At 48.1% G+C, this 57284-nt stretch carries 57 protein-coding genes and 1 pseudogene (2 of these 58 cut by a window edge); 42 read left to right on the forward strand and 16 right to left on the reverse strand.

Translation table 11 applies throughout. The features are described from left to right. The 8 genes and pseudogenes from HMPREF9145_RS04020 to HMPREF9145_RS04055 form a co-directional block, all read left to right on the forward strand. Positions 1-3776: pseudogene (locus HMPREF9145_RS04020) on the forward strand (helicase-related protein) (its annotated part extends 190 nt beyond the left edge of the window); the annotation flags it as partial. Positions 3777-4433: 657 nt separating this feature from the next. Then, positions 4434-6359 carry a tetracycline resistance ribosomal protection protein Tet(Q) gene (tet(Q), locus tag HMPREF9145_RS04025; protein WP_004291466.1) on the forward strand — a complete coding sequence of 642 codons (1926 nt, stop codon included), beginning with the start codon at positions 4434-4436 and terminating at the stop codon, positions 6357-6359. Then, positions 6359-8677, forward strand: coding sequence for a hybrid sensor histidine kinase/response regulator (locus HMPREF9145_RS04030; RefSeq protein ID WP_036906427.1), 2319 nt, complete (start codon positions 6359-6361; stop codon positions 8675-8677). The genes tet(Q) and HMPREF9145_RS04030 overlap by 1 nt, the downstream gene beginning before the upstream one ends. Next, complete coding sequence (locus HMPREF9145_RS04035; protein ID WP_021825065.1) at positions 8670-9992, forward strand: sigma-54-dependent transcriptional regulator; 1323 nt, start codon at positions 8670-8672, stop codon at positions 9990-9992. The genes HMPREF9145_RS04030 and HMPREF9145_RS04035 overlap by 8 nt, the downstream gene beginning before the upstream one ends. Before the next feature lie 281 nt (positions 9993-10273). Continuing rightward, the gene (locus HMPREF9145_RS04040; RefSeq protein WP_008653350.1) at positions 10274-10696 is read left to right on the forward strand and encodes a dihydrofolate reductase family protein; all 423 of its coding nucleotides are present in this window, start codon (positions 10274-10276) and stop codon (positions 10694-10696) included. A gap of 239 nt (positions 10697-10935) precedes the next feature. Next, complete coding sequence (locus tag HMPREF9145_RS04045) at positions 10936-11556, forward strand: RteC domain-containing protein (RefSeq protein ID WP_021825069.1); 621 nt, start codon at positions 10936-10938, stop codon at positions 11554-11556. A 69-nt stretch (positions 11557-11625) separates the two neighbouring features. After that, positions 11626-12294, forward strand: a complete 669-nt coding sequence (locus tag HMPREF9145_RS04050) for a DUF6088 family protein (protein ID WP_021825025.1) — start codon at positions 11626-11628, stop codon at positions 12292-12294. A gap of 2 nt (positions 12295-12296) precedes the next feature. Further along, on the forward strand, positions 12297-13298 hold the full coding sequence (locus HMPREF9145_RS04055) for a nucleotidyl transferase AbiEii/AbiGii toxin family protein (protein WP_021825012.1): 1002 nt from the start codon (positions 12297-12299) through the stop codon (positions 13296-13298). A gap of 65 nt (positions 13299-13363) precedes the next feature. Here the strand turns inward: HMPREF9145_RS04055 and mobC are convergent, their stop codons facing one another. The 3 genes from mobC to mobA are packed head-to-tail and all read right to left on the reverse strand — an operon-like array spanning position 13364 to position 17082. Continuing rightward, positions 13364-15370: a conjugal transfer protein MobC gene (mobC, locus tag HMPREF9145_RS04060; RefSeq protein WP_021824815.1), complete on the reverse strand. Its 2007-nt coding sequence runs from the start codon at positions 15368-15370 to the stop codon at positions 13364-13366. Positions 15371-15403: 33 nt separating this feature from the next. After that, a complete protein-coding gene (gene mobB, locus HMPREF9145_RS04065; RefSeq protein WP_036906430.1) occupies positions 15404-16678 on the reverse strand; it encodes a conjugal transfer protein MobB in 1275 nt (424 codons plus the stop codon). Next, complete coding sequence (mobA, locus tag HMPREF9145_RS04070) at positions 16657-17082, reverse strand: conjugal transfer protein MobA (RefSeq protein WP_036906433.1); 426 nt, start codon at positions 17080-17082, stop codon at positions 16657-16659. The genes mobB and mobA overlap by 22 nt, the downstream gene beginning before the upstream one ends. Positions 17083-17784: 702 nt before the next feature. Here mobA and HMPREF9145_RS04075 point away from each other — a divergent pair. The 21 genes from HMPREF9145_RS04075 (at position 17785) to cap12 (ending at position 33834) form a co-directional block, all read left to right on the forward strand. Then, a complete protein-coding gene (locus tag HMPREF9145_RS04075) occupies positions 17785-18546 on the forward strand; it encodes a ParA family protein (protein WP_021825156.1) in 762 nt (253 codons plus the stop codon). A 2-nt stretch (positions 18547-18548) separates the two neighbouring features. Continuing rightward, complete coding sequence (locus tag HMPREF9145_RS04080) at positions 18549-18956, forward strand: DUF3408 domain-containing protein (RefSeq protein WP_021824984.1); 408 nt, start codon at positions 18549-18551, stop codon at positions 18954-18956. 31 nt (positions 18957-18987) lie between these two features. Then, positions 18988-19482, forward strand: coding sequence for a DUF3408 domain-containing protein (locus tag HMPREF9145_RS04085; protein WP_036906436.1), 495 nt, complete (start codon positions 18988-18990; stop codon positions 19480-19482). Between the two features lie 42 nt (positions 19483-19524). Then, positions 19525-19770: a DUF3408 domain-containing protein gene (locus HMPREF9145_RS04090; RefSeq protein ID WP_036906439.1), complete on the forward strand. Its 246-nt coding sequence runs from the start codon at positions 19525-19527 to the stop codon at positions 19768-19770. Continuing rightward, on the forward strand, positions 19767-20483 hold the full coding sequence (locus tag HMPREF9145_RS04095; protein WP_021824997.1) for a hypothetical protein: 717 nt from the start codon (positions 19767-19769) through the stop codon (positions 20481-20483). The genes HMPREF9145_RS04090 and HMPREF9145_RS04095 overlap by 4 nt, the downstream gene beginning before the upstream one ends. Before the next feature lie 211 nt (positions 20484-20694). Next, positions 20695-21006 (forward strand): DUF4134 domain-containing protein, encoded by a 312-nt coding sequence (locus tag HMPREF9145_RS04100; RefSeq protein ID WP_021825124.1) that lies wholly within the window; start codon positions 20695-20697, stop codon positions 21004-21006. Positions 21007-21017: 11 nt separating this feature from the next. Next, entirely contained in the window at positions 21018-21350 is a 333-nt protein-coding gene (locus tag HMPREF9145_RS04105) for a DUF4133 domain-containing protein (RefSeq protein ID WP_021824845.1), read from the forward strand. After that, positions 21347-23854 (forward strand): TraG family conjugative transposon ATPase, encoded by a 2508-nt coding sequence (locus HMPREF9145_RS04110; protein WP_021824899.1) that lies wholly within the window; start codon positions 21347-21349, stop codon positions 23852-23854. Before HMPREF9145_RS04105 ends, HMPREF9145_RS04110 begins: the two co-directional genes overlap by 4 nt. A gap of 78 nt (positions 23855-23932) precedes the next feature. Continuing rightward, the gene (locus HMPREF9145_RS04115; RefSeq protein WP_036906537.1) at positions 23933-24286 is read left to right on the forward strand and encodes a DUF3876 domain-containing protein; all 354 of its coding nucleotides are present in this window, start codon (positions 23933-23935) and stop codon (positions 24284-24286) included. 6 nt (positions 24287-24292) lie between these two features. Next, positions 24293-24922: a DUF4141 domain-containing protein gene (locus HMPREF9145_RS04120; RefSeq protein WP_021825033.1), complete on the forward strand. Its 630-nt coding sequence runs from the start codon at positions 24293-24295 to the stop codon at positions 24920-24922. Between the two features lie 3 nt (positions 24923-24925). Then, complete coding sequence (gene traJ / locus HMPREF9145_RS04125) at positions 24926-25930, forward strand: conjugative transposon protein TraJ (protein WP_021824950.1); 1005 nt, start codon at positions 24926-24928, stop codon at positions 25928-25930. Between the two features lie 41 nt (positions 25931-25971). After that, positions 25972-26595 carry a conjugative transposon protein TraK gene (gene traK, locus HMPREF9145_RS04130; RefSeq protein WP_021824925.1) on the forward strand — a complete coding sequence of 208 codons (624 nt, stop codon included), beginning with the start codon at positions 25972-25974 and terminating at the stop codon, positions 26593-26595. Positions 26596-26600: 5 nt separating this feature from the next. Continuing rightward, positions 26601-26921 (forward strand): TraL conjugative transposon family protein, encoded by a 321-nt coding sequence (locus HMPREF9145_RS04135; RefSeq protein ID WP_036906540.1) that lies wholly within the window; start codon positions 26601-26603, stop codon positions 26919-26921. Further along, positions 26902-28248 (forward strand): conjugative transposon protein TraM, encoded by a 1347-nt coding sequence (gene traM, locus HMPREF9145_RS04140; protein ID WP_021824983.1) that lies wholly within the window; start codon positions 26902-26904, stop codon positions 28246-28248. Before HMPREF9145_RS04135 ends, traM begins: the two co-directional genes overlap by 20 nt. Before the next feature lie 62 nt (positions 28249-28310). Next, positions 28311-29300: a conjugative transposon protein TraN gene (gene traN, locus HMPREF9145_RS04145; protein ID WP_036906443.1), complete on the forward strand. Its 990-nt coding sequence runs from the start codon at positions 28311-28313 to the stop codon at positions 29298-29300. 4 nt (positions 29301-29304) lie between these two features. After that, on the forward strand, positions 29305-29880 hold the full coding sequence (locus HMPREF9145_RS04150; RefSeq protein WP_036906446.1) for a conjugal transfer protein TraO: 576 nt from the start codon (positions 29305-29307) through the stop codon (positions 29878-29880). A gap of 8 nt (positions 29881-29888) precedes the next feature. Next, positions 29889-30761: a toprim domain-containing protein gene (locus HMPREF9145_RS04155; protein ID WP_021825160.1), complete on the forward strand. Its 873-nt coding sequence runs from the start codon at positions 29889-29891 to the stop codon at positions 30759-30761. A 2-nt stretch (positions 30762-30763) separates the two neighbouring features. Then, complete coding sequence (locus HMPREF9145_RS04160; protein ID WP_036906543.1) at positions 30764-31264, forward strand: DUF3872 domain-containing protein; 501 nt, start codon at positions 30764-30766, stop codon at positions 31262-31264. Beyond that, the gene (locus HMPREF9145_RS04165; protein ID WP_036906449.1) at positions 31264-31779 is read left to right on the forward strand and encodes a glycoside hydrolase family protein; all 516 of its coding nucleotides are present in this window, start codon (positions 31264-31266) and stop codon (positions 31777-31779) included. Before HMPREF9145_RS04160 ends, HMPREF9145_RS04165 begins: the two co-directional genes overlap by 1 nt. A gap of 82 nt (positions 31780-31861) precedes the next feature. Then, positions 31862-32899, forward strand: a complete 1038-nt coding sequence (locus HMPREF9145_RS04170; RefSeq protein WP_021825084.1) for a hypothetical protein — start codon at positions 31862-31864, stop codon at positions 32897-32899. Continuing rightward, positions 32896-33834 (forward strand): CBASS system CD-NTase-associated NAD(+) hydrolase Cap12, encoded by a 939-nt coding sequence (gene cap12, locus HMPREF9145_RS04175; RefSeq protein ID WP_021824954.1) that lies wholly within the window; start codon positions 32896-32898, stop codon positions 33832-33834. Before HMPREF9145_RS04170 ends, cap12 begins: the two co-directional genes overlap by 4 nt. A 45-nt stretch (positions 33835-33879) precedes the next feature. On the opposite strand, the gene HMPREF9145_RS04180 is transcribed toward cap12, so the two are convergent. The 9 genes from HMPREF9145_RS04180 to HMPREF9145_RS13920 form a co-directional block, all read right to left on the reverse strand. Continuing rightward, complete coding sequence (locus HMPREF9145_RS04180; RefSeq protein WP_036906450.1) at positions 33880-34101, reverse strand: DUF7688 family protein; 222 nt, start codon at positions 34099-34101, stop codon at positions 33880-33882. A gap of 116 nt (positions 34102-34217) precedes the next feature. After that, complete coding sequence (locus HMPREF9145_RS04185; protein ID WP_036906452.1) at positions 34218-34532, reverse strand: hypothetical protein; 315 nt, start codon at positions 34530-34532, stop codon at positions 34218-34220. A 57-nt stretch (positions 34533-34589) separates the two neighbouring features. Continuing rightward, complete coding sequence (locus HMPREF9145_RS04190) at positions 34590-34835, reverse strand: DUF6956 domain-containing protein (RefSeq protein WP_052026738.1); 246 nt, start codon at positions 34833-34835, stop codon at positions 34590-34592. Continuing rightward, entirely contained in the window at positions 34832-35053 is a 222-nt protein-coding gene (locus HMPREF9145_RS12695) for a DUF3873 domain-containing protein (RefSeq protein ID WP_081697684.1), read from the reverse strand. The genes HMPREF9145_RS04190 and HMPREF9145_RS12695 overlap by 4 nt, the downstream gene beginning before the upstream one ends. An 11-nt stretch (positions 35054-35064) precedes the next feature. Further along, positions 35065-36330, reverse strand: coding sequence for a PcfJ domain-containing protein (locus HMPREF9145_RS04195; RefSeq protein WP_021825074.1), 1266 nt, complete (start codon positions 36328-36330; stop codon positions 35065-35067). Beyond that, on the reverse strand, positions 36327-36749 hold the full coding sequence (locus tag HMPREF9145_RS04200) for a PcfK-like family protein (protein WP_021825151.1): 423 nt from the start codon (positions 36747-36749) through the stop codon (positions 36327-36329). Before HMPREF9145_RS04200 ends, HMPREF9145_RS04195 begins: the two co-directional genes overlap by 4 nt. Positions 36750-36762: 13 nt before the next feature. Further along, entirely contained in the window at positions 36763-37011 is a 249-nt protein-coding gene (locus HMPREF9145_RS04205) for a DUF6926 domain-containing protein (protein WP_021824975.1), read from the reverse strand. A 21-nt stretch (positions 37012-37032) separates the two neighbouring features. Beyond that, positions 37033-37254, reverse strand: coding sequence for a hypothetical protein (locus HMPREF9145_RS13915; protein WP_081697685.1), 222 nt, complete (start codon positions 37252-37254; stop codon positions 37033-37035). 12 nt (positions 37255-37266) lie between these two features. Continuing rightward, a complete protein-coding gene (locus HMPREF9145_RS13920) occupies positions 37267-37482 on the reverse strand; it encodes a hypothetical protein (protein WP_081697686.1) in 216 nt (71 codons plus the stop codon). 344 nt (positions 37483-37826) lie between these two features. Between HMPREF9145_RS13920 and HMPREF9145_RS13390 the strand changes: the two genes are divergently transcribed. Both HMPREF9145_RS13390 and asnA read left to right on the forward strand, forming a co-directional pair. After that, the gene (locus HMPREF9145_RS13390; RefSeq protein ID WP_147785728.1) at positions 37827-38093 is read left to right on the forward strand and encodes a hypothetical protein; all 267 of its coding nucleotides are present in this window, start codon (positions 37827-37829) and stop codon (positions 38091-38093) included. 818 nt (positions 38094-38911) lie between these two features. Further along, on the forward strand, positions 38912-39952 hold the full coding sequence (asnA, locus tag HMPREF9145_RS04215; RefSeq protein WP_021825132.1) for an aspartate--ammonia ligase: 1041 nt from the start codon (positions 38912-38914) through the stop codon (positions 39950-39952). Between the two features lie 13 nt (positions 39953-39965). On the opposite strand, the gene HMPREF9145_RS04220 is transcribed toward asnA, so the two are convergent. Continuing rightward, positions 39966-41765: a DNA polymerase III subunit gamma/tau gene (locus HMPREF9145_RS04220; RefSeq protein ID WP_021825048.1), complete on the reverse strand. Its 1800-nt coding sequence runs from the start codon at positions 41763-41765 to the stop codon at positions 39966-39968. A 64-nt stretch (positions 41766-41829) separates the two neighbouring features. On the opposite strand from HMPREF9145_RS04220, the gene HMPREF9145_RS04225 reads away from it, so the two are divergent. The 11 genes from HMPREF9145_RS04225 to HMPREF9145_RS04275 all read left to right on the forward strand — a co-directional run bounded on the left by HMPREF9145_RS04225 (position 41830) and on the right by HMPREF9145_RS04275 (position 54693). Next, positions 41830-42168 carry an FtsB family cell division protein gene (locus tag HMPREF9145_RS04225; RefSeq protein WP_021824979.1) on the forward strand — a complete coding sequence of 113 codons (339 nt, stop codon included), beginning with the start codon at positions 41830-41832 and terminating at the stop codon, positions 42166-42168. Continuing rightward, on the forward strand, positions 42152-42565 hold the full coding sequence (locus HMPREF9145_RS04230; RefSeq protein ID WP_036906457.1) for a hypothetical protein: 414 nt from the start codon (positions 42152-42154) through the stop codon (positions 42563-42565). The genes HMPREF9145_RS04225 and HMPREF9145_RS04230 overlap by 17 nt, the downstream gene beginning before the upstream one ends. Positions 42566-42701: 136 nt before the next feature. Beyond that, positions 42702-43502: a DUF4369 domain-containing protein gene (locus tag HMPREF9145_RS04235; RefSeq protein WP_021825134.1), complete on the forward strand. Its 801-nt coding sequence runs from the start codon at positions 42702-42704 to the stop codon at positions 43500-43502. Between the two features lie 11 nt (positions 43503-43513). Next, positions 43514-44845: a dihydroorotase gene (locus tag HMPREF9145_RS04240; protein WP_021824867.1), complete on the forward strand. Its 1332-nt coding sequence runs from the start codon at positions 43514-43516 to the stop codon at positions 44843-44845. A 9-nt stretch (positions 44846-44854) separates the two neighbouring features. After that, entirely contained in the window at positions 44855-45655 is an 801-nt protein-coding gene (locus HMPREF9145_RS04245; RefSeq protein WP_021825120.1) for a vitamin B12 dependent-methionine synthase activation domain-containing protein, read from the forward strand. A gap of 18 nt (positions 45656-45673) precedes the next feature. Further along, positions 45674-46855 carry a metallophosphoesterase gene (locus HMPREF9145_RS04250; protein ID WP_036906459.1) on the forward strand — a complete coding sequence of 394 codons (1182 nt, stop codon included), beginning with the start codon at positions 45674-45676 and terminating at the stop codon, positions 46853-46855. A gap of 14 nt (positions 46856-46869) precedes the next feature. Continuing rightward, on the forward strand, positions 46870-47628 hold the full coding sequence (locus HMPREF9145_RS04255; RefSeq protein ID WP_007135493.1) for a lysophospholipid acyltransferase family protein: 759 nt from the start codon (positions 46870-46872) through the stop codon (positions 47626-47628). Positions 47629-48414: 786 nt separating this feature from the next. Then, the gene (locus HMPREF9145_RS04260; protein ID WP_021825024.1) at positions 48415-49164 is read left to right on the forward strand and encodes a polyprenol monophosphomannose synthase; all 750 of its coding nucleotides are present in this window, start codon (positions 48415-48417) and stop codon (positions 49162-49164) included. A gap of 2 nt (positions 49165-49166) precedes the next feature. Continuing rightward, the gene (gene mfd / locus HMPREF9145_RS04265; RefSeq protein WP_021825125.1) at positions 49167-52628 is read left to right on the forward strand and encodes a transcription-repair coupling factor; all 3462 of its coding nucleotides are present in this window, start codon (positions 49167-49169) and stop codon (positions 52626-52628) included. Between the two features lie 39 nt (positions 52629-52667). After that, complete coding sequence (locus HMPREF9145_RS04270) at positions 52668-54260, forward strand: capsule assembly Wzi family protein (protein WP_021824852.1); 1593 nt, start codon at positions 52668-52670, stop codon at positions 54258-54260. A 1-nt stretch (position 54261) separates the two neighbouring features. Beyond that, positions 54262-54693: a lipocalin-like domain-containing protein gene (locus HMPREF9145_RS04275; protein ID WP_021824963.1), complete on the forward strand. Its 432-nt coding sequence runs from the start codon at positions 54262-54264 to the stop codon at positions 54691-54693. 100 nt (positions 54694-54793) lie between these two features. Here HMPREF9145_RS04275 and HMPREF9145_RS04280 read toward each other — a convergent pair whose 3' ends face one another. From HMPREF9145_RS04280 to queF, 3 genes are all read right to left on the reverse strand, one after another. Continuing rightward, positions 54794-55423, reverse strand: coding sequence for a sugar transferase (locus HMPREF9145_RS04280; RefSeq protein WP_021825000.1), 630 nt, complete (start codon positions 55421-55423; stop codon positions 54794-54796). 56 nt (positions 55424-55479) lie between these two features. Then, on the reverse strand, positions 55480-56292 hold the full coding sequence (locus HMPREF9145_RS04285; RefSeq protein WP_021825129.1) for a glycosyltransferase: 813 nt from the start codon (positions 56290-56292) through the stop codon (positions 55480-55482). A 704-nt stretch (positions 56293-56996) separates the two neighbouring features. Next, on the reverse strand, positions 56997-57284 hold the 3' portion of the coding sequence (gene queF / locus HMPREF9145_RS04290; RefSeq protein ID WP_007135484.1) for a preQ(1) synthase. The gene runs 168 nt beyond the window's last position; only the last 288 of its 456 coding nucleotides appear in the window; the start codon falls outside the window, past its right edge; the stop codon is at positions 56997-56999.

Raw genomic sequence — 57284 nt, forward strand, 5'->3', positions numbered from 1 at the left:
CCTACGAGCGTCTGTACCGTTATGAATCGCTCCGGCGCGAGGCGAATGTTCCGTGGCGTGAACACTTGAACACCTGTTACGATGAGTTTGTCATGCGCTACGGCAACCTCAACGCCAAGCAGAACGTGAAATTGGTGATGATGGACGCGGGCGGACGTGACATCCTTTCGTTGGAACGGGCGGAGAACGGAAAGTTCGTCAAGGCGGACATCTTCGAGCGTCCTGTTTCCTTTGCGGTGGAGAGCCATGCCAACGTAGGCTCTCCCGAAGAAGCCCTCTCCGCATCACTCAACAAGTTCGGTACGGTCAATCTCGACTATATGCGGGAGATAACCGACAGCACGGCGGAGGAATTGCTCACTGCCTTGCAAGGGCGCATCTATTATAATCCGCTCGTGACCGGTTACGAGATCAAAGACCGCTTCATCGCCGGGAACGTGATAGAGAAGGCGGAACGCATAGAGGCATGGATGGGCGAAAACCCCGAAAATGAACGTATGCCGGAGGTGAAGCAGGCGTTGGAGGCTCTGAAAGATGCCGAACCGCCACGCATCGCCTTTGAAGACCTTGATTTCAACTTCGGGGAACGCTGGATTCCGACGGGTGTCTATGCCGCCTACATGAGCCATCTGTTCGACACTGAGGTGAAAATCGCCTACTCCGCCAGCATGGACGAGTTTTCGGTGGCGTGCGGCTACCGCACCATGAAAATCACGGACGAGTTTCTGGTGAAGGGGTATTACCGGAACTATGACGGTATGCACCTCCTGAAGCACGCTCTGCACAACACCTGCCCCGACATGATGAAGTCCATCGGCAAGGACGAGCATGGCAATGACATCAAGGTGCGCGACAGCGAGGGAATACAGCTCGCCAACGCCAAGATTGACGAGATACGAAACGGTTTCTCCGAATGGCTCGAAGAGCAGTCGCCGCAGTTCAAGGAACGGCTGACGACGATGTATAACCGCAAGTTCAACTGTTTTGTGCGCCCGAAGTATGACGGCTCGCACCAGACTTTTCCCGACCTCAATCTGAAAGGCTTGGCAAGCCGGGGCATCAAGAGTGTCTATCCCTCGCAAATGGATTGCGTCTGGATGCTGAAACAGAACGGCGGCGGAATTTGTGACCACGAGGTCGGAACCGGCAAGACGCTGATAATGTGCATCGCCGCGCATGAGATGAAGCGTCTGAACTTGGCGCATAAGCCGATGATTATCGGGTTGAAAGCCAATGTTGCGGAGATTGCTGCCACCTATCAGGCGGCATATCCCAACGCGCGTATTCTGTACGCTTCGGAGAAGGACTTTTCGACTGCCAACCGTGTGCACTTCTTCAACAATATCAAGAACAACGATTACGATTGTGTCATCATGTCGCACGACCAGTTCGGCAAGATACCGCAGTCGCCGGAGTTGCAGCAGCGCATCCTGCAAGCGGAGCTTGACACGGTGGAGGAAAACCTCGAAGTGCTGCGCCAGCAGGGAAAGAACGTGTCGCGGGCGATGCTGAAAGGTTTGGAGAAGCGCAAGCACAACCTTGAAGCGAAGCTGGAGAAGGTGGAACACGCCATTCGATCGCGCACGGATGACGTGGTGGACTTCAAGCAGATGGGCATCGACCACATCTTCATTGATGAATCGCACCAGTTCAAGAATCTGACTTTCAACACGCGCCACGACCGTGTGGCGGGGCTGGGAAACAGCGAGGGAAGCCAGAAGGCACTGAATATGCTCTTTGCCATACGTACCATACAGGAGCGCACAGGCAAGGACTTGGGAGCGACCTTCCTTTCGGGCACGACCATCAGCAACTCGCTGACTGAATTGTATCTGCTGTTCAAGTACCTGCGTCCGAAGGAGCTGGAACGGCAGGACATCCGGTGTTTCGATGCTTGGGCGGCGATATTCGCCAAAAAGACGACGGACTTTGAATTTAACGTGACGAACAACGTGGTGCAGAAGGAGCGTTTCCGCTACTTCATCAAAGTGCCGGAACTTGCCGCCTTCTATAACGAAATAACGGACTACCGCACGGCGGAAGATGTGGGCGTGGACCGTCCCAACAAGAACGAGATACTGCACCACATACCGCCCACGCCGGAACAGGAGGACTTCATACAGAAGCTGATGCAGTTCGCCAAGACAGGCGACGCTACCCTGTTGGGCAGGCTGCCGCTTTCGGAAACGGAAGAAAAGGCGAAGATGCTCATCGCCACGGACTATGCCCGGAAAATGGCACTCGACATGCGCATGATAGACCCGAATTACGAAGATCATCCCGACAACAAAGCGAGTCACTGTGCCAAGATGATCGCGGAGTATTATCAAAAATACGACGCCCAGAAAGGCACGCAGTTCGTTTTCTCTGATTTGGGGACATACCAGCCGGGCGACGGGTGGAACGTCTATTCGGAAATCAAGCGCAAACTGACGGAGGACTACGGTATACCGCCAAGCGAGGTGCGCTTCATTCAGGAGTGCAAGACCGACAAGGCGCGGAAGGCGGTGATAGACGCCATGAACGCCGGGACGGTGCGTGTGCTGTTCGGCTCTACCTCTATGCTCGGAACGGGTGTGAACGCCCAGAAACGGTGTGTGGCTATCCATCATCTCGATACGCCGTGGCGACCGTCCGACTTGCAACAGCGTGACGGACGCGGAGTTAGGGCAGGTAATGAGATTGCCAAACATTTCGCCGGGAACAACGTGGATGTAATCATCTACGCGGTGGAGAAGTCACTGGACAGCTACAAGTTCAACCTCCTGCACTGCAAGCAGACTTTCATAAGCCAGCTCAAAAGCGGTGCGATGGGTGCGCGTACCATCGACGAGGGGGCAATGGACGAAAAATCGGGCATGAATTTCTCGGAATACATGGCGTTGCTCTCCGGCAATACCGACCTGTTGGACAAGGCGAAACTGGAAAAGCGGATCGCATCGCTCGAAGGGGAACGCAAGTCGTTCAACAAGGGCAAGCGTGATTCGGAGTTCAAGCTGGAGTCAAAGACCGGCGAGTTGCGCAACAACACGGCTTTCATAGATGCCATGACGGAGGACTGGAACCGCTTCCTGTCGGTGGTGCAGACCGACAAGGAGGGCAACCGCCTTAATATAATAAAGGTGGACGGAGTGGATTCCGCCGATGAGAAGGTCATCGGAAAGCGTTTGCAGGAGATAGCCAAGAATGCCACGACCGGAGGGTTGTACACGCAGGTCGGTGAACTTTACGGTTTTCCGATAAAGGTGGTGAGCGAAAGGATACTCAAAGAGGGATTGGAGTTCACCGACAACCGCTTCGTGGTCGAGGGGAACTACAAGTACACCTACAACAACGGGCATCTGGCGATGGCTGACCCGTTGGCCGCCGCCCGCAACTTCCTCAACGCGATGGAGAGGATACCCTCCATCATCGACCAGTACAAGGCGAAGAACGAGGTGCTGGAGATGGAGATACCGCAGTTACAGGAGATAGCGGGTAAGGTGTGGAAGAAGGAGGACGAGCTGAAGCAGTTGAAGTCCGAACTTGCCGCCCTTGACCGAAAAATTCAGCTGGAGCTTGCGCCACCCACGCCCGAAGTCGCAGAAAAGGAGAATGAAGGGCAACAGCTCAAGCCGGAAGCGGAAGATGTGAGGAACAGGCAGGCGCAATATCCCGAAAATGCACCGCCGCAGATACGCAGTCCGGCGGATAGTATCGTTGCCAACCATGTCATAATCGGGCGTCCGGGACTGTATGCCAAGGAGGAAACCCGGTCCAAAGGATTGAAAATATAACCTAAGGAATTTTATCTGAAGTATTAATAAGGGCTATCCCAAAAGGTCTAAAAGTAAATTTTATCCTTTCTGCAAGTATCTATAGGATGGCAACTGCATTTTTTTCTTTTTGGGCAGCCCTTATTAAAATTTATTCTTATTTTAGGTTATATACATTCATGTCCATTTATGTAAAAAATTCCTGCTGACCTTGTTTATGTCTTGTCAGTCACCATTTGCAAAACCATATTTGACCCTCAAAGAGGCTGAATTTGATAAGTAACTTGCTACATACTCATAATAAGGAGCTAAATAGAACACGAATGGGAAATACACAAATGCTAAACTAAAGAAGATATTGGCCAAAATAAACGCTATACCGAGAGAGAAACTTGATTTTTCAACTTCCTAAAACGGTGTTGTTCAAACATTTCTACTTATTTGTACTTGCCAGTTGAACCTACGCTTCCCTAATAAAATGTCTATGGTAAAAAGTTAAAAAATCCTCCCACTTTTGTTAGATATATTTTTTTGTGTAATTTTGTAATCGTTATGCGGCAGTAATAATATACATATTAATACGAGTTAGTAATCCTGTAGTTCTCATATGCTACGAGGAGGTATTAAAAGGTGCGTTTCGACAATGCATCTACTGTAGTATATTATTGCTTAATCCAAATGAATATTATAAATTTAGGAATTCTTGCTCACATTGATGCAGGAAAAACTTCCGTAACCGAGAATCTGCTGTTTGCCAGTGGAGCAACGGAAAAGTGCGGCCGTGTGGATAATGGTGACACCATAACGGACTCTATGGATATAGAGAAACGTAGAGGAATTACTGTCCGGGCTTCTACGACATCTATTATCTGGAATGGAGTGAAATGCAATATCATTGACACTCCGGGACACATGGATTTTATTGCGGAAGTGGAGCGGACATTCAAAATGCTTGATGGAGCAGTCCTCATCTTATCCGCAAAGGAAGGCATACAAGCGCAGACAAAGTTGCTGTTCAGTACTTTACAAAAGCTGCAAATCCCGACAATTATATTTATCAATAAGATTGACCGTGCCGGTGTGAATTTGGAGCGTTTGTATATGGATATAAAAACAAATCTGTCGCAAGATGTCCTGTTTATGCAAACTGTTGTCGATGGATCGGTTTATCCGGTTTGCTCCCAAACATATATAAAGGAAGAATACAAAGAATTTGTATGCAACCATGACGACGATATATTAGAACGATATTTGGCGGATAGCGAAATTTCACCGGCTGATTATTGGAATACGATAATCGCTCTTGTGGCAAAAGCCAAAGTCTATCCGGTGCTACATGGATCAGCAATGTTCAATATCGGTATCAATGAGTTGTTGGACGCCATTTCTTCTTTTATACTTCCTCCGGCATCAGTCTCAAACAGACTTTCAGCTTATCTCTATAAGATAGAGCATGACCCCAAAGGGCATAAAAGAAGTTTTCTTAAAATAATTGACGGAAGTCTGAGACTTCGAGACGTTGTAAGAATCAACGATTCGGAAAAATTCATCAAGATTAAAAATCTAAAGACTATTTATCAGGGCAGAGAGATAAATGTTGATGAAGTGGGTGCCAATGATATCGCGATTGTAGAAGATATAGAAGATTTTCGAATCGGAGATTATTTAGGTGCTAAACCTTGTTTGATTCAAGGATTATCTCATCAGCATCCCGCTCTCAAATCCTCCGTCCGGCCAAATAAGCCCGAAGAGAGAAGCAAGGTGATATCCGCTCTGAATACATTGTGGATTGAAGACCCGTCTTTGTCCTTTTCCATAAACTCATATAGTGATGAATTGGAAATCTCGTTATATGGTTTGACCCAAAAGGAAATCATACAGACATTGCTGGAAGAACGATTTTCCGTAAAGGTCCATTTTGATGAGATCAAGACTATCTACAAAGAACGACCTATAAAAAAGGTCAATAAGATTATTCAGATCGAAGTACCACCCAACCCTTACTGGGCCACAATAGGGCTGACTCTTGAACCCTTACCGTTAGGGGCAGGGTTGCAAATCGAAAGTGACATCTCCTATGGTTATCTGAACCATTCTTTTCAAAATGCCGTTTTTGAAGGGATTCGTATGTCTTGCCAATCTGGTTTACATGGATGGGAAGTGACAGATCTGAAAGTAACTTTTACTCAAGCCGAGTATTATAGCCCGGTAAGTACACCTGCTGATTTCAGACAGCTGACCCCTTATGTCTTCAGGCTGGCTTTGCAACAGTCAGGTGTGGACATTCTCGAACCGATGCTCTGTTTTGAGTTGCAGATACCCCAAGTAGCGAGTTCCAAAGCTATTACAGATTTGCAAAAACTGATGTCTGAGATTGAAGACATCAGTTGTAATAATGAGTGGTGTCATATTAAAGGGAAAGTTCCATTAAATACAAGTAAAGACTATGCCTCAGAAGTAAGTTCGTACACTAAGGGCTTAGGCATTTTTATGGTTAAGCCATGTGGGTATCAAATAACAAAAGACGGTTATTCTGATAATATCCGCATGAACGAAAAAGATAAACTTTTATTCATGTTCCAAAAATCAATGTCATTAAAATAATGGAGCGGTCAGGAAATTTCTATAAGGCAATACGGTTGGGATATATACTTATCTCCATTCTTATCGGATGTATGGCATATAATAGCCTCTATGAATGGCAGGAGATAGAAGCATTAGAACTTGGCAATAAAAAAATAGACGAGCTCCGAAAAGAAATAAACAATATCAATATTCAAATGATAAAATTTTCTCTATTGGGTGAAACAATACTGGAATGGAACGATAAAGATATCGAGCATTACCATGCACGGCGTATGGCAATGGACAGTATGCTCTGCCGTTTCAAGGCCACCTATCCAGCAGAGCGCATCGATAGTGTGCGCAGTCTTTTAGAGGATAAGGAACGACAGATGTTCCAGATAGTCCGGTTAATGGATGAACAACAATCTATTAACAAGAAGATAGCCAATCAAATTCCGGTTATTGTACAGAAAAGTGTGCAGGAACAGTCCAAAAAGCCAAAACGAAAAGGTTTCTTAGGCATATTCGGCAAAAAAAAGGAAGTAACTCCAGCAGTATCAACCACTATCCTTCATTCGCTCAATAGATACGTAATCAGCGAACAGAAAGCACAAAGCCGTCGGTTGTCGGAACAAGCCGACAGTCTTGCGGCTCGAAATGCTGAACTTAACAGACAACTGCGAGGTTTGATTTGCCAAATCGAAAAGAAGGTACAATCTGATTTACAAAATAGAGAAAGCGAGATAACCGCCATGCGTGAAAAATCATTTATGCAGATAGGCAGCTTGATGGGATTTGTTCTTTTGCTGTTGGTCATTTCCTATATCATCATACACCGTGATGCAAAGAGCATCAAACGATATAAACGCAAGACAACGGATTTGATAGGGCAACTGGAACAGTCCGTGCAACAAAACAAGGCACTCATAACCTCCCGGAAGAAGGCGGTGCATACCATCACCCACGAACTCCGCACACCACTAACGGCAATAACAGGTTATACCGAGCTGTTGCAGAAAGAGTGCAGCAAAGGGAACAATGTACATTTTCTTCAAAGCATACAGCAATCTTCAAACCGTATGCGGGATATGCTCAACACTCTGCTTGACTTCTTCCGTTTGGATAATGGAAAGGAGCAGCCCAGAATGCAACCTTGCCGGATCTCAGCAATCACGCACATACTTGAAACGGAGTTCATGCCAATCGCCATGAACAAAGGGCTGTCGCTGACAGTGAAGAACGTAAGTGATGCCGTTGTATTGACCGACAAGGAGCGTATAATCCAAATTGGAAATAACCTGCTGTCAAATGCTATCAAGTTCACAGAAGAAGGCGGTGTGTCGCTAACAACTAACTATACCAACGGGGTGCTAACAATTACGGTTAAAGATACGGGTACAGGCATGACTGAAGATGAACAGCAACAGGTATTCGGTGCGTTTGAACGCCTTTCAAATGCTGCTGCAAAAGACGGCTTCGGACTTGGACTTACCATTGTGAAGAATATAGTGACGATGCTTAGCGGCAAAATCCGTTTGGAAAGCGAGAAATGGAAAGGCAGCCGTTTCACAGTGGAGATACCCATGCAGAAAGCCAAAGAACTGCCAGAAAAAGAGATACAGACTTATATCCACCGAAAGGACAGAAACTTCAATATTGTCGCCATCGACAATGATGAGGTGCTACTCCTGATGCTGAAAGAAATGTATGCACAGGAGGGAATACACTGTGATACATGCACGGATGCGGCAGAACTTATGGAAATGGTACGCCGAAAAGAGTACAACTTGTTGCTGACGGACTTGAATATGCCCGATATAAACGGTTTCGAGCTGCTGGAACTGCTCCGCTCGTCCAACGTGGGCAATTCACAAACAATCCCCGTGGTCGTGGCAACCGCTTCGGGCAGTTGCGATGCGGAGGAACTTTTGGCAAAAGGATTTGCCGGATGCCTGTTCAAACCGTTCTCAATATCAGAACTGATGGAGGTTTCCGACAGATGCGCTATAAAAGAAGCACCGGACGGAAAGCCGGACTTTTCCACCTTATTGTCATACGGTAATGAAGCTATCATGTTGGAGAGGTTGATAACGGAAACAGAGAAGGAAATGCAGGCTGTACGGGATGCGGCAACGCGAAACGACCTGCAAGAACTTGATGCCTTGACACACCACCTGCGCAGCTCGTGGGAGATACTCCGTGCCGACCAACCGCTGAGGAAACTTTACGGATTGCTTCATAGCGATACACTTCCAAATGGTGAAACATTAAGCTATGCTGTGACTACCTTGCTGGATAAAGGAACGGAAATAATCCGGCAGGCAGAAGAGGAAAGGAGAAAATACGAAAATGGATAAGACAAGAATAATCGTGGTGGAGGACAACATCGTGTATTGCGAATATGTCTGCAACCTGCTGGCACGGGAGGGCTACCGCAATATGAAGGCTTACCACCTCTCAACCGCGAAGAAACATCTGCAACAGGCAACAGATAATGATATCGTGGTTGCCGACCTGCGTCTGCCTGACGGCAGTGGCATAGACCTTTTGTGCTGGATGCGAAAGGAGGGAAAGATGCAGCCCTTCATCATTATGACCGACTACGCCGAAGTTAATACCGCCGTGGAAAGCATGAAACTCGGCTCGATAGACTATATTCCCAAACAGCTTGTGGAGGATAAACTTGTCCCCCTGATCCGTTCCATACTGAAAGAACGTCAGGCAGGACAACGCCGTATGCCTATATTCGCCCGTGAAGGTTCCGCCTTTCAGAAAATCATGCACCGCATAAGGCTGGTAGCCGCCACCGATATGAGCGTGATGATATTTGGTGAGAACGGCACGGGCAAGGAGCATATTGCCCACCTGTTGCATGACAAGAGCAAACGTGCAGGCAAGCCATTTGTGGCGGTGGACTGCGGTTCACTCTCAAAAGAACTTGCGCCGTCGGCATTCTTCGGACACGTCAAAGGCGCGTTTACGGGTGCAGACAGTACCAAGAAAGGGTATTTCCATGAAGCGGAAGGCGGCACACTATTTCTGGATGAGGTGGGCAATCTCGCGTTGGAAACCCAACAGATGTTACTCCGCGCTATACAGGAAAGGCGGTATCGCCCAGTCGGTGACAAATCGGACAGGAATTTCAATGTCCGCATCATCGCCGCCACCAACGAAGATTTGGAAATAGCGGTGAGTGAAAAGCGTTTCCGGCAGGATTTACTCTACCGTCTGCATGATTTCGTAATAACCGTGCCGCCGTTGCGTGACTGTCAGGAGGACATCATGCCGTTGGCTGAGTTCTTCCGTGAAATTGCGAACAAAGAGCTGGAATGTGATGTTATCGGATTTGACGGAGAAGCCCGTAAGACATTGCTGACCCATGTTTGGCCGGGCAATGTCCGTGAGCTTCGGCAGAAAATCATGGGTGCGGTGTTACAGGCGCAGACCGGACTTGTCACGAAAGAGCATCTGGAACTTGCCGTGACAAAACCGACCTCTTCCGTCAGCTTTGCCCTGCGTAACGATGCGGAAGACAAGGAACGGATTTTGCGTGCATTGAAGCAGGCGAACGGTAACCGCAAGGTTGCCGCCGAACTGCTCGGAATAGGACGTACAACGCTGTACAGCAAGCTGGAAGAGTATGGCTTGAAATACAAATTCAGGCAATCATAGCCGGTAATTCACTGAATTTAGCTATCTTTGCATGAACATTTGAAGGTAAACGGCGATTGGGGAGCCTTTCGCCGCCGATATATAACATAAGACCGCAAGGCGTTTCGAGCGAAAATCTGGTAAATTGACACTACGGAGACGATTGCGTGATGCTTATGCTATGCCTACGCATAGCGTGCATTCACGTACTCTCCGTAAAAGGCTTTACCAGAGCCGTCGCTTGAAAGTAGTGTGGATTGCACGCTACTTTTTTGCTCCTTGCCCAACGAAAGAAAAAGGCTATGGGTAAAGTTCAGATTCTTGCCGTCCTCACGATGGACGGGTGTCATTCTTCAGAATTATATGGCAAAGCGTATGAGGATTTACGCCTTGACCGCTGCGATATTGACAAAATAAGGGAAAACGCGCTTTACCATGTCACGCCGGACTACTCCATCTCCATGCTGGACGAATGGCGGAAAGACAATACCAACATCTGCTATCTCGCAGAAGCCACCCCCGACAATTCGGACTATATCAACGGGCTGTTGCGTATGCGGGTGGTGGATGAGATTATCCTATATACCGTGCCTTTCATATCGGGAACGGGACGGCATTTCTTCAAGTCGGCACTACCCGAAGCACGCTGGACACTCTCCTCACAAAAGAGTTATTCCAACGGAGTGTACCGGAGCATCTACACACGCATGGAAACCATGAAATAGCCGGGATGTACCATAGGAGAACATTTCTATAATCCGTTTAATAAAGCAATGTTCTGAAATAGAACATTTTAAGACGACCATAATTCATGCCGGATAAAAAATATCAATTCTTATTGCACTGAAATCCAGTACGTTGTAAATACCGTGCCGGATTTTTTGCTTTTTGGTCGCGATTTTTGCCAATATTATTCATGTGCGCATACCGAAAACAGAGTGTAAAATTTCAAAATTGACAGGACATGAACTATTTCTTACTGGCGGATACCGAGTTCTTCCGCCGTATCAATGAAGCCGGAGACTGCAATATGGAAACGGCATATATGGCTTTCGCCAACCAAGTAATCGAACTGTGCGGCAGCAGCCATGCGAGCCATACCGCCATCGCACTGGCTTATATTGAAATCGAGTTGCAACACCACCCCGTGCGTCTGTTATCCGAAGAACGCAAGGAAGCCGCCGCCTATATCGGAAAGGCACTTTCTTTCGTGAGGAAGATGCAGAAGTTCCTTACCACTCCCCAAGTGCCACCACTCACATCCAACATCCATTCAACCAATATTACTGCCGCCAAAAGCGAAACGCCAAAGTCCTTGCAATGGACGGGCAACACCCTCGACCTCGTGGAACTGATTTACGGGCTGAGCGAGATGGGTTGCATTGACAACGGAGAGACACCCCTGAAGGTGCTCGCCCCTGCCCTCTACGAGTTCTTCGGGCTTGACACCAAGGAGTGCTACCGCTACTACTCTGCCATCAAACTGCGCAAGAATCCCAGCCGTACCTATTTCATCGACAAGATGCAGAAGAAACTCAATGAGAAGATTCGACGGGATGAGGAATTGGAGCGGATGAGGAGGTAAAAGGGACATAAAAGTCGGCTTTTCCTATCCCAATAATTGTTTTAGGACAAGAAAAACGTATGTACTTGAATGAAAACGGTCTATCCGTTTGGTTATGTCACAAATTTATTATACATTTGTGGCAAAATTAAAGAAGAAATGGCAGCACAAAGCGTTTATAACGAGATAAAAAGAAGGGTGGAGAAATCCAAAAGGGGAAGGCTCTTCTTTCCCGATGACTTTCACCCGGCATCTTCCGATGCGGTACGGTCGGCCTTGGTCCGTCTGTGCCGTGCGGGCGACCTTATGCGTGTGGCCCAGGGCATCTATTGCTATCCAAAAGTGGACAGAAAATGGGGCAGCGGCATCATACCGCCCTCCATTGAAGAGATTGCCGAAGCTATCGCCAAGCGCGACAAGGTGAGGATTGCCCCTACTGGAGCATACGTACTGAACAAGCTGGGACTATCCACCCAGATTCCGGCCAATGTCGTGTTTGTCACGGATGGTTCCGGGCGTCGCGTGTCCATCGGGAAGGGCAAGGGCATCCTGTTCAAGCATACGTCGGAAATGCGTATTTTCGCTTTCCGCTCTACCCTGATGCAGCTTATCGTGACCGCCATGCGCGAGATTGGTGAACACAACGTGACCGATGAACAGATAGCCGTTATCAGAAAACATCTTGAACATGTGACCGAGGAAGACTATCAGAAAGACATCCAACTTGCACCGATATGGGTGCGCAAAAAACTCTCATAGCTATGAAATTTGCAGATTTATCCGTAAAAGACCGACAGGAAATCATACGCCGTGTGCAAGCCGAGAACGGGTTGCACCTTCAGATAATCGAGAAAGACTGGTGGGTGACGGCAGTCTTGCGGGCATTGTTCGCTTTGCCCTATGCGGAGCATATCTCCTTCAAGGGCGGTACCAATCTGAGCAAGTGCTGGCATCTCATCAGCCGAATGTCCGAGGATGCCGACATTGCCATAGACCGTGAATATCTTGGTTTCAACGGAAAGCTGTCGAAGACTCAGATAAGCGACAAACTGCGCCGTGCCTCCTGCTCGTTTGTCAGGGAAAGGCTGCAATATGACTTGGCGGAACAACTCGTCCGGGACGGCATTTCCAAGGATGCGTTTACGGTGTCCGTGAACATCACCCCCGTGACGACGACCGACCCTGAAATCATCGAGGTGGCCTATCATCCCGCTTTTGACGACAACGTCTATATCCGTCCCAAGGTTATCATTGAGGTCAGCGGCCGTTCCATGAGCGAGCCGGTCACTCCCGTCAAATTGCGGTCGTTCATCGACGAGGTCTTCACAAAGGCTCCATTCACGGAAAAAGAGTTTGAAGTCCGTGCCGTGCTGCCACAACGCACATTCCTTGAAAAGGTGTTCCTGCTGCACGAGGAATTTGCCAAGCCGAAGGAGAACATTCGTACCGAACGTATGTCGAGACACCTCTACGACATCGGGCAGATTATGGATACGCCGATTGCTGAGGAAGCCTTGCAGGACAAAGCGCTCTATCAGTCGGTCATCGACCATCGCCGCACCTTTATCGGTCTGCGAGGATTCGACTATGACACTTTGCAGCCTGCCACCTTGCGGATAGTGCCGCCGGAAAACATCGTGGAGGAATGGAAGAAGGATTATGAGGTGATGCAGGGAACCATGATTTACGGTGATTCACTGCCATTCAGCCAACTGATAGACAAGATTCGGAAATTGAATGAACGAATCAACGGAATGGGATAAGGAACCCTGCTATAAATACAGATTAAGGGAGAGTCAACGAAGGATTGGCTCTCCCTTAATCGTTCTTACTTATTCTGCAGCAAATGCTTCAGGCTTTCATCGCTGGCGATGCGCTCCAGCTCGTCCTTGACAATCAGCTTCACCTCGTCCTTGATGCGGTTGTAGTTCTCCTGCACCTTCTCCTTCATGCAGTCGTTGCCCTGCTCGTCCGTGAAGTCCGTGATGACGGGAATGGGCTTGTAGGCCTTCGTCTCGGCGGCGACCTTTGCGTTGTCCACCACAATCTCCGCATGGAAAATCTTCTGCTCGATGCGCTCGTCGAAGTTGTCGCTGACCGCACCCACGAACATGCCCTGCGTGAGGCCGGAAATCTTGCTCGGCGGAATGAGCGAGTCCATCTGTGTGTTGATGGAGGTGGAGACGTCCTGACGGTTGATGGAGATAGACTGCCGTTTCTGCAACACCTTGCCGAAACGCTCCGAAAGCGTCTTGGCGGTCTCGCCCACCACCTGCCCGGAGAAGATGTTGCCGACGGTGTTCATCACCACCTTTGCTTCCTTGTCGCCATAGTCACGCACCAGCTGCGAGAAATCCTGAAAGCCCAGACACACCGCCACCTTGTTGCTGCGTGCCGTGGCGATGAGGTTGTCCAGTCCCTTGAAATAGATGGTGGGCAGCTCGTCGATGATGACCGACGATTTCAGCATCCCCTTCTTGTTGATGAGTTTCACGATGCGGGAGTTATACAATCCGAGTGCCGCACCGTAAATGTTCTGGCGGTCGGGATTGTTGCCCACACAGAGAATCTTCGGTTCTTCGGGGTTGTTGATGTCGAGCGTGAACTCGCTGTCCGACATCACCCAGTAGAGCTGTGGCGAAATCATGCGTGAGAGCGGAATCTTCGCGCTGGCAATCTGTCCCTGCAACTGTTCCATCGCTCCCCCTTGCCAAGCGTCCATGAAGGGCGAAAGATAGTTCTCCAGTTCGGGATAGCTCGTCAGGATGGGAAACACATCCTCGTAGCGGCGGTTGAGCAGTTCGATGGCATGGGGAAAGGTGCAATACCTGCCGTCCTGATAGATGCGCAGGAACCAGATGATGGCAGCGAAGAGGATGATGGGCGATTCCACAAAGAAGTCGCCCTGTTTCTGCACCCACGTGCGGTTGAGGTTGAGCATGATAGTATAGGCACTCTCGTAGGCATCCGAAATGTCGGTCATGAAATCCGGGTGTATGGGGTTGCAGCGGTGGCTGCGGCGAGGGTCGTCGAAGTTGATGACGTAGAACTGCGGTTTCACCTTGTACCCCTCCGGGTGGTTGAGCAGATGATTGTAGGCAATCATGGAGAGGTCGGGGAACTTGAAGTCATACACATACATCGAATATCCTTTCTCTATCTGCTGCTTGATGAAATTGTTCACCACGGCATACGACTTACCGCTGCCCGGCGTGCCCAGTACGATGGAGGCACGGAAGGGATTGACCACGTTGATCCAGCCCCTGTTCCAGCGTTTGCGGTAGTAGAAGCGTGTGGGCAGGTTCACGGAATAGTCGTTCTCCAGCAGCCTTGTCTCCTGCATGAAACTCTCGTTCTCCGTGTTGAACACATCCTCCATCAGGTTGTGCTTCAGCAGGCGGCTCATCCACAACCCGCCCATCAGCAGACAGACGTAGCCCATGCCGATGGTGGCGATGTACAGGCCCGCCACCGCCTCCGTGGGCAGTGGCAACGCCAATATCCACCAGTTGAGGAAGAACAGCACGCTGCCTGCTGCCAGTGCCGCCCAAATCCTGCTCCAAGTGATTTTCTCTCCCTTCACGCCCTTCGTGCCGAGGCAGGAAAGGGCGAGCAGGAGTACGGCGAACAGCTTCGTGTAGAGGATGGAGTGGAACAGTCCCGCCGTGCGGTTGAAGTTCATCAGAATCCTGTCCACCACACCGATGTCCACACCCCACAGCCGTATGGCACTGTAACAGTACCAATACACGTTCATCACTACCAGTATAATACTCACAGCACGCAGAAAATCCATGATTTTCGCCAGTGCCCTCAAATCGTCTTCTTGTGACATACCTTGATTCTTTTTTGATTGTTGATACTTTGATTACATTCCCAGTCCCTTGCGCTTTTTCTTTTTCTTCTTCCGCTGCATGGCACGGATAAACGCCTCCTCTTCGGGGTCGATACCAGAACCGTCGGGTGAGAAAAGCCCTGCGCCTGAGATGTGGAAACCGTCAGCGGTGTACTCCTCTGCTTTCGGCATGACAGCGTTTCTTTCTTCAGAAGGAACGCTCTCTTCTGCAGGTACAGTCATCGTTATCGGCTCGTTGTTGCCGAATGGCAGCGTGAAGTGTTCCTGCAAGGCATTGGCCGAAAATCCCCTGCCCATGCGTGAGCCGTTGAGCACGCAGCCCGTGCGGTGGTCGATGAAGGTAACGCCGTAGATGCGCCCGTCCTCCGTATGTCGCAGCACCGTGTCGATGCCTCTTTCCCTGAGCAGGGCGATGAAGCGGTCCTGGTGGTGAGTCGCCTCCAGAGCCGCCAATACAGTGCGCTTCGTCATTTCAGCCAGTTTCCTGTCCTTTATCTCTTTTTTGGAGCGTGCAAACTTGTTTTGCAGCGCATCATATCCGGCTGACTTGCCAAAGAGCGAGGACTTGAACGGATTTCCCGTCTTGTTGCCTGCATCATCCGTTGCGGAGAACACCAGCCCGTGGTATTCCCGTCCACGCACGATGCCCCGCGTCTCCTCCACCGTCACGTTGTACAGCGACAGCAGCGCACGGTATTCGCCCAGTGAGTGGAAGCGGTACTGCCTGTTCACCACCTTCACGATGTTACCCACCTGCTTTTTGACATCGCCTGCCGAAGTGTCCACCTTGTGCAGCGGACGCTCTATGCGCTCGCCTCGTCGCTCTGCCGGGTGCAGCCCATACTTCCGCTCCAGATCCTTGCGTATGCGCTCGCTCCTGCGGAAGAGGAAGTCCTGGTTGAGTCGCCTGCCGCTCTCGTCCACATTGATGGTGACGATGTGAAGGTGGTGGCGGTCAATGTCCTCGTGCTTATAGACCATATAAGGCTGGTTGCCGTAGCCCAGACGGTCGAGGTATTCCCGTGCTATCTCCTGCAGCTCCGTGTCCGTCAGCACATCATCGGGATGCGGATTGATGGAGATGTGCAGCACAGGTTTCTCCGTGCGCACCGTGGCGGGCATGAAGGCCATGAAGCCCTCCATCGCCTTGGCTATGTCCACCGTGCCGCTCCCGTCGTTGAAGATGCGGTTGGTGGCCAACAGCCGACCCTGCTCCTTGTTGATCTTCTCCCCGTTGTAGGCGAGGGCACCGTAGAGCGACTTCCCTAAACTGATTTTGGTGACCATTTCTCCTCCATTTCTTTTGAGAGTTCCACAATCCTGCGGCTCAACGCCGCCAGTTCCTCCGTGCATTTCTCCAGTTTGTAGAGCAACGCCATCGCCTTTTTCTCGGAGAAATGCGACCGCAATTCCTTCACGACTTGGTTGTAGTTCGTACCGATGGCACGGAACTGCGCATGGAAATCCGACAGCTTGGTGTAATAGTCCACCAAGCCCTTGTCCATCGTGACGACCCTGAACGTCCTGCCGAAGAACTGCTCCTTCAGGAATACCGCCTTGGCATAGACACCCGATTTCTCGTGCATGGCGAGGAACCTGTTCCACTCGCCGTCGTCGAAGCGTACCATCACGCAGTGCGTCTTCGTGTCCAACTTGGGGCATCGCCCCGTTCTTCTTTTCTCTTTCTGCATTATTGATTGGATTTAGTGGTTTTGCGCCAAGGTCCCCTTTCTGGGCCTCCAACCATCGGTTTTCATCAGGCTTCCCGACTTCGGAGGAAGAGCCATCCCTCGTCAGTGGGGCGAGAGCTTTTCGGGTAACTCAAATCCTTTTGAGTAACTGAAAAGACATCTTGCTATTGGCTAATGCCAATAAAAATCCGCCTTCGGACGGATTGGTGTATTGCCTGATAACCCTGGTGGCAGTGTTCCAAGGGCAAGCCCTGTCGCTTGGGTGCAAAATTACGGCTATTTTCGCCTCTGAATCAGCGTTTTTGCTGTGCCAACCGCTACCACCCTGTGCCACTCGCTGCCACTCATTCCGAAAGTGATACGGATATGAAAAAATGCCTATACTTTTGCATCGTGATTCAGTTCACGGATGATTTGCGGACGTAGAAAACCGACTGTTCAAATCCATGCGTAACCGGTTTGACGGGTAAGCGGAAAAGCGGATTTTCAAAGGTCCGGCAATCCACTGATACGATGAAGCGCATACGTAATGACGCAATGACTTCATGCCGTCATTCAGTGGGGATTCAAACAGGCGAAGAACCGGATAAGGGGAAAGCCGTTGAAGCGACAAACCAATCATCCGCATAAATGAAGACACCGGGATGCAATCCCATAGAGAGACAATAAAACGAGTAAGTAATCATTCAAAAACGAGAAGACATGAGTAAAGAAATCTTCGTCGCCTTTGCGACACAGAAGGGAGGCATCGGCAAATCCACCGTCACTGCCCTTGCCGCAAGTTACCTTCACAATGTGATGGGGCTGAATGTGGCGGTGGTGGACTGCGATGCCCCGCAGCACAGCATTCACGGTTTGCGTGAGCGCGAGTTGAAACTGATAGAGGAAAGCCTCTACTTCAAGGCACTGGCCTGCGACCATTTCCGCAAAATCAAGAAGCATGCCTATCCGATAGTGGAGAGCGATGCGGTGAACGCCTTGGACGATGCGGAGAAACTGCTGGCAAACGAGGAGGTGAAGCCCGATGTGGTGTTCTTCGACATGCCCGGCACGCTGAAGGCGAATGGCGTGGTCAAGACGCTCTCGCAGATGGACTACATCTTCGCCCCAGTCAGTGCAGACCGTTTCGTGGTGGAGAGCACGCTCCAGTTCGCCACCATGTTCAAGGACAACCTGATGACGACAGGCAGGGCGAAGACAAAAGCCTTCCACCTGTTCTGGACGATGGTTGACGGCAGGGAGAAGAACGGGCTGTATGAGGTCTATGAGGACGTGATGGCGGAGATGGGGCTTTCGGTCTTATCCACACGACTGCCCGACAGCAAGAAATACCGCCGTGACCTTTCGGAAGAACGGAAGGGCGTGTTCCGTTCCACCATCTTCCCGATGGACTCCGCCCTGCTGAAGGGGAGCGGCATCAAGGAATTTGCAGAGGAAATCAGTAACATCATAAACAACCCGTAATTATGGCAAGCAGAAAAGTGAATACGGAAGGCATTGACGAGGAACTGTTGATTGCCTCCATCGGAAAGAAAAGAAGCGAGGAACAGATGCCTCCTCCCGTACAAGAACAGTCCGTGCAAGGACAGGAAGAAAAGTCCTACGCTCCAACGAGGCGCGATGCGGGCGGCAAAAAGAAACAGCAGGACGATGACTATATCGGGCTATATCTCGGTCGCAACGAAATCAAGACCCGGCAGTGCGTGTATATCAGCAGGGATGTCCACAGCGTCATCCTGAAGATAGTCAACAGCATCGCCCCGGAGGACACGACAGTGGGCGGATACATCGACACCGTCCTGCGGTTCCACCTGCAACAGCACAAGGACCGCATCAACGAACTGTACAAGAAACAAAGAGACAATTTGATTTAACAACAGTATTAACATCAAAAATTTCAAGACAATGAAGAAGAATCAAGTGAGCAATTACCGTAGCGTGTTTTTGAAGAGCAATGGCATCAACAAGAAGAATGCCATGCCAGTGGCCATCAGTCCGAAGACTTATGCCAAGATAGAGCAAATCATCCAAGTCATGGGAGACGGCAGCTGTACCGTGGACGATTTTGTGGAGAACGTGCTGAAGCATGGTCTCAGTGGTAAGGAATCCCGGTCTATATCTATCAGCGCAGCGACCTATGACATGATAGAGGGTCTGATTCATGGTATGGAGACAGACGGCTGCACTGTGGACGCCTTTGTGGAAAGCATATTGAAGTACCAACTCCGCGAGGCGAATACCCGTCCTATTCCTATCAGTCCGACAACTTATGCCGTGATAGAGAATATCATCCAAGTCATGGGAGACGGCAAATGTACCGTGGACGATTACGTGAAAAACGTATTGCAGAGCAAACTCTGCGAGATCAATGATGTGCAGTGTATCGCATCTAAAGCATAAAATCGGGGCAATCAAATTATTCACATCTAAATTTACAAGACAATGAAGAAGAATCTCAGAAGCATTTTCAACAAGTTCATTAAGAAGGCTGGCATCAAAGCAAGAGACGGCAAGCAAGTTTACATCTGCGAGGAATTTCATCAGAAAATAAGTCTGATGGCTAATCTCGGCTGTCGAGGTGAGATTACCATAGCGGATTATCTCCACAATGTGCTGGAAGACCACTTCCGCATGCACGGGACAACCTTCAACGAAGTATTGAACGAAGCATTGAAGGCAAGATTATGAGCATCACCTATATCCTGCTTTCCGTGTCCATTGTCTGCAATGTCTGGTTTATCCTGCTGCTTCTTGCAGACCGCATAGCCGACACCAAGGCGGCAAGACTCCTGAGAGGCATTGCCGATGTATGGAAGTCGCTTCATGAAACGGCGGAGGAAAGGCCAACGATGTCCCAATCTCCAGTTTTCGACAATGAGATTATCGGGAAAAGCAAGTTCAGAATGCAGTCTCCGAGGCCAACCGCTGCCACCCCTGTGCCAAAGGATTCCACTTCCGAAAAAGGTGTGGAGATGTCGGAAAACGACATTACTTTTGAAAGCGAAAACAAAGACAGCGAGCAAGAAACGGACTCCGCTCGCATCCCGGACGTGAAACTCGACAAGGCTTTCAAGAGCCTTTCACCGGACGAGCTGGGTTATTCGGATGATGAGCCGGAAGAAGAAAGCGAACGTCCGCGAGCCTCTGGTTTCAGCTTTGACGAGATTGGTGAGGCTGTCCACATAGCCACCAAGAAGAACCCGTCGGGCAAGGAACAGCAGAAAGCGAGGGAGGTCTTCGCAGAACTGGAGGACACGGAACTCTATGAGAAACTAATGGCCGGAAGTACGGAAGTAAGTATCCGCATCAAGGGACTGATGGAAATTCGCCTGAAGAAGCCGAAGAAAGATTTCGTCATCCCCGACAAACTGGAGGACTTCAACATCCGGGACTATGTATAACGTATAACCATTGCAACGAAAAAAAGAATGAATAGAAAGTAATGCAACAACAAAGCGGCAGAGCGGTACAAGGTACATCCAGACCGCAAACGGACAGCCTAAGTCCGTGGAAACAAAAGGGCGACACCACTATATCCGAATAAAGTAAATCATTATCAACCCGCCCGACAAGGACTATCCACCCTTTGAGGGCACAAAATAGAACATCAATATGAACAAGAACAACAGTATCAGAACAATCCTCTCGGCAGCACTCCTCATCGCTGCAAGCGCAACAGCATTCGCACAGGGCAACGGACTGGCAGGCATCAACGAAGCCACCTCCATGGTCACCTCGTATTTCGACCCAGGCACGAAACTCATCTACGCCATCGGCGCAGTGGTCGGACTCATCGGCGGCGTGAAGGTCTATGGCAAGTTCTCGTCGGGCGACCCCGACACCTCCAAGACCGCCGCAAGCTGGTTTGGAGCGTGCATCTTCCTCATCGTGGCAGCCACCATTCTGCGCTCGTTCTTCCTATAATATAATAATGTATGGCTGAATACCCCATCAACAAGGGCATCGGCCGTCCGGTTGAGTTCAAAGGTCTGAAGGCTCAATACCTGTTCATCTTCGCAGGTGGGTTGCTGGCTCTCTTCATCCTCTTCGTCATCCTCTACATGGTCGGCATCGGCCAGTGGATATGTATCGGCTTCGGTGCGGTGTCGTCGTCCATCCTCGTATGGCAGACCTTCGCACTGAACGCCCGGTACGGCGAGCACGGACTGATGAAGCTGGGAGCGGCACGCAGCCACCCCCGATACCTTATCAACCGACGGCGGATAACCCGATTATTCAAGAACAAACAGAAAACGGAACAAGAATGAGGAACATATCCAAAATGACAACACTGGAAAACAAGTTTCCCCTGCTGGCGGTGGAGCACGGCTGTATCGTCTCAAAGGATGCCGACCTCACGGTCGCCTACGAGGTGGAGCTGCCGGAACTCTACACTGTGACGGGTGCGGAATACGAGGCCATACACGGCTGCTGGTGCAAGGCCATCAAGGTGCTGCCCGACTATTCCATCGTCCACAAGCAGGACTGGTTCATCAAGGAACGCTATCAGCCGGAACTTCACAAGGACGACATGAGTTTCCTGAGCCGCTCGTTTGAGCGTCACTTCAACGAGCGTCCCTACCTGAAGCACACCTGCTACCTCTTCCTTACGAAGACCACGAAGGAGCGCAACCGTATACAGAGCAACTTCAGCACGCTGTGCCGTGGGCATATCATCCCCAAGGAACTGGACAGGGAGACAGCGGAGAAATTCATGGAGGCTACGGAACAGTTCGCCCGCATCATGAACGACAGCGGCTTCATCAGGCTGCGCCGTCTCACAACCGATGAGATTGTCGGTACGGAGGACAAGGCCGGACTCATAGAGCGTTATTTCTCCCTCATGCCCGAAGGCGACCGCACCTTGCAGGACATCGACCTCTCGGCAAGGGAGATGCGCATCGGCGACAACCGCCTGTGCCTGCACACCCTCTCCGATGCGGAAGACCTGCCCGGCAAGGTATCCACCGATGTCAGGTACGAGAAACTCTCCACCGACCGCTCTGACTGCCGTCTCTCCTTTGCCAGTCCCGTGGGACTGCTGCTGCCCTGCAACCACATCTACAACCAGTATGTGATTCTCGACAATAGCGAGGAGAACCTGCAGAAGTTCGAGAAGTCCGCCCGTAACATGCAGTCGCTCTCCCGATACAGTAGAAGCAACAGCATCAACCGTGAGTGGATAGAGCAATACCTGAACGAGGCGCACTCCTACGGACTGACCTCAGTGAGGGCGCACTTCAACGTCATGGCGTGGAGCGACGATGCGGAGGAGTTGCGCCACATCAAGAACGACGTGGGCAGTCAGCTGGCAGGCATGGAGTGCATGCCGCGCCACAACACCATCGACTGCCCCACGCTTTACTGGGCGGCGATGCCCGGCAATGCGGCGGACTTCCCTGCGGAGGAGTCGTTCTACACCTTCACCGAACAGGCCGTGTGCCTCTTCACGGAGGAGACCAACTACCGCAGCTCGCTCTCGCCCTTCGGCATCAAGATGGTGGACAGGCTCACGGGCAAGCCCCTGCACCTCGACATCAGCGACCTGCCCATGAAGCGGGGCATCACCACCAACCGCAACAAGTTCGTGCTGGGCCCGTCGGGCAGCGGCAAGTCGTTCTTCATGAACCACCTCGTGCGCCAGTACTACGAGCAGGGCACGCACGTGGTGCTGGTGGATACGGGAAACTCCTATCAGGGACTATGCGAGATGATACGGCGCAAGACCCACGGCGAGGACGGCGTATATTTCACCTACACGGAGGAGAAGCCTATCTCGTTCAACCCGTTCTATACAGATGATTATGTGTTCGACGTGGAGAAGAAGGACAGCATCAAGACGCTGCTGTTGACGCTCTGGAAGTCGGAAGACGACAAGGTGACGAAGACGGAGAGCGGCGAGCTGGGCAGTGCGGTGAACGCCTACATCGAGCGCATCAGGGCAGACCGGAGCATCACTCCCTCGTTCAACACCTTCTACGAGTACATGCGCGACGACTACCGCCGCGAACTGGCGGAGCGGGAGATAAAGGTGGAGAAGTCCGACTTCAACATCGACAATATGCTCACCACCATGCGGCAGTATTACCGGGGCGGACGCTACGACTTCCTGCTCAACTCCACGGAGAACATCGACCTGCTCGGCAAGCGGTTCATCGTCTTCGAGATTGACAGCATCAAGGAGAACCGTGAGCTGTTCCCCGTGGTGACCATCATCATCATGGAGGCCTTCATCAACAAGATGCGCCGATTGAAGGGCGTGCGCAAGCAGCTGATTGTGGAGGAGGCATGGAAGGCTCTCTCTTCGGCGAACATGGCGGAATACCTGAGGTACATGTACAAGACCGTGCGCAAGTATTACGGCGAGGCCATCGTGGTGACACAGGAGGTGGACGACATCATCTCCTCACCCGTGGTGAAGGAGAGCATCATCAACAACTCCGACTGCAAGATACTGCTCGACCAACGGAAGTACATGAACAAGTTCGACCAGATACAGGCGTTGCTCGGACTGACGGAGAAGGAGAAGTCGCAGATTCTCTCCATCAACATGGCCAACCACCCGTCAAGGCTCTACAAGGAGGTGTGGATCGGGCTGGGCGGCACGCAGTCGGCGGTCTATGCCACCGAGGTGAGTGCGGAGGAATACCTTGCCTACACCACCGAGGAAACGGAGAAGGTAGAGGTCTATCGGCTGGCGGAGCAACTGGGCGGAGACATCGAAGCCGCCATCCGGCAGCTGGCGGAGAAAAGAAGGACAAGCAAGACATGACATTTATCACAACCAATTTTATCACATTCAACAATGATTCAGAACATGGGAAGAAGATTGAAGACAACAAGCAGGCAGATGCTGCTCCTTTGCGGCATCGTGCTGGGAATGGCGAGTATGGCCATGCAGTCGTGCAGTGAGGCAGCAAGGGACGACCGTCCCGCCCTCTGCGGCAACTGGGAGAGCGTGGAGGGTAAGCCCGACGTGCTCATCTATAAGGAGGGCAAGGCATACAAGGTGACGGTGTTCAAGCGCAAGGGGCTGGGACGCGAGCTGAAACCGCAGACTTACCTCCTGCAGATGGAGAACGGCAACCTCTTCATGAATACGGGATTCCGCATCGACGTGGCCTACAACGAGGAGACGGACGTGCTGACCTTCTCGCCCAACGGGGACTATGTAAGAGTAAGACAGGAACAGACCAAACAATAGCGAGCAATGAAAGCAAGAATGACAATCCTTATCTGCCTGTGCCTGCTGACGGCGGGCAAGGCAAGCGCACAGTGGACGGTCATCGACCCGTCCAACATCGCGCAAAGCATCGTGAACACCTCCAAGAACGTGGCGCACACATCGACGACGGCGACCCACATGGTCAAGAACTTTCAGGAGACGGTGAAAATCTACGAGCAGGGCAAGAAGTATTACGATGCCCTGAAGTCGGTGAACAACCTCGTCAAGGATGCCCGCAAGGTGCAGCAGACCATCCTGATGGTGGGCGACATCACGGACATCTACGTGAACAGCTTCCAGAAGATGATGCGCGACGAGAACTTCACGGTGGAGGAACTCTCTGCCATCGCCTTCGGCTACACCAAGCTGCTGGAGGAGACGGGCGACGTGCTGACGGAGCTGAAGAACGTGGTGAACATCACCACGCTCTCCATGACGGACAAGGACCGCATGGACGTGGTGGAGGGCTGCTACCAGAAGATGAAGCGGTACCGCAACCTCGTGAGCTACTACACCAACAAGAACATCAGCGTGAGCTACCTGAGGGCGAAGAAGAAGAACGACCTCGACCGCGTGATGGGGCTCTACGGCAGTGCGAACGAAAGATACTGGTAGCCTATGGATTTCGAGAACCTTCACCAGATACTGCGGTCGCTCTACGACGAGATGATGCCGCTGTGCGAGGACATGGCGGGCGTGGCGAAAGGCATCGCCGGACTGGGCGCACTCTTCTACGTGGCCTACCGGGTATGGCAGTCGCTGGCGCGGGCCGAACCGATTGACGTGTTCCCGATGCTCCGTCCGTTTGCCATAGGGCTGTGCATCATGTTCTTCCCCACGGTGGTGCTGGGCACGCTCAGCGGAGTGCTCTCGCCGATTGTGCAGGGCACGGCCAAGATGCTGGAGGCGGAGACGCTGGACATGAACGAGTACCGGGAGCAGAAGGACAAGCTGGAATACGAGGCGATGAAGCGCAACCCCGAGACGGCCTACTTAGTGTCGAACGAGGAGTTCGACAAGCAACTGGAGGAACTGGGGTGGTCGCCCGACGACCTTGTCACCATGGCTGGGATGTACATCGAGCGGAGCATGTACCAGATGAAGAAGGGCGTGCGCGACTTCTTCCGTGAGTTGCTGGAACTGCTGTTTCAGGCCGCTGCCCTCGTGATAGACACGCTGAGGACGTTCTTCCTCGTGGTGCTGTCGATACTTGGGCCGATAGCCTTCGCTATCTCTGTGTGGGACGGTTTCCAGAGCACGCTGACGCAGTGGATATGCCGCTATGTGCAGGTGTATCTGTGGCTGCCCGTGTCGGACATGTTCAGCACCATACTGGCCAAGATACAGGTGCTGATGCTGCAGAGCGACATCGAGCGGATGCAGGCCGACCCGAACTTCTCGCTGGATTCGAGCGACGGGGTGTATATCGTGTTCATGATCATCGGCATCATCGGCTACTTCACCATCCCCACCGTGTCAGGCTGGATTATCCAGGCCGGAGGCATGGGCAACTACGGGCGCAACGTGAACCAGACGGCTGGTAAGGCTGGCGGCTTCGCCGGCAGCGTGGCGGGTGCTACCGCTGGCAATGTGGCCGGACGTGTCGGGAAACTGCTGAGATAAAGAAAGTATGTGTAACATCAAAACAAGGAGAAAACAAGAAAATGGAATTCAAGTCATTAAAGAACATCGAGACATCGTTCAGGCAGATTCGCCTGTTCAGCATGGTGTTCCTCGCCTTGTGTGCCGTGGTGACGGTGTGGAGCGTGTGGAGTTCCTACCGTTTTGCGGAGAAGCAGCGGGAGAAAATCTATGTGCTGGACAACGGGAAGTCGCTGATGCTGGCCCTCTCGCAGGATCTGTCGCAGAACCGTCCGGCGGAGGCGAGGGAGCATGTGCGCCGCTTCCACGAGCTGTTCTTCACGCTCTCGCCGGAGAAGAGTGCGATAGAGCACAACGTGAAGCGGGCGCTGCTGCTGGCTGACCGCAGCGTGTACAACTACTATTCGGACTTTGCGGAGAAGGGTTACTACAACCGCATCATCGCAGGCAACATCAATCAGGTGCTGAAGGTGGACAGCGTTGTGTGCGACTTCAACGGCTATCCGTACCGTGCCACGACCTACGCACGACAGCAGATTATCCGACAGAGCAACATCACGGAGCGCAGCCTTGTGACGACATGCCGCCTGCTGAACGCCTCGCGTTCGGACGACAATCCCAACGGCTTCACCATCGAGGGATTCACCATCATTGAGAACAAGGATTTACAGACAATCAAACGATGACGGGTATGAAAGAAAACAGAATCAGGAAATCGGCGTGGAGGCTCTTCTGGAGTCTCCACGACAAAAGGAAACAGATGACAGAGCTGGTCAAGGACCGGCTGGAGGGTCTGCCACAGCCGACGAAGAGACGCATCGTATTGGGAATGCTCGTCGCCTTTGCGGTGCTTGCCCTCTACACTTTCGGCAAAGCCGTCTATGACGTCGGAAGGGACGAAAGCCGGAAGATGGAGATAGACCATGCAGGGCAGGTGGAACTGTCCATCAAGCCCACAGTTAGTAATCACACAACACCTTATTATTATTTATATGGAACAGACGAAGATTGAAGTACAGGACAAGACTCCTGACAAGGAGAAAAGCAAGGAAAAGCCTAAGCAGGAGCGCACACCACTCACGGAGGCGGAACGGCTGAGACGTCAGAAGATGATTGTGCTGCCTGCCATGGTGCTGGCGTTCCTCGGTGCGATGTGGCTGATTTTCGCCCCATCGTCTGACGGGACGAAAGAGCCGGGCATGGACGGCTACAACATGGAGATGCCGGATGCCGACAAGGCGGACAGGCAGATTATCGGCGACAAGGCGAAGGCCTATGAGCAGGGCGCAATGGAGGAACGCAAGGAAAACCGCAACCGCTCGATGATGGAGCTGGGGGATATGTTCGACCGTGAAGTAGCGGGAAACGAATCCTCTGCGGATTTCAGCCTGACCGATAATGACAGTGTGGAAAAGAGCAAGCCCCTGGCGCCGCAAAGCATCCGTTCGTCTGCCACCGCCTATCGTGACTTGAACACCACGCTTGGCAGTTTCTATGAGCAGCCAAAGGAGGAAAATGCGGAGATGGAGGAGCTGCTGGAGCGCATTGCCTCGCTGGAATCAGAACTTGAAAGCGAGAAAGACAAGGCTTCCGATATGGACGACCAAGTGGCACTCATGGAAAAGTCCTACGAACTGGCGGCAAAATATATGGGCGGTCAGAATGGCGGACAACCCAAACAGGAGGCAATGCCTGCCACTGTGAGCAAAGCAGGAAAGAATGCTGTCAGTCCCGTAAGACAGGTGACGAAGCAGGTGGTATCCGCCCTCGGACAGCCGATGAGTAACGAGGAGTTCGTCGCCGCCAATGCGCAGGAGCGAAATTATGGTTTCAACACCGCTGTGGGCAAGGTCGGGGTGACGGACAAGAACACCATATCGGCGTGCGTCTATGGAGCGCAGAGCGTGACGGACGGGCAGGCGGTGAAGCTGCGCCTGTTGGAGCCGATGGCCGTGGCGGAACGGATTATTCCCCGAAATGCAGTGGTGGTAGGGGCGGCACGTGTGCAGGGCGAACGCCTCGACATCGAAATCACCTCAATAGAGCATGAGGGGACTATCGTGCCTGTGGAGCTTTCGGTCTATGACACGGACGGGCAGCAGGGTATCTTCATCCCCGGCTCTATGGAGATGGATGCGGTGCGGGAGGTTGCCGCCAACATGGGCGGCTCGCTCGGCAGCAGCATCAACATCTCCACCAATGCGGGGGCACAGTTGGCCTCCGACCTCGGCAAAGGACTGATACAAGGCACAAGTCAGTATATCGCCAAGAAGATGCGTACGGTGAAGGTGCATCTGAAAGCGGGCTACAAGGTGATGCTGTATCAGGACAGAGACTGAGAAATATAAAAGATAAAGTAACAACAATCCAATTTTTATTCACCACTAAAATCCAAAGTGAAATGAGAAAAGCAATCATGATTCTTGCCCTCGCGATGGGCATCGTAACTGCCAATGCGCAGGAGAACAAGACCGTGAATGAGAGCAACGGGAGTGACGGACAGCCTACCCTGACCAAGGAGGTCTATCCGCAGAAGGAGACGGAGGGCGACCTGTATCACGGGCTGACGAAGAAGCTGACCTTCGACCGCATGATACCACCCCACGGGCTGGAGGTGACGTACGACAAAACCGTACACATCATCTTCCCGGCAGAGGTGCGCTATGTGGATTTGGGCTCGCCCAACCTGATAGCGGGCAAGGCGGACGGTGCGGAGAACGTGATCCGTGTGAAGGCGACCGTGAAGAACTTCAAGAACGAGACGAACATGAGCGTCATCACGGAGGACGGCAGTTTCTATACCTTCAACGTGAAATATGCTAAGGAGCCGCTGCTGCTCAACGTGGAGATGTGCGACTTCATCTATGACGGCGAGGCGGTGAACCGTCCGAACAATGCGCAGGAGATTTACCTGAAGGAACTGGGCAGCGAGAGTCCGATGCTGGTGCGACTTATCATGAAGTCCATCCACAAGCAGAACAAGCGTGAGGTGAAGCACATCGGCTGCAAGCGTTTCGGCATACAGTACCTACTGAAAGGAATCTATACGCACAACGGACTGCTGTATTTCCACACGGAAATCAAGAACCAGAGCAACGTGCCGTTTGATGTGGACTATGTGACATGGAAGATTGTGGACAAGAAGGTGGCGAAGCGCACCGCCGTGCAGGAGCAGGTTATCCTGCCGCTCCGTGCGCAGAACTATGCTACCTGTGTGCCGGGCAAGAAGAGCGAGCGCACAGTGTTCACGATGGCGAAGTTCACCATCCCCGACGACAAGTGCCTCGTGGTGGAACTGAACGAGAAGAACGGTGGCCGTCACCAATCCTTCGTGATTGAGAACGAGGACTTGGTGCGTGCCAATACCATCAACGAACTTCAAGTGCGCTGACTCTATGAAGAAATGTCTTTTTATGATTATCGCGTCGCTTGCCCTTTTCACGGGGCAGGCGCACGCCCAGCGATGCCTGCCGAAAATGCAGGGCATTGAGGTGAAGGCGAACATGGCGGACGGCTTCAAACTTGGTGGCAACGATGGCGGGTACAGTCTTGGTGCAATTCTCTCCACCTATACCAAAGGGGGCAACAAGTGGGTGTTCGGTGGCGAATACCTGCTGAAGAACCAGTCCTACAAGGAGAAGAAGATACCCGTGGCGCAGTTTACGGCGGAGGGTGGCTACTATCTGAAAGTGCTGTCGGACGCAAGGAAGGTGCTCTTTGTCTATGCTGGGGCTTCGGCTCTTGCAGGCTATGAGACGGTGAACTGGGGCGACAAGGTGCTGTACGACGGGGCGATGCTCCACGATAAAGCTTCCTTCATCTATGGCGGTGCGCTGACACTCGATGTGGAGTTTTATGTGGCCGACCGTGTAGCCCTGCTCGCCAACCTTCGGGAACGGTGTCTCTGGGGCAACTCCACAGGGCATTTCCATACGCAGTTCGGCGTGGGCGTGAAGTTCATCATTAACTGATATGGTGTATGGAGATTGACGCATTGAGGCAGATACCGCTGGCCGATTTTCTTGCAAGGCTCGGACACGAGCCGCTGAGGATGAGGGGCAATGAATGGTGGTATGCCGCACCTTACCGCACGGAACGCACTCCCTCGTTTCGTGTGAACGTGGACAAGCAACTTTGGTATGACTTCGGTCTTGGCAAAGGCGGTGACATCTTCACGTTGGCAGGCGAGTTTGTCCGTAGCAGCGACTTCATGGAGCAGGCAAGATTCATAACGGAAGCGGGCTTTGTTCCGCTTCCGCAGATAGAACCTCGTCCTCATAAGACCGTGGAAAAGAAGCCTGTCTTTGAGGAGATGGAGATAAGGCCGTTAAGTCATCGGGCATTGCTCTCGTATGTGGAGGAGCGTGGAATTGCTCCGGCGATTGCCCAACGGCATTGCAAGGAAGTCCATTTCCGGCTCTACGGAAAGCGGTATTTTTCCATCGGTTACGGAAATCGTTGCGGTGGTTTTGAGCTGCGCAACCGCTTTTTCAAGGGGTGCATACCTCCAAAGGACATCACTTCATTCAGACAGGGAAGCAGTAGCTGCCACCTCTACGAGGGCTTTATGGATTGGCTTTCTGCACTGACTCTGGGCATCGGGAATGAGGAGGACAGCCTTGTGCTGAACTCCGTAGCCAATGTGGACAAGGCAATACCTGCCTTGGAGGATTACCAAGAAATAGTCTGCCACCTCGACCATGACGATGCTGGACACAGGACGGTGGAAGTCCTGCGTAAGCGTTTTGGGGAGCGTGTGGCAGACCATTCCGGACTCTATTCGGGCTACAAGGACTTGAACGAGTACCTTGTGGCCAAACAGAAAATCAGTAACCATCAAAACAAAGAATGACAATGAACATCAAGAATATCAAGAACCTGAGAGTGAAACTTATGAGTATGGCAACCGTCCTGTTCGTGGGGCTGATGGGGTGTTTCCTCGCCTCCTGCGACGACGAGCTGGAGATCCAGCAGTCCTATCCGTTCACGGTGGAGACGATGCCCGTTCCCAACAAAGTGACAAAGGGGCAGACGGTGGAGATACGCTGCGAGATGAAGAAGGAGGGCAACTATACCAATGCGCTCTACACCATCCGCTATTTCCAGTTTGAGGGTGAGGGTATGCTGAAAATGGACAACGGTATTACGTTCCTGCCCAACGACCGCTACCTGCTCGAAAATGAGAAGTTCCGCCTGTATTACACATCGGGATGCAGCGAGGCACAGAACTTCATCGTGGTGGTGGAGGACAATTTCGGGAATGCCTACGAGATGGAGTTTGACTTCAACAACCAGAACGCGAAGGACGATACGCTGTCTGTTGTCCCCATCAGTAACTTCAAGCCCTTGTCGTGATGATGCGGATATTCATGGCAATCTGCTGTGCGCTCCTTACGGTCTGCCCTCTGCTTGCACAGGGCGACCGCACAGAGGCGGCAAGGATTTATCGCCTGCCACGGTTTGAGAGGGCGGTGCGCTGCATCAAGTTCTTCGAGGGCTGGCATACCGAAATACATCATCCGTATGTAGCATATGGCCATCAGTTGCAACCGGGAGAAAGGTATTCCGCAAGAACTATGACACGCAAGCAGGGCGAGGCGTTGCTGCGGAAGGATTTGCGGAAGTTCTGTGCCATGTTCCGCAAGTTTGGGAAAGATTCTCTTTTGCTTGCCACACTTGCCTACAATGTCGGACCATATCGGCTCTTGGGAAGCAACAAGATACCCAAAAGCACGCTGATAAGGAAGTTAGAGGCTGGCGACCGCAACATCTATCAGGAGTACATCGCTTTCTGCAACTACAAGGGGAAACGGCACAAGATGCTGCTCAAACGCAGGAAGGCGGAGTTTGCGCTACTGTACGAGCCTTAAAAGAACTGATAAATAATAGTTAGGCGTGCCATTTTGTCATTTGGCACGCTTTTTGCACTTTTTGTAATAAAAGCGTAAAAATATGGATTATTCCCAAAAACTGAGACAAATAAATAATCGATACAATCCAGATTCTTCAGTGCTCGTAGAGCAAAGGATGTTCAGTGGAGAGTCTGCATATGATAAAGATGTGGCAAGGTATGTAATGCGTGCAATGAAGGCGGTTGATGATGAATACACAAAACGTACCAAAGCCGCAGGGGAGGTCGTTAAACAGCATCTGAGAGAATCTCTAACGAATGTATCGTATGAATACCAAGGCTCTGTTATGACAGATACACACATAAGGGGAGCTAGTGATATAGACTTGCTTGTACTATGTGAGAAATTTGTCGGAACAGACATTTTTAAGGTAAGACAAGAATTAGCGAAAACATGGAAATATAATGACTGTCAAATTGGCAGATTGTGTCAGTTCGATAACTCATTTTCTCAATATGAGGGAAATAGTTCTCAGGATATGGCATCCTTGCGGACACAGATTGAAAAGATAATGTCACGTACATATACTATATGTGACACATCAAAGCCAAAGGCTGTGAAAATTACTAATCAAAATCTTCATCGAGATGTAGATATTGTAACATCATCATGGTTTCAATCATTGGATTATGTATTGGATGGAATGCCAGAGAATGAACGTGGCATAAAAATATATAATAAAAGCACTGGACTTTCTGAAGGACCGGATTATCCGTTTCTAAGCATATCAAGAATAAACCAAAGAAGTGCAGATACAAATGGACGTTTGAAAAGAATGATCAGGTTTCTAAAAAATGTTCGTACAGATTCTGAGAAAGATATCCCACTTACAAGTTTTGAAATCAATGCTATCTGCTACTCAATACCAGTACAAGATTACGTACAAAAAGAATACAAGGATTTGGTTTATATCTTGTGGCATACGATGTTCCATTTATGGAATGACGGCAAGCAAGATGACCTGAAGTCAGTGGTTGGAAACGAATATGTTTTTAAAGATAAGCCAGAAAAACTTGCGGCATTAAAAGTATTGGAAGACGAAGTTTATAAAATAAATAAGGATTTAGGTAATATATGAAACCAAGAATATTTATCGGTTCGTCAAGCGAAGGTCTTGACGTAGCTAAACGAGTTAAAGACTTTTTTAAGGAGAATTACGATTGTTATCTTTGGACTGACAATATCTTTAAGAACAATGAATCTTTTTTAGAAACATTGGTTAAATCTGCCAGTCTATTTGATTTCGGTTTTATGGTATTTTCTGCTGATGACGAACTTATTGTCAGAGATACACATTTTGAATCAGCCCGTGATAATGTCTTATTTGAATATGGTCTTTTCCTTGGTCGTGTAGGATTGGATCGAGCATTTGTAATAGCTCAACAAGAAGCAAAAATACCTACCGATTTGTTAGGTATAACTAACACACGGTATGAAGTGAAATTTGATGCAGAGGGAAATAAAGTAGCTACAGATTCACTGGAAATAGGTTTGGCTAAATTAAAAAAACAAATTGACGAAAATATTAATCTTGGGCATTTAGGACTCTTGCCATCAACCGTTTTAGCAATTTCTTATTTTGAAGGATTTGTAAAACTTGCAGCAGAATGGCTTACAGAAAACACGCCTGGATTGGAGATTGACGGCATCAAATACGACAAGGGTATCTTAAAAATTGTGATGCCGAACTCTCTTGATGCAGATATTAAAAAGAGTGCGATGTTGTATTACAAGAAATTGGGGTTAAAAGAGACTAAGATTGACACAAAACAAAGAAGTTACCCTATTCATTTTGCGACAAAAGATGGTGACGATTCTTTAGAAATCTATGATATGCCAACTATTTTAACGGGTATAGACAAGGCAATCGACATGTATTTCCGTGTAGGACATATAGGGAAGAAAATCGAACAAGAACTTGCCGAAGAGAATGAGATGAATAATTTTCGAAGAGTTTTGCAACTATTAATCAACGAGGATGCCTTTTGTAGAGAATGTGTAATAATTGAATAAAACTAAAACTCCGATGAAGTTACGGCTTCATCGGAGTTTTAGTTTTCATACATTCGGGATTGTTCCTTTACCGATTACCTCATCATCCTTGCAATGCTCGATAATGCCGGGAGAGAATCCCATGTCCCTGATTGCGATATGCCGGATATATTCCACATATTCCTGATCTTGAAAATTTCTGACCGTGAGGTTTCTGAAAATCATCTTTATGCTTATTCCGTCATTGCTGTGCAAGATGATTTTTTCGTTCTGTCTGATTGTTTCCATGATTAAAATTTGTTTTTGTGAATACGATCGTAGATTGGCACAAAGGTTTCTTTGCTACTTTCTTTTCCGCTTGCCCTGCTCATGAAAGAAAGTAGGCGGCTTGCGCCGCCCACATATCAAAAGTGCGTATAGAGTCCCGTCACTTGCGTAAAGACCTCTTCCAACATATCGAAGAAGATGCCTTCATGTACTTCTACGTCCATTGCCTTGCTCTCGAAGGTCTTCTTGCTGAACGTCTTGCGGAAAAAACGCATGTTGTAGAGGTCAGTCCCTGCATCATAGATGATGTCAAGGCGGTTGGCACTGGTCTTGTTCCTCGCAAGGCTCATGCGCAGTCCGTTGCCCATATCCACAAAATCCCTGCTGCCTGTCATGACGGCAAAACGCTTGCCGCCTATCTGCTCCAATATAGTCCGTGCTATCGTATTCATTGCCTTTTGGTTTTAGGTTTAGGCGGTGCGGACACCGCCTAAACGCAAGTGAATTTCTCAATACTCTAATTTCTCAGTGATAGATGTGTACTTCTCCAACCACTCTTTCAGACATTCCATGTTGTACTCGCTCGTGATGACTGCCGTATGGCGGTCAATGGCGGTGAAACGGCTGCTCTCGTAGTTGTCTATCCACTCTTTCAAGGTGGACACTCCCCATGCTTCGGCATCGTCAAACATTCCGTCCAATGTTGTGATTGGCTCATTGAACTTGACAATCAGTGTTTGATAGGCTTCGCTCATAGTCTGTCCTCCTTCCTTTTCAGCCACTCGTCACGTTTCTGTCGGCACTCGTCCAACGTGGGCTTTACGCAGGAGAAAAGTTCTCCGTCCGTGTGGCGGTAGTCGAATTGCACGAGGGTACGCTTGCGTCTGCCGATACCCGATTGATATTTCTCGTACTTCTCAGTACCTGCCGCTGTGCAGGTACTGAGTCCGTTGATGGTCATTTGTGTAGTCATAATCGTTTCTATTACGCTGCCTTCATCCGCTGACGGATAAGGTTGATGTTGTTGTTTACAAGATTGATGATGCGGTCGTGATACTCGGTGTTGGCATTGCACACGCCTCGGCTCTGAATCACTTGGAGGGTCTTCAGCGACACCTCTATCGTCTCGATGCGCTTGCCGTCAATGGTGGCGGAGAGTATGAGGGAGTCGGCTCGCTTGTAGTACGTGCCTACGCAGTGGTGCATCGCCTTGCCCTCCAATATCATTTCCTCTACGCTCTCTATTACCTTGACGGAGATGAGTTCATCGGCAAACACAAGTCCGAAGAACATGCCTTTCTCTTTGAGGAACTTCTTCTCGTCCTTGATAGCCTGCTCTCGTTCCTCCGCTGTCCGCTCGCGTTGCAACTGCTCCTGCCTCTTTGCGGCCAACTTGTCGTGGAGGGCTTTGAGGTCGGTCGGGCAGACGTACTTCGGCTGACGGATGTCCTTGCCGAAGTGGCGCAGGAGGTCTATCGTGTCGCACCATAGAGAGCCGTCGGGAATGGTGTAGCCGTTGCGGATGCAGATTTTCACGGATGCCCAATAGTTTTCGATGTTGCAGGAGGAGTTGAGGTAGTGGCGCAGCATGGGGTGTTGCCCTGCCTTTATCAGCGTTTCCGCACGGCTGTCAGACAAGAGTGCAGGAATAAGTTTTGTGGGTACGATGTCGTGGAAGTCGCCACGGAAGCCGTTCCTGCGCAGCTCGTCCACCGCCTTGTATTCGGGGCAGAGGGGCATGTGGGCGATATGCTGGTAGGCAAGGTTGTCACCACGGATTGCCATGGGTGAGGCAAAGGTGAAGGTGTCAATGTATCTGCCCAACGTGCGCTGTATGGCTACGATGGTGCGCTTGCCCTGCTTGTTCCACCAATAGCCGCCTATCTCAAGGGCAGTAGGAGTCGCCTTGCAGCCTTTCTCCATTTCCACGATGAGGAGGTACATGCGTAGCACTTGACACTCTCCGCAGGTGGTGAGTAGGGTGAAATACTGCTTCTGCTGCAACTTGCGCTCCAAGGTGTTCTTCACCTGCAGGCGTGCCTTGCAGTGGGGGCAGATGCAGGTGCGTGCTGTGCCGTCTGTCTGCCATGTGTGTCCGCAGTCCATGCAGGTGGTGCGTCCCTTGGGTAGCCGGTAGGCATAGTGGTCTACACATTCACGGAATGCCCATTTCAGTTGTCGTTTGCTGATGGGGCGCAGGTACCTGCTCTCGGCAAGCACCGCTTTCTCAAACTTGTTTCTCGGTCTCATACTTCAAAATCGAATAAGGAGGGTTCAACTTGGGGTTTCTGTGGCTTGGCTGCCCTTGCTCTCTGTCGGTTCTGCATCTTGCGCAGTTCCTCGTCTTGGTATTGGCGGATGGCTCGCTGACGTGCTTCCGCCTTCTCCTCTGCGGTGAGTTCCACCACGTGGTTCACGGCTATCTGACATTGCAGGGGTTTGCCTACCTCTATCTCGTTCTCGTCATAGTAGTGTACGGCTTGTCCGTAAATCTCTCCGTCCGAAAAGCCGTTGCAGCCGCTCTTCTGCACGTAGTTCAGAATGTAGGTGATGCAGTCGTCGATGTTCTTGGCAGGGTTGTGGTAGTTCTTGGCGAAGAGTTCGTCCTCCGCTGCACGCTGCTCCAAGTACATCTGTATCGTTCTCTTGAAATGGTCTGTTCCTTTCATGTCGCTTGCTGTTTTATAGGTTATCGTTCTTGTAAAGTATCTCGCAGTCCTCCACCTCGGTGGGCAGTCCAAAGAGGGGGTAGTGGCTGAAGTAGGGGTGCGTGCTGCCGTCCTCGTCCATGAGGGGCGAAACGATTTCCACCTGCCATTGGCTGACCCACTCGTCCACCATTCGGATTTCATCATCTGTCAGTGCCGTTGCATCGCCATTGATGAGGTAGCACAAACTCCATGTGGGTATCTTCTCTGTCGTTCTGTTCATATCGCTGTCAGTTTATAGGGGTTATAACATTCGCTTGATAATCTCTCTGTGGTACTGCGGATTGACCTCGTTGAAAAGGAACTCCACGAAGTCCTGCCGTGCCTCCTTGTTCAGTTCGTGGTACAACTCGCTAAACGTGCTGTGGTTGCCGTTGATGTAGGTTTCCACCATATACTCGAAGATGTTGTCCACCTCGTAGTACCTGCACTGCTGCGCTGCCGTCTTGCATGTTCTCTTTGCCATTGCCGTAGGGTGTTAAAGGGTGAGTAACCAAAGGAGAAGCCCGAAGAAGGTGATGAGGGAGAGCATGAGCACTATCACGCTTATCACCACTCGGAACACTCCGTTCACAATCTCTCTGATGACGCTCCAAAGGATGCCGATGATCCAAAGGAACGTCTGCACGATGAGGGTGCATATCGCCACCGCCATATAATGTGCCGTCTGTCTGATGTCCATTGCTGCTGTCATTGTCTGTTCTGTTTTTAATTCTTATATGCGGATCCAAGAGCTGAGGGAGTTGAGTTTCAAAACTTCTTATCTGCCTCTCGGTTATCCGACATTTTTTTATGCGTCTTCCTGTCGCATCGGTCGTTTTCGTTTCGGTTGCCCCATCAAGGTAGGGATTCGGAAATGCAAGGTTTTTCGGGAAAAATACTACCCGTAGGGCTGGAGATTTTTCTCGCAAAACAGGAGGCTTGACCTTGCTTTTCCGACAAATCCCGGAGTTACCTTTGCGGCCGAACGAGAATGACCACCTGATGCGCCGTCTGGAAGTCGCAAAATGGAGGTAAGCGTAACAAGAGGCAGATTGAATGGAACATCTCCAAAATGCGAAACTGCATGAAAACATAAACAGCGTAACCTTTGGAGACTCGCTTGAAAGCGTGAACAAGCCGAAGCCCACAAAAGAAGTGTGTCCGTATATGCCTATCCGACTTGTTCGGACAGACACATACGGACATTCTTCTCAGGCTTCGGCGGTACGGACAACCTTTTGTGGCTCACCCGTGAGCGGCAAGTGGTTGGCTGTACCTATTACAATTCCGCTTTCAACAAGAAACAAAAGGCGCAAGTGGTAAAGGCGGTTGTGCCGTAAGAAAGATAATCCGCACATCCATCGTCAAACCCTCGGTTTGATGCGGATATGCGGACTTTCTTTCAGCCATGCCGCCAGTGCCGATGACCGACCCTTACCATGTAAGGGTGAATCATCAGCACGGTTTCACTTGCGCCAAGAGGAACGACAAAAAGAAGAAAACGGCAAGACCCCGTAAAAGTACCTCTCTCGCATAGCCATGAAAGGGTTGTCCGCTTGCCGATTGTCTAAACGAGAGTTTAGGCTTCAAAAGCGGACATTCCTTTCGGATATGCCATAGTAGGAAAGAGGTTGTCTGAACTCGTTTCAGCCAACGCCTTTCCTACAGAAAAACTCACTTTTACGGAAGAACAGTAACAAGCAGGTCAAGAAATCACGCTCAAAACACAGAAACATGAGCAATTCCTTGGAGTACCCGAATAAAAAGTGTACCTTTGCATACAGAGTTGTGAGGCGAAGTAAATCACAGAATATCAGTGCACTTGCACTTTCGCTAAATCGTTACCATAAATCCGCAACTCCTTCATTCTAATCTGATACTCAATCAGATATAAGTTTTTTGATTATCCTAGTAAAAGATAATGAAATCCGAGCAAGTATGCAACAAGGCCTTCAACTTTCATACTTTCATTACAATCTATCGTTTGATAACATTCATTTTGCACAAAAAAACATATCATAATGCTGCAGAAACCGCCCCATTTGTTTCGATATAATAATTTATTTCTCATTTAACTTTCAATATTAAACACAAATGATTACCTTTGTATCTGATAATAAACGCTTTGAAACAAAACAACCATGAGCAACTTATTACACCCAGAGAACTATCGTCCTGTGCTCAATAGAAAGCAAACTGAGCAAGGGATTAAACTGATAAAAGACTTCTTTCAGCAGAATCTTGCAACCGAACTACGCTTGAGTCGTGTCACAGCTCCACTATTTGTGATGCAAGGATTAGGTATTAACGATGACCTCAATGGCATCGAAAGAGCAGTTAGTTTCCCTATAAAAGACCTCGGAGATGCACGTGCAGAGGTGGTTCATTCGCTTGCAAAGTGGAAACGATTAACCTTGGCTGAGTATGATGTTCAACCCGGATTTGGCATCTATACCGATATGAATGCCATCCGAGCTGACGAGGAATTAGACAATCTTCACTCTCTTTATGTTGACCAATGGGACTGGGAAGCCGTCATCACTAAAGAGCAACGAACCACTAATTTCCTTGAAAATATAGTGCAACGCATCTATGCTGCACTGCTAAGAACAGAGTATCTGACTTGTGAACGCTATGCGGAGTTGAGCCCGTTTCTGCCCAACCAGATTCACTTTATACACAGTCAAGACCTTCTTGACATGTATCCTGAACTTAATTCTAAGCAAAGAGAGAACGCTATTTGCAAGAAATATGGTGCGGTGTTCATTGAAGGTATAGGCGCAACACTAAGTAATGGGGAGAAACATGATGGCCGTGCACCCGACTATGATGACTGGAGCACTCCCAACGAAAGCGGCAAAACAGGACTAAACGGCGATATATTCATTTGGTATCCTGTATTGGAACGAGCCGTAGAATTGAGTTCGATGGGAATCAGAGTCGATGCTGAAGCATTGATAAAACAATTGAAAATAGAAGGTAAGGAAGAGCGAAAGGAATTGTTTTTCCACAAGAAATTACTGCATGATGAGCTACCTTTGAGCATCGGAGGTGGTATTGGTCAGAGTCGTCTTTGCATGATATTACTTCATAAAGCGCATATCGGTGAGATACAAGCCAGCATCTGGCCCGAAGAGATGCGCAAAGAATGCCAACGTTTGGGCATGCCCTTGATAGAATAAAATAAATGGAAGACTAAGACATATCGAGGTTTAACATCTGACAAAGCTTAGCCAATGCGGGATTGTCTTTCTTCAATTCTTCAAAGGTTTCGCGTTTAGTCATGAGAGGTTTAACCTCGCTTCCTTGTGCCACACGCCATAGAATCTCAATCTGACCATTATTGAGTTCTTTCGCAAGTGTAGCCTTTATACGAGACTTTATAGGTTCAACCTGTGTGAGAAGGATTTGATTATCCACCACAATTTCTATCTTCGGAAACTCCGTTATGTGTGGAGTTACGTTCTTTAATCGCATGGAAAGACCATTATATTGCTGTGGCATTCTCACCAACATTGCGTACCATGAGGTCTCAAGTTGGTCTTGAGTGAAACGTCCTTCCTGTGTAGTGTCAACATGAAACTGCTCTACTTCCGCCTCAACCCGCTTGTCTTTACGGGCTCTAATACCTGCAAAGGTAAGACTGATGGCATCAAGATTTATATTTGTTTGAGGCTTGGGAGAAGGGCTTTCCTTAGCTTTTGTCACGGGAGTTGCCGTTGAAGATGCCGTTACAACAGGCTCAACAACGGGTTGTGCGGCTCTCTCTCTGCGAGAAACCGCATGATGCTCAGTCGCAACCACCTGCATAGTTGCTTGTTTTGACTGTGCATTGATAAGATTCTTAAACAGGGATTTCAATCGTTTAGGGCTGCGCCCCGCACCTGGAGTGTCGTCATCCGGTTGCGTGATTTGCGCCACTTGAATGAGCGTAATCTCTACAAGCAGGCGTTTGTTACTGCTTTGTTTGTAATTGATATCACACTGATTGAGCAGCTTTAACGCTTGATATAGATATTGAACTGGGCACTTTTTGGCCTGCTCATGATACTTTTTACGTTGTTGTTCGCTTGTTTCCAACAAAGGAAGTGTCGTTTCATCACGAGCCATAAGTACATTCCTCACATGACAAGCAAGCCCAGAAATAAGGTTGCCTCCATCGAAACCTTTACTCAATATATTGTTTACCAGCACCATGATTTCACTCACTTTGTTACTCAAAGCGAAATCAACGATCTTGAAATAATAGTCAGAATCCAATACGTTTAGGTCTTCAATGACCTTCTGATACGTAATGTTTCCCTGGCAAAAGCTGGCCGCTTGATCGAATATAGAGAGTGCATCGCGCATACCACCATCAGCTTTTTCGGCGATAACAGCAAGCGCTTCGTCATCATAAGTGATTCCTTCTTTCTCAGCAACTGACTTCAGATGCTCAATAGTATTGCCCACTGTCATTCGTTCAAAGTCGTAGATTTGACAACGAGACAATATCGTTGGTAAAATCTTATGCTTCTCTGTGGTTGCTAAAATAAAGATAACATGAGCAGGAGGTTCCTCTAATGTTTTCAAGAAAGCATTAAAAGCAGCCGTAGAAAGCATGTGCACCTCGTCGATGATAAACACCTTATAGCGTCCCACTTGAGGTGGAATCCGCGTCTGTTCCATAAGGGCTTTGATGTTCTCTACAGAGTTATTGCTGGCTGCATCGAGTTCAAATATGTTATAGGAACGTTGCTCGTTGAACGCTTTACAGCTTTCACATACGTTGCAAGCTTCACCATCTTGGCTTGGGTTTTCACAGTTAATAGCCTTCGCAAAGATACGAGCGCACGTGGTTTTCCCTACACCTCGCGGACCACAAAACAAGTAAGCATGAGCCAGTTTGCCGCTCTTGACAGCATTCTTCAATGTAGTTGTGAGCGCATGTTGCCCCACAACAGAATCGAATGTCATTGGACGATATTTCCTGGCAGATACAATATATTCATCCATTTTTTTAGAATTGATGATGCAAAGATAGCAAAAATTATTATCTTTGCAAACAAATTAATCAATTATGGCTGGTCGTTTAAATGCAGTTTTGAGTTTCATTTCTCACTATAAATACCTTATAGTGACTGTTATTGGCGTGCTGATTGTTGGCTTCATTGACGAGAATAGTTTCCTCAAACGATTCCAATTAGAACTCCAAATAGGCGACCTTAAAAGCGAAATCAACAAGTATACGGAGCAATACGAGGCTGATTCAAGACAGTTAAATGAATTAAAACGCCACCCAAAAGCAATCGAAAAGATTGCTCGCGAGCGTTACTTCATGAAGGCAGATGATGAAGATATCTACGTATTAAGCGACGATGAGAAACCTATAGAAACAAATAATGAAGCATCTGAATAGTCTACAAAGCATTCTTTTCATGGCTGGTGGCCTCCTCATGGTAGTCGGAGTGGGTTGCTATGTGTTTATGTTTGCCACACAAATCGTTTGTTGGATTGCACTTGTTGGTAGCATCTTGTTTGCTACAATGCAAATGATGCAGACCTATGATGGGCTGAATCCCACGATAAAACGATTGAAAAACATCCTTAATTTGGCTGATTTACTCTTTGTTTTTGCAGGTCTTCTAATGGTTGATAACGCTTATGGCTTCTTCCGTTCCCTATTTGATAATCAGATAGATTACCTCACTTACCTTTATAATAAATGGGTTATCTTGTTATTAATTGCAGCAATTGTTGAAGTCTATGCTATGCATCGAATCGACCATGAGCTAAAAAAGGAACAAGAAAAGTAATTTATTTACAAGATAAAATGAATCGTGAGTACGAAAAAAAACTAAAAGATGTGCTTGATAAATTAAATTGATTGAATTTTCTTTCACACCTCAACACTTCCTATTATCTTTGTTATCAGAACAAGAAAAACAATTTATGAATAAGGTCTATTACGTCATCGTAGCTCTCTTGATACTAACATCATGTGCTAACTCGTATAACATCGTAGGTACATCTAACGTATCTAATCTTGACGGACGAATGCTTTATCTCAAAGTTCTCAAGAATAACGAGTTCAAAACACTTGACTCTTGCGACGTCGTTCATGGTCAATTCCACTTCTCTGGCACGGTAGATTCCGTCAGAATGGGTAACATATTTATGGACGAAGAGAGTGTACTTCCGTTGGTAGTTGAGGGAGGAGACATTACTATTAAGATAGATAACACGCAACAAATTGTTAGTGGTACGCCGCTAAACGATAAGCTTTTTAAGTTCTTCAACAAGTATAATCAGTTGAAAAATCAAGAGTCTGAGCTCGTACATCAGCATGATCAAGCCATCATGAATGGGCGAAACATGGACGTGATTAATGCCAAACTCAATAAAGAAGCGGCTCGAATCTCACAGAAAGAAGACGAACTTGTCACCACGTTTGTTACCGAAAACTTCGACAATGTGCTTGGTCCTGGCATCTTCTTTATGGTCACTATAGGTTATCAATACCCTGAATTGACGCCATGGATTGAGGATATCATGAGCAAGGCTACAGACAAATTTAAGAACGATGCCTATGTTAAGGACTACTATCAAAAGGCACAAGAGAACCAACAAATCATGAATGGAATGCGTGATGTACAAGCGGAGACGAGCGAAAATGAGGCTCCTCAAAATGAGAATCAACCCACTCAATCAGCTCCTACGCCTGCCCAGATGGCAAAACCATCATTAAAATAAACGATAAGCGTATGAAAATTATCATACAAGGTGGTACAATCGTCAACGAAGGCCGCTCGCTACGGCGTGATATTCTCATTGAAGACAACTCCATTGCGGCCTTATTTGATCCATCAGAAACACCCCGAGGAATCTATGACAAGATAATAGATGCCTCGGGATGTTTCGTTTTTCCCGGCATCATTGATACTCATGTACATTTCAGAGAGCCAGGCCTTACGCGCAAAGCAGACATAGAAAGTGAAAGCCGTGCAGCTGCTTTTGGTGGCATAACCTCATATATGGAGATGCCAAATACATCCCCTCAGACAACAACGCCTGAGGCATGGCAAGAAAAGATGATGCTCGCAGCCCATAAAAGTCATGTCAACTACAGCTTTTTCTATGGCGCAACAAATAATAATGCAGATTCATTTGCAGCACTTGATCATTCACTTGTGCCAGGAATCAAATTGTTTATGGGAGCCAGTACGGGGAATATGCTCGTCGAAAATCATGAGCACCTCGACTATATATATAAGGTGTGCGCGAATCAAGACCGGCAACTTGTGACGCATTGTGAAGATACCGAACTCATCACGGCTAATATGGCACGAGCCAAAACCCAACAAGATGACCCCAACATTGAATTACATCCTCTCATCAGAAGTGAGGAAGCATGCTACCGAAGCACATCTCTCGCGGTGGCATTAGCAAAGAAACATCATACAAGACTTCACGTTGCACACCTCACAACGGCACGAGAATTGGCATTCTTTGGCATCGATGACCACATCACGGCAGAGGCTGTGATTGCTCATCTCCTTTTTTCAAACGAAGATTATGCCACACTTGGTTCACTAATCAAATGTAATCCCGCTGTCAAAACCGCAGCCGATCGCGACGCACTTCGACAAGCACTGAATGATAATCGGATAACAACTGTTGGTACAGATCATGCACCTCACGAGCTAAAAGATAAGCAAGGTGGTTGTGCAAAGGCTGCTTCGGGCATGCCAATGATACAGTTTTCTCTTGCAACGATGCTTGAACTTGCCGACAAAGGCATTCTTTCCTACGAACGAATTGCCGAGTTAATGTGCCACAATCCCGCACGGCTTTTCCGCATCAATGACCGTGGTTTCATTCGAAAAGGCTACAAAGCAGATCTCACTATCGTTAAAACGGCAAACCCATGGAAGGTTACCAACGACCTCATTCAAAGCAAATGTAAATGGAGTCCCTTGGAAAATCATGTCTTCAACAACCGCATCTTAGCTACCATCTGCAATGGACATATCCTCTACTATGATGGTCATTTCGATACGAACTATCGCGGAGAAGCCCTCACTTTCCATGGATAACAAAGACAAATGATACTGCATTACGACATCTCGGATATTATTCCGTATATCAATTGGCTTTACTTCTTCCATGCATGGAGCATGAATGGTAAACCTGAAGAAGCCAAAACTCAACTCCGAACCGATGCAGAAGCAATGCTCAAGAGTTGGCAAGGACGTTATCAAACGCATGCGGTCTTCGATATCTTCGAGGCCAACAGCGATGGAGATGACCTCATTATTGGAGGCAAACGCATACCCATGTTGCGCCAACAAAAGCCAAAACAACCTGGCTATCCTAATCTTTGTCTGGCTGATTTCGTGCGTCCCATCTCAAGTGGCATTAAGGATAAGGCCGGAGTTTTTGCCACTTCAGTAGACAACGAGCTACAAAAGGCTTACTTAAATGACGACTATTTGCGCATGATGTCACAAGTACTTGCCGACCGATTAGCCGAGGGAACAGCTGAGAAAATGCATGAAGAGGTGAGACGAAAGCACTGGGGTTATGCACCTAATGAGCAACTAACGATGGAACAAACTCACATGGAAGAGTATCAAGGAATACGTCCCGCCGTGGGCTATCCCTCATTGCCTGACACGAGCATTAACTTCATATTGGCAGACCTTATCAATATGAAAGGCATCGGGATTCGACTCACTCAAAGTGGTATGATGACGCCACATGCCAGCGTGAGTGGACTCATGTTCGCTCATCCAAAGAGTCAATACTTTGAGTTAGGACGTATTGGCGACGACCAACTTCACGACTATGCACGACGTCGCGGCTTACCCGTTGAGCTCATTCGCAAGTTTCTTAAGACTGTATAAACAAACGTTTCAACCGACATGATTGCAAGAATCATATTCCTTCTCCTACCGATGATTATCCTAAGTGACCTCTATATAGATCGTCATTACCTACGTCATCGTCCACAAATCACACGTTTCAAACGCATCATCTGGTGGCTTCCAGCCGCTGTAATGATAGCCTTCACGCTGGCGTTAACCTTTTGTGGTAAATTCATTCCCGACAATATTAACTGGATAAAGACCTATCTTATCTTGCTTTCTGTATTGGTTGTACCGAAAACTCTATATGCCCTCATCTCTTCGTTCGGCCTGTTTTATCGGCGCTTTTGGCACATAAAGCAACACTATTTTGATTTCATAGGCTTGCTGCTTGGCATCATTTGTATGCTCACAATGCTTTATGGCATCATCTTCGGAACAAGAGAATTGCGCGTCACCCACATCGAATTATCCTTCAAAGACCTACCAAAGGCGTTTGAAGGCACACGCATTGTGCTCTTCAGTGATGCGCATATAGGAAGCTTTAACCATGGAATGGAACGCTATCTCAAGCGAGATGTCGACACCATCTTAGCCTTACGACCCGATATTATATGCTTTGTTGGTGACCTGCAAAACACGCAACCAAGTGAACTTTTACCTCAAAAAGCCTTGCTATCCAAGCTTGCTCACCATGGGATTCCTATGTATAGTGTTCTCGGAAACCATGATTATAGCAAATACTTTTATGGCGATAATGTTGCTAAAAAGGCTTGCGAGGCGGGCATAAAACAAGTAGAACGCGACATGGGATGGCACCTTTTACTCAATGAACACACAATATATTACAGCAAGGATCGACGCGATTCACTCGTCATTGCAGGCGAAGAAAACTGTGGAGATGGCAAGTATTTCCCCGACAATTCGAATATAGAGAAGACCCTAAAAGGAGTTAATCGTAACGCCTTTATCATCTTATTGCAACACGATCCAAAGACATGGGAGAGCCGAATCCTACCGAAGAGCCATGCACAACTCACGCTTTGTGGTCACACGCACGGCGGACAAATCTCGATTTTTGGGCTCCGTCCCACGATGTTTGCTTATCCAGACGACTACGGACTGGCTGAAAAGGCCGGCCGATTCCTATATGTTACATGTGGCATTGGAGGCCTTGCACCGATACGCATTGGCGTTAAACCCGAGATTGCCGTCATCACTTTACACACCCAACACTAACTCAACACATCATCATGAAGTATCTTTACCGACTTTATCAGCTTTTCTTTTGCTTGCCCATACTGCTCTTTGCCAGTATCATCACATCGTTAGTGACCGTTGTTGGCAGCCTTCTTGGCAACGGACACTTTTGGGGTTACTATCCCGGCAAGTGCTGGTCATGGCTTTGGATACGTCTTTTGCTCTTGCCAGTAAAGGTGGAAGGTCGCGAGCATCTTGTTCCCCGACAGTCTTATGTCTTTGTAGCCAACCATCAAGGGGCCTTTGATATTTTCCTCATCTATGGCTTTCTTGGGCGTAATTTCAAATGGATGATGAAGAAAGGACTGCGCAAGATTCCACTCGTTGGTATTGCTTGCCAGTATGCCCACCATATCTTTGTCGACAAAAGTGGCCCATCTAAGATTCGCGCTACCTATGATGAGGCGCGTCATATCCTACAAGAGGGCATGTCATTAGTTGTGTTTCCAGAAGGTGCCCGCACGTTTACGGGCCACATGGGAGTATTCCGTCGTGGTGCGTTTATGCTTGCAGATGACCTCCAACTGCCTGTAGTGCCACTGACAATCAATGGTAGTTTCGACGTAAAGCCACGCACAAAAGACCTATATTGGGCGTTCTGGCATCCCCTAAAACTCACCATTCATGAACCTATTATGCCTATAGGTCGAGGCCCAGAGAACATTAAAAACCAGATGGAAGAAAGCTATCAAGCCGTTATGAACGGGCTGGATAAGGAATATCAAGGCTTTGTTGAGAACCCCGATCAATAGAAAACAACGCTCCCCTATCCTTCTCTTATAAGGAGAATAACATCAACCCAAGGGGTAATATCACAAAGAACAGGCTGCATTTCGACTTGATTTGCGTTGCGATAGCACATGAAAAACGCCGTAAGTGTTGTGGATTCCACTCGCTATTTGCCATTCATTCTCTTGTCATAGCTATGCCTATTCAAAGAAAACTCACCCCATACGGCGTTGCATCTCCGTGCGAAAGCCTACCCAAGGTAGGCTCGTTCCACGCTAATCATGGGCTATAAAAAACGTAACCGCTTGGGCATTGTAAACAGACACAAGGTGTATCTGCAAACCATTTTCATGGCATGGTCATTCCTTATCCCATGACTCTTTATTCCAACTATAAGGATGGACAAAATAATTTGAGTCAAATGGCCGTGTGATTCACTACAAATCATGCGATAAAATGGCACTAATTACAGAACGTTTTGACGCTCATCACAAAACAATCTAACGGCAAGGACATCACAACTCCTTTTATTTCATGTAACACACTGGAAGCCTGCACTTTATCATCATAGTGCGAACACACCGATGTTCAACCCAACCACCCTCATTTTTCGATAGTTTTATTCATGTGGCAGCATGTGAAACAGCCCATGAACATAAGTTCATATTGCGCTCTCTTCATCCTATACAAACCATGGTTAATGGCGATTCACATCACCGCATCATTCCTTTTCTGTTCTTTTTTCATGCTTAACGCACGAATATTCAATTATTTTGTGTAAGTTTGCACTAATCAAATACAACACGATTATGTATGAAAGTGACTCTATTGTGATAATCCCCACCTACAACGAAAAGGAGAATATCGAGAAGATTATACGTGCCGTTTTCGGCTTGAACAAGTGTTTTCACATTCTTGTTATTGATGATGGAAGTCCTGACGGCACTGCTTCGATTGTGCATCGGCTAATAGAAAGCGAGTTCAATGACCGTCTTTTTATCATTGAACGCCAAGGAAAATTAGGCTTGGGCACAGCATATATTACTGGTTTTAAGTGGGCTTTAGCGCATAACTACGATTATATCACCGAGATGGATGCCGACTTTAGTCACGATCCTAATGACCTTCCACGACTCTATGAGGCTACACATGGCGAGGGAAATGACGTTGCTATTGGTTCAAGATATGTCAGTGGAGTGAATGTTGTCAACTGGCCTATTGGACGCGTACTAATGAGTTACTTTGCATCTAAATACGTAAGACTCGTTACAGGCTTTAAGGTTCACGACACAACTGCAGGCTTTGTGTGTTATAAAAGGCGTGTACTTGAGACCATACCCCTTGATGAAATACGCTTCAAAGGCTATGGTTTTCAGATTGAAATGAAGTATACTGCCCACAAGATTGGATTCAAAATAAAAGAAGTTCCCGTAGTCTTTGTCAACCGAAGAGAGGGAACAAGCAAGATGAGTGGCGGCATATTTGGAGAAGCTTTCTTTGGAGTGATGCGCTTACGCATGGATGGTTGGTTTCGTAAATACCCTAAAATTAAGGATTAAATTTGGACATTCAAGACATCAAACAACTCTATGCAAAGGCTCCCGGGACGGTAGCTTTATGCAAACTCCTACAAGAAAATCGTGGCAGTAACATCTTTTTGCAGGGTCAACAGGCTTCGGCCACCCCGCTGTTGTTTGCTGCTGTGGCCACAGAAATCAAGCAAACATTTCTCTTTGTGCTTCAAGATGCCGATGAAGCTGGCTATTTTTATCATGACCTTACACAGGTAATGGGCACGCAAAATGTGTTGTTTTTCCCCTCAAGCTTTAAGAGATCAGTCAAATACGGGCAACGAGATAGCGCCAATGAGATACTCCGTACCGAGGTATTGGCAAGGGTTTCGGCACGCGATAACCAAGCAACCGAGTCACTTTTAATTATTTCTTATCCCGAAGCGCTATCCGAATTGGTTGTTTCAAAGCAACATTTGGACGAACGACGGCTTTCATTAAAGACCGGACAACAACAGATAGATATCACCGATATAGCCCATAAGCTGCGCGAATATGGCTTTCAAGAGGTGGATTATGTGTATGAACCTGGTCAGTATTCTGTACGTGGTAGCATCCTCGATGTATACTCTTTTAGTTGTGAAAACCCTTTCCGTATAGACTTCTTTGGCCGGGAAATCGACACGATTCGCACGTTTGAAGTGCAAGATCAGCTATCAAAGGACAAACTGAATGAGATAGAAATCGTGCCAGAATTGGCCACATTGACCACTGAAAGAGTTTCTTTCTTAAACTTTCTGCCCTCAAACAGTGTGATGGTTTATAAGGACTTTGCCTATATTCGTGATGTCATTGCGCACGTATATGACGAGGGTTACTCCAAACAAGCAATCACAGAACAACTTGAAGGGGCTACGGAAATAGAGCAGAAACAAATCATCGATGAGCTCAACAAAGAGAAAACTCTTCTCAGCCCTTCACAATTTGCACAACAAGCAGCCACTTTCCGCACCATTGAATTTGGTATTCATGCAGGCAAAACGAGTAGTTCGGCCCTACAGAAAGAAACAAAATATGACATTATCAAATTCAAAATAACGCCTCAACCTTTATTCCACAAGAACTTTGACCTATTGGTTGACAGTCTTGATGACTACATTTTGCAAGGCTATAAGCTTTATATCCTGGCCGATAGTGACAAGCAGAATCAACGATTGAAAGACATTTTTGCCGATATGGACTCGCAAAAGGCGAAGTCAATCGTGTTTGAACCCGTCAACAAAACACTGCATGAAGGCTTTGCTGACGATGGTTTGAAGTGCTGTTTCTTTACTGATCATCAGATTTTTGACCGCTATCATAAGTACAATCTCAAAAGCGATGGCGCCAGAGCAGGTAAGATGGCGCTCACAATGAAGGAACTTCAGGAGATGGAACCAGGCGATTTTATCGTTCATGTGGACTTCGGCATCGGCAAATTTGGTGGACTTGTGCGTGTTCCTGCAGGCAATAGCTATCAAGAGATGATTCGAATCATCTACCAACATAACGACAAAGTAGATGTCAGTATCCATTCTCTTTATAAGATAAGTAAGTACCGTCGCTCCGACACGGGTGAGCCTCCACGACTCAGTACGCTTGGAACGGGCGCGTGGGATAGGCTGAAAGAAAAGACCAAGAAACGCATAAAGGACATTGCTCGCGACCTAATTAAGTTGTATGCTCAGCGCCGTCATGAGCGAGGGCATGCATTTAGTGGCGACAGTTACCTGCAACATGAACTTGAAGCAAGCTTTCTTTACGAGGATACTCCTGACCAAAGCAAAGCAACTCAAGACGTAAAAGCCGACATGGAGAGTCAAAGACCGATGGATCGGCTTGTTTGTGGCGATGTGGGATTTGGCAAAACAGAGGTTGCAGTGCGTGCCGCCTTCAAGTCAGCTTGCGATAGTAAGCAAGTGGCGGTACTCGTTCCGACGACTGTTTTGGCTTATCAGCACTACCAAACCTTTAAGAATCGTCTCAAAGGTATGCCCGTTCGAGTAGATTATTTGTCGCGAGCAAGGACAGCAAAACAAACAAAACAGGTGCTGACTGACCTTGAAGATGGAAAGATTGACATTCTAATCGGCACACATAAGCTATTGGGAAAGGCTGTGAAATGGCACGACTTAGGTCTTCTTATCATTGATGAAGAGCAGAAATTTGGCGTTTCTACGAAAGAGAAACTACGCAAACTAAAGACCAATGTCGATACATTAACGATGTCGGCAACCCCAATTCCGCGCACGCTTCAATTCTCTTTGATGGGTGCCCGCGATATGAGTATCATCCGAACTCCGCCACCTAACCGCTATCCTATACACACAGAACTGGCTACTTTCAGTCATGAAGTGATTGCAGATGCCATTAACTTTGAGATGAGTCGTAACGGACAAGTCTACTTTGTGCATGACCGCATCAACGGATTACAGGAGATTGCCAACCTCATTCATAAGTATGTACCCGATTGTCGCATTGCAATTGGACACGGACAAATGCCTCCTGAGGAGCTCGAAAAGGTCTTAATGGGCTTCATGAACTATGATTATGACGTGTTACTCTCTACAACTATCGTCGAGAATGGCATCGATATAAGCAATGCCAACACCATGATCATCAACGATGCACACCGATTTGGGCTCAGCGATCTACACCAAATGCGTGGCCGAGTGGGTCGAAGTAACCGCAAAGCCTTTTGCTATTTGCTCGCACCTCCAAAGAGTTCACTCACTCCCGAGGCTCGACGCAGGCTGGAAGCACTTGAGAATTTCTCTGAACTTGGTAGCGGATTTAACCTTGCAATGCAAGACCTTGACATACGAGGTGCAGGGAATCTGCTCGGCGCAGAGCAGAGTGGATTCATGGAAGACTTAGGATATGAGACGTATCAAAAGATACTTAACCAAGCCGTTACAGAGTTAAAGAACGATGAATTCCAAGATATCTACGCCGAACAAATGGCACAAGGCAATGACATTAGCGGCGAAGAATTCGTTGAAGACTGTGCAATTGAGAGCGATCTTGAGATGTATTTCCCCGACAACTACGTGCCGGGAAGCAGTGAACGCATGTTACTTTATCGCGAGTTAGATAACATAAATGACGACAACGACCTTGAAGCTTACCGCCAACGCCTAATAGATCGCTTTGGGGAAATACCTCATGAAGGACTTGAACTCATGCAGGTTGTACCGCTACGAAGGTTGGGTAAGCGACTCGGATGTGAGAAAATATCACTTAAACAGGGTAAGATGAACATGCAATTTGTTGCTAATCCAGAGAGTGCCTACTATCAAAGTAGAACCTTCTCTGCCGTCATTAACTATGTGGGTAACCACCCGAGACGCTGTGATTTCAAGCAAGTTGGTACACGAAGACTGTTAACTATCAGTGAGATTCCCACTGTTGAAGCAGCTGTAAGCGTGCTCCGTGAGATGCTAAAAGCAAGTACTGACGCCACGCAAGCATAGTAAAAAGTTTGTATTTAGATATAACATAGACTCCCATTAATGAGAAAACATAGCAGAACAGCCCTCTTTATAGGCGCTCTTTTGATGATTTCATCATCGCTTTATGCCATCAACACTCCCGTGGATAGCATTAAAAAGCGCAACCTTATGAATGACCTCAACTACCAACTAACATGGCAAGAGAGTCTCTCTCAGGGCAAAACACCGCTTTGGATGGCTTCAAATCGCTTTGGTTTAGGTTCATTAAAGACTTCGAATGGCTATCTCCGAGCTTCCGTTATGCGCCCTCTTACACAAGATTCTGCCCGACATTGGGGCCTTGGCTATGGCATAGACCTTGCCCTCCCCCATGGTTTCACGAGCAAATTCATTGTTCAACAGGCCTTCGTTGATTTTAGATGGCATCATGGTTTGCTGACAATTGGAGCCAAAGAACAGCCTATGGAGCTCAAAGACCAACAGCTTTCATCCGGTTCACAGACATTAGGTATCAATGCACGCCCTATTCCCGAGGTGCGTATTTCATTGCCCTCATATTGGGTTGTGCCCTACACTGGCCGCTGGTTACGCTTAAAAGGTCACATCGCTTATGGCATTTTCACAGACAATCGATGGCAAAAGGATTTCACACAAAGGCAGAATCGCTACACTGAAAACACGTTATATCACAGCAAAGCGGGCTATCTCATGATAGGAAATCCCGAGCGTCATGTTCCCTTTTCAGTTGAATTAGGACTTGAAATGGCGTGCCAATTCAGTGGAAAGTCATTCATTCGAGAGGGTAATCACATGAAAGAAATCAAGAACAGCAATAGCCTTCGTTCTTTCAAAAATGCCTTTTTCCCAGGTGGAACCGATGTAACCGACGAGAATTTCATTAATGCTGAAGGCAATCAATTAGGCAGTTGGGTGGCTCGTTTGAACTATGACAAGGCACAATGGGGCTTGAGTCTCTACGCCGATCAATACTTTGAAGACAACTCTTCGCTTATACATATCAACAAAAATGGCTGGGGAAAGGGGGCTGATAAGCATCGACAGGTGCGCTCACGATACTTTGCTTATGACTTCAAAGACTGGATGTTAGGGGCTGAATTGCGTCTAAAACAGACTCCATGGCTAAGAAAAGTTGTGATAGAATACCTCTATACAAAGTATCAAGGAGGTCCCGTCTATCATGATCACACGGCAAATGTCACCGAACATATATGCGGAAGAGACAACTATTACAATCATCATCTCTTCACAGGATGGCAACATTGGGGCATGGTTATGGGCAATCCGCTTTATATGTCGCCTGTATACAACACCAATCATACCATAGAAGTGAAGGACAATCGATTCATTGCATGGCACATGGGGGCTGAAGGCACACTTTCACGCGGCCTTGATTATCGTCTCTTGGCTACCTATCAAAAAGGCTTCGGCACGTATTATGACTTCTATCCTGACCCAAAACACAATGTCAGTATGCTGCTTGAAGCGTGCTATTCGTGGCCCAAGGGCACACGATTTGCCGACTGGAGTGTCAAGGGTAGCTTCGCTTTTGACTGTGGAAAGCTTTATGGCACCAACTCAGGACTACAGATTACAATCATTAAATCAGGGATTTTGCATCTCAAACACAAATAAAATGAAGAAATTTATATTATATATCACAGGGTGTTTACTACTTACAAGTTGTGGAATTGAATTCTCTGATAACGGCAAATTAGATGGTTTCTGGCAGTTGATGAGTGCAGATACGCTCACCAATCAACACACTTTAGACCTTAAAACAAGTGGAAGAACCTGGGCTTTTCAAGGTCGTTTACTCGAAATGAGAGATACAAAAGGCGTATGTTCTGACGTATATTTCAACTTCATTCATCGTGGAGACAGCCTGTTACTTGACGCGCCTTATCGTTCAGAACGAGACTCCGATGACCTCAAAGTGACTGATATTAGGGAGATAAGTCCCTATGGAGTGAATGGTCTTAGCGAAGGTTTTGCAGTCGAAAGTCTTTCTAACGACAAGATGATTTTACGCTCAAAAACACTGCGCTTAAGGCTAAGAAAGATTTAATCTGGTGGACTTAGAACTCACTTTACATTAGGCTTTCGCGCCTTCAGAAGGCACAATATAGGACCAAATGATTGAAATTCATGCACAAATTCCCTTGTTTTTAGAACTTCTTACCAAAGCAAATGCGCAAGAAAGTAAGCGAAAGGATTCGAAAATCAAGCCACAAACTGCGATGTTCTAAATAATATAAGTCCATGTTAAGACGCACAAGCATCTTTTCTATGGTATCCGTATACCCATTATATAAGGTTGCATAGCTTGTGACCCCAGGTCTTATCTGATATAAATAGTAATAGCGTGGGTCCTTTTTCATAATCTTTTCGATATAGAATTGCCGTTCCGGACGTGGTCCAACGAATGCCATGTCGCCCTTAATCACATTCCATAGCTGCGGAAGTTCATCTAAATGGCGCAACCTTAAGAATCTACCAATCTTAGTAAGTCGCTTGTCTTGTGAATGATTTGAAAGCACAGGACCGTTTGTTTCTGCTCCAATCGTCATGCTTCTAAACTTATAAATAGTGAAAGGTCGACCGAAACGACCGATTCGTTCCTGCTTAAAAATAGCCGGACCACCATCTTCTCGCTTGATCGCTACATAGCAAAATACAAACAAAGGAGCAAAAAACACAATACAAAATGAGGCAACAAACAGATCAATTAAACGCTTAATCTCGCATTCAAATGTGTTCATTCCATCTAATATATAACCATTGTCTAATATTGTCATGTGTTATTTAGAACTATTTTTTCTTGCATTACATGAACGCAAATAGTGTAGATTAGTTATTTTCTAATGCTCAAAACATAGATAAATCGACGCATCCTATTGGGCAAAAGCCTTACAATGAGCCTAAGCATAACGTTTTTGAGGAACGTGAAAAGATTGATAAAACCACTTCGATAGAGTCGCTTTTGAAATCTAATCTCGGCTTTTATATAGCTGATTCCACCGCGTCGGCGAAACGATTCATCAGTAAGTCTGAACCATAGTAGGCTCTCTTGCATGTTATAAAAGCAGCATCCAGCCTGCAAAGCACGTGCCCATAGGTCGTAATCTTCAAAGAATTGGACGTCACAATAGCCATGAACGGCCTCGACAACTGCCTTTCGAAACATCACTGTTGGATGATTCATGGGGTTGCGATAATGGGCAAAATGCAGTATATCTTGCTGCATCTGAGGCACCTTTCTCACAGAGATAACATTGTCGGTAGAGCCAAAGAACTCGTCAATCCAACTGCCAACAAAGTCTATTTCTCCATGATTTTGCAACACGGCGAGTTGCTTTTCAAACCGCAAAGGCATAGCAATGTCGTCACTATCCATACGTGCAATGATAGGAAACCGACATCGTTTCAGCCCGTGATTCAATGCTAAACCCAAGCCCAAATTACGTGGAAGCACAACACTAACTGTCGCTGGAAAGCGTTGCTTAAACACTGCAATCACAGCATGAAGTGCCTCTGTCAGGGGGCCGTCTTCAACGATAACAACCTCTGAAGGCTGCACAGTCTGCGCCAACAAACTATCAAGTGCTTGTTCTAAATGATGCGGTTTTTCACGCACATAGACTGACATCAGGACTGAAAAATTCATAGATTGCTTATCATTTTACACCTAACAATAACTGCTTTCATAAGAAAGGAAAGTCCTAAACAGCATCTCTGGTGCCCCTGCTCTATTCACTATAACGCTAAATCTGATAGAATATTGCATGGCAAATATTTTTTATTACAACAAAATCACATTTTTATGGTTGAGAAAAGCGCATCATCTTCGTTTGCAAACTGCTTGCATGCGCAATATACATCAACAGAACAAGCCTTCTCAAAGCCTTTGAAAGTAAAAATCCATAAAGCCAACATTTGCACCAATGTTTTGAAGATTATAAGCCATTGTGAGTCAATTGGTTGAAGATTCTCACAAAGAACAGAAAGTAAAGTGAGTGAAAGAGTAGTCTAATTCAAGTCAGATTACCGCGCCATTTGCGTCATTTCATCGTGTAAAATGCATCAAATTACACGCCCATTTGCACCCCATCATTTCACGATAGATGAGGATAAGAATTATCGTTTACAAGATTTTGAATGATTACCGCATGAGAGTTATTCGCCAATATAAATTGGAGTAAGTGCCTATATCATGGAATTCATGAAATTTTTTGAACGAAATTATTTATCATTATGTGTGCCTCCGCCCTCTTTTCTCTTATAGCTATAAGAAAAAAAGCCCTTGTTTTTGCACCCAAAAGGCGATAAAAAACAAGGACTTTCCTTAATGTTTATTCCGTAGAAGCGCCGTTATTCGTGCGTTTCTAAACGCTTTTCGGCTAACTTTTCATATTTTGTTCCGGGCTTACCATAGTTGGCATAGGGGTAGATGCTTATGCCTCCGCGAGGCGTAAAAAGTCCCGTTACCTCTATAAACTTAGGCTGCATGAGTCGTATTAAGTCCTTCATGATGATGTTAACACAGTCTTCATGGAAGTCACCATGATTGCGAAAGCTAAACAAGTAGAGTTTAAGGCTCTTGCTTTCTACCATCTTTTCGGCCGGAATATAACTGATTCGGATCTCTGCAAAGTCTGG

Origin of the sequence: Segatella salivae F0493 (assembly GCF_000477535.1) — a bacterium.
Taxonomy (GTDB): Bacteria; Bacteroidota; Bacteroidia; order Bacteroidales; family Bacteroidaceae; genus Prevotella; species Prevotella salivae.

Excerpts from the sequence above, each read along its gene's own strand:
- HMPREF9145_RS04030 (WP_036906427.1), top strand. The coding sequence starts at position 6,359 with ATGGAGCGGTCAGGAAATTTCTATAAGGCAATACGGTTGGGATATATA.
- HMPREF9145_RS04035 (WP_021825065.1), top strand. The coding sequence starts at position 8,670 with ATGGATAAGACAAGAATAATCGTGGTGGAGGACAACATCGTGTATTGC.
- HMPREF9145_RS04040 (WP_008653350.1), top strand. The coding sequence starts at position 10,274 with ATGGGTAAAGTTCAGATTCTTGCCGTCCTCACGATGGACGGGTGTCAT.
- HMPREF9145_RS04045 (WP_021825069.1), top strand. The coding sequence starts at position 10,936 with ATGAACTATTTCTTACTGGCGGATACCGAGTTCTTCCGCCGTATCAAT.
- HMPREF9145_RS04050 (WP_021825025.1), top strand. The coding sequence starts at position 11,626 with ATGAAAACGGTCTATCCGTTTGGTTATGTCACAAATTTATTATACATT.
- HMPREF9145_RS04055 (WP_021825012.1), top strand. The coding sequence starts at position 12,297 with ATGAAATTTGCAGATTTATCCGTAAAAGACCGACAGGAAATCATACGC.
- mobC (WP_021824815.1), bottom strand. The coding sequence starts at position 15,370 with ATGTCACAAGAAGACGATTTGAGGGCACTGGCGAAAATCATGGATTTT.
- mobB (WP_036906430.1), bottom strand. The coding sequence starts at position 16,678 with ATGGTCACCAAAATCAGTTTAGGGAAGTCGCTCTACGGTGCCCTCGCC.
- mobA (WP_036906433.1), bottom strand. The coding sequence starts at position 17,082 with ATGCAGAAAGAGAAAAGAAGAACGGGGCGATGCCCCAAGTTGGACACG.
- HMPREF9145_RS04075 (WP_021825156.1), top strand. The coding sequence starts at position 17,785 with ATGAGTAAAGAAATCTTCGTCGCCTTTGCGACACAGAAGGGAGGCATC.
- HMPREF9145_RS04080 (WP_021824984.1), top strand. The coding sequence starts at position 18,549 with ATGGCAAGCAGAAAAGTGAATACGGAAGGCATTGACGAGGAACTGTTG.
- HMPREF9145_RS04085 (WP_036906436.1), top strand. The coding sequence starts at position 18,988 with ATGAAGAAGAATCAAGTGAGCAATTACCGTAGCGTGTTTTTGAAGAGC.
- HMPREF9145_RS04090 (WP_036906439.1), top strand. The coding sequence starts at position 19,525 with ATGAAGAAGAATCTCAGAAGCATTTTCAACAAGTTCATTAAGAAGGCT.
- HMPREF9145_RS04095 (WP_021824997.1), top strand. The coding sequence starts at position 19,767 with ATGAGCATCACCTATATCCTGCTTTCCGTGTCCATTGTCTGCAATGTC.
- HMPREF9145_RS04100 (WP_021825124.1), top strand. The coding sequence starts at position 20,695 with ATGAACAAGAACAACAGTATCAGAACAATCCTCTCGGCAGCACTCCTC.
- HMPREF9145_RS04105 (WP_021824845.1), top strand. The coding sequence starts at position 21,018 with ATGGCTGAATACCCCATCAACAAGGGCATCGGCCGTCCGGTTGAGTTC.
- HMPREF9145_RS04110 (WP_021824899.1), top strand. The coding sequence starts at position 21,347 with ATGAGGAACATATCCAAAATGACAACACTGGAAAACAAGTTTCCCCTG.
- HMPREF9145_RS04115 (WP_036906537.1), top strand. The coding sequence starts at position 23,933 with ATGCTGCTCCTTTGCGGCATCGTGCTGGGAATGGCGAGTATGGCCATG.
- HMPREF9145_RS04120 (WP_021825033.1), top strand. The coding sequence starts at position 24,293 with ATGAAAGCAAGAATGACAATCCTTATCTGCCTGTGCCTGCTGACGGCG.
- traJ (WP_021824950.1), top strand. The coding sequence starts at position 24,926 with ATGGATTTCGAGAACCTTCACCAGATACTGCGGTCGCTCTACGACGAG.
- traK (WP_021824925.1), top strand. The coding sequence starts at position 25,972 with ATGGAATTCAAGTCATTAAAGAACATCGAGACATCGTTCAGGCAGATT.
- HMPREF9145_RS04135 (WP_036906540.1), top strand. The coding sequence starts at position 26,601 with ATGAAAGAAAACAGAATCAGGAAATCGGCGTGGAGGCTCTTCTGGAGT.
- traM (WP_021824983.1), top strand. The coding sequence starts at position 26,902 with ATGGAACAGACGAAGATTGAAGTACAGGACAAGACTCCTGACAAGGAG.
- traN (WP_036906443.1), top strand. The coding sequence starts at position 28,311 with ATGAGAAAAGCAATCATGATTCTTGCCCTCGCGATGGGCATCGTAACT.
- HMPREF9145_RS04150 (WP_036906446.1), top strand. The coding sequence starts at position 29,305 with ATGAAGAAATGTCTTTTTATGATTATCGCGTCGCTTGCCCTTTTCACG.
- HMPREF9145_RS04155 (WP_021825160.1), top strand. The coding sequence starts at position 29,889 with ATGGAGATTGACGCATTGAGGCAGATACCGCTGGCCGATTTTCTTGCA.
- HMPREF9145_RS04160 (WP_036906543.1), top strand. The coding sequence starts at position 30,764 with ATGAACATCAAGAATATCAAGAACCTGAGAGTGAAACTTATGAGTATG.
- HMPREF9145_RS04165 (WP_036906449.1), top strand. The coding sequence starts at position 31,264 with ATGATGCGGATATTCATGGCAATCTGCTGTGCGCTCCTTACGGTCTGC.
- HMPREF9145_RS04170 (WP_021825084.1), top strand. The coding sequence starts at position 31,862 with ATGGATTATTCCCAAAAACTGAGACAAATAAATAATCGATACAATCCA.
- cap12 (WP_021824954.1), top strand. The coding sequence starts at position 32,896 with ATGAAACCAAGAATATTTATCGGTTCGTCAAGCGAAGGTCTTGACGTA.
- HMPREF9145_RS04180 (WP_036906450.1), bottom strand. The coding sequence starts at position 34,101 with ATGGAAACAATCAGACAGAACGAAAAAATCATCTTGCACAGCAATGAC.
- HMPREF9145_RS04185 (WP_036906452.1), bottom strand. The coding sequence starts at position 34,532 with ATGAATACGATAGCACGGACTATATTGGAGCAGATAGGCGGCAAGCGT.
- HMPREF9145_RS04190 (WP_052026738.1), bottom strand. The coding sequence starts at position 34,835 with ATGAGCGAAGCCTATCAAACACTGATTGTCAAGTTCAATGAGCCAATC.
- HMPREF9145_RS12695 (WP_081697684.1), bottom strand. The coding sequence starts at position 35,053 with ATGACTACACAAATGACCATCAACGGACTCAGTACCTGCACAGCGGCA.
- HMPREF9145_RS04195 (WP_021825074.1), bottom strand. The coding sequence starts at position 36,330 with ATGAGACCGAGAAACAAGTTTGAGAAAGCGGTGCTTGCCGAGAGCAGG.
- HMPREF9145_RS04200 (WP_021825151.1), bottom strand. The coding sequence starts at position 36,749 with ATGAAAGGAACAGACCATTTCAAGAGAACGATACAGATGTACTTGGAG.
- HMPREF9145_RS04205 (WP_021824975.1), bottom strand. The coding sequence starts at position 37,011 with ATGAACAGAACGACAGAGAAGATACCCACATGGAGTTTGTGCTACCTC.
- HMPREF9145_RS13915 (WP_081697685.1), bottom strand. The coding sequence starts at position 37,254 with ATGGCAAAGAGAACATGCAAGACGGCAGCGCAGCAGTGCAGGTACTAC.
- HMPREF9145_RS13920 (WP_081697686.1), bottom strand. The coding sequence starts at position 37,482 with ATGACAGCAGCAATGGACATCAGACAGACGGCACATTATATGGCGGTG.
- HMPREF9145_RS13390 (WP_147785728.1), top strand. The coding sequence starts at position 37,827 with ATGGAACATCTCCAAAATGCGAAACTGCATGAAAACATAAACAGCGTA.
- asnA (WP_021825132.1), top strand. The coding sequence starts at position 38,912 with ATGAGCAACTTATTACACCCAGAGAACTATCGTCCTGTGCTCAATAGA.
- HMPREF9145_RS04220 (WP_021825048.1), bottom strand. The coding sequence starts at position 41,765 with ATGGATGAATATATTGTATCTGCCAGGAAATATCGTCCAATGACATTC.
- HMPREF9145_RS04225 (WP_021824979.1), top strand. The coding sequence starts at position 41,830 with ATGGCTGGTCGTTTAAATGCAGTTTTGAGTTTCATTTCTCACTATAAA.
- HMPREF9145_RS04230 (WP_036906457.1), top strand. The coding sequence starts at position 42,152 with ATGAAGCATCTGAATAGTCTACAAAGCATTCTTTTCATGGCTGGTGGC.
- HMPREF9145_RS04235 (WP_021825134.1), top strand. The coding sequence starts at position 42,702 with ATGAATAAGGTCTATTACGTCATCGTAGCTCTCTTGATACTAACATCA.
- HMPREF9145_RS04240 (WP_021824867.1), top strand. The coding sequence starts at position 43,514 with ATGAAAATTATCATACAAGGTGGTACAATCGTCAACGAAGGCCGCTCG.
- HMPREF9145_RS04245 (WP_021825120.1), top strand. The coding sequence starts at position 44,855 with ATGATACTGCATTACGACATCTCGGATATTATTCCGTATATCAATTGG.
- HMPREF9145_RS04250 (WP_036906459.1), top strand. The coding sequence starts at position 45,674 with ATGATTGCAAGAATCATATTCCTTCTCCTACCGATGATTATCCTAAGT.
- HMPREF9145_RS04255 (WP_007135493.1), top strand. The coding sequence starts at position 46,870 with ATGAAGTATCTTTACCGACTTTATCAGCTTTTCTTTTGCTTGCCCATA.
- HMPREF9145_RS04260 (WP_021825024.1), top strand. The coding sequence starts at position 48,415 with ATGTATGAAAGTGACTCTATTGTGATAATCCCCACCTACAACGAAAAG.
- HMPREF9145_RS04270 (WP_021824852.1), top strand. The coding sequence starts at position 52,668 with ATGAGAAAACATAGCAGAACAGCCCTCTTTATAGGCGCTCTTTTGATG.
- HMPREF9145_RS04275 (WP_021824963.1), top strand. The coding sequence starts at position 54,262 with ATGAAGAAATTTATATTATATATCACAGGGTGTTTACTACTTACAAGT.
- HMPREF9145_RS04280 (WP_021825000.1), bottom strand. The coding sequence starts at position 55,423 with ATGACAATATTAGACAATGGTTATATATTAGATGGAATGAACACATTT.
- HMPREF9145_RS04285 (WP_021825129.1), bottom strand. The coding sequence starts at position 56,292 with ATGAATTTTTCAGTCCTGATGTCAGTCTATGTGCGTGAAAAACCGCAT.